At 73.2% G+C, this 57671-nt stretch carries 40 protein-coding genes and 1 riboswitch (2 of these 41 running past the window's edge); of the genes, 9 read left to right on the top strand and 31 right to left on the bottom strand.

Annotation, left to right across the window (positions count from 1 at the left end; all coding sequences use genetic code 11):
- Both ADL05_RS17150 and ADL05_RS17145 read right to left on the bottom strand, forming a co-directional pair.
- On the bottom strand, positions 1-1446 hold the 5' portion of the coding sequence (locus ADL05_RS17150) for a DUF5691 domain-containing protein (protein WP_053617979.1). It extends 72 nt beyond the left edge of the window; the window shows 1446 of its 1518 coding nt (coding positions 1-1446); the start codon lies at positions 1444-1446; the stop codon falls past the left edge of the window.
- Positions 1443-2804 (bottom strand): SWIM zinc finger family protein, encoded by a 1362-nt coding sequence (locus tag ADL05_RS17145; protein ID WP_053617978.1) that lies wholly within the window; start codon positions 2802-2804, stop codon positions 1443-1445. Before ADL05_RS17145 ends, ADL05_RS17150 begins: the two co-directional genes overlap by 4 nt.
- Positions 2805-3314: 510 nt before the next feature.
- Here ADL05_RS17145 and ADL05_RS17140 point away from each other — a divergent pair.
- Complete coding sequence (locus ADL05_RS17140; protein ID WP_053617977.1) at positions 3315-4595, top strand: cytochrome P450; 1281 nt, start codon at positions 3315-3317, stop codon at positions 4593-4595.
- Here ADL05_RS17140 and ADL05_RS17135 read toward each other — a convergent pair.
- Both ADL05_RS17135 and ADL05_RS17130 read right to left on the bottom strand, forming a co-directional pair.
- Positions 4570-5547, bottom strand: coding sequence for a TIGR03557 family F420-dependent LLM class oxidoreductase (locus ADL05_RS17135; protein ID WP_053617976.1), 978 nt, complete (start codon positions 5545-5547; stop codon positions 4570-4572). The two genes, ADL05_RS17140 and ADL05_RS17135, sit on opposite strands and share 26 nt — an antisense overlap.
- A 12-nt stretch (positions 5548-5559) precedes the next feature.
- Positions 5560-7656, bottom strand: coding sequence for a catalase (locus tag ADL05_RS17130; protein ID WP_053617975.1), 2097 nt, complete (start codon positions 7654-7656; stop codon positions 5560-5562).
- Between the two features lie 204 nt (positions 7657-7860).
- Here ADL05_RS17130 and ADL05_RS17125 point away from each other — a divergent pair, with 204 nt between their 5' ends.
- A complete protein-coding gene (locus ADL05_RS17125) occupies positions 7861-8715 on the top strand; it encodes an SDR family oxidoreductase (protein ID WP_053617974.1) in 855 nt (284 codons plus the stop codon).
- Positions 8716-8941: 226 nt separating this feature from the next.
- Here ADL05_RS17125 and ADL05_RS17120 read toward each other — a convergent pair whose 3' ends face one another.
- Positions 8942-9355 carry a ChaB family protein gene (locus tag ADL05_RS17120; RefSeq protein ID WP_053617973.1) on the bottom strand — a complete coding sequence of 138 codons (414 nt, stop codon included), beginning with the start codon at positions 9353-9355 and terminating at the stop codon, positions 8942-8944.
- Positions 9356-9596: 241 nt separating this feature from the next.
- On the opposite strand from ADL05_RS17120, the gene ADL05_RS17115 reads away from it, so the two are divergent.
- Positions 9597-10511, top strand: coding sequence for a serine aminopeptidase domain-containing protein (locus ADL05_RS17115; protein WP_053617972.1), 915 nt, complete (start codon positions 9597-9599; stop codon positions 10509-10511).
- 591 nt (positions 10512-11102) lie between these two features.
- Here the strand turns inward: ADL05_RS17115 and ADL05_RS17110 are convergent.
- From ADL05_RS17110 to ADL05_RS17075, 8 genes are all read right to left on the bottom strand, one after another.
- Positions 11103-12428, bottom strand: a complete 1326-nt coding sequence (locus ADL05_RS17110; RefSeq protein ID WP_053617971.1) for an ABC transporter substrate-binding protein — start codon at positions 12426-12428, stop codon at positions 11103-11105.
- Between the two features lie 68 nt (positions 12429-12496).
- On the bottom strand, positions 12497-13684 hold the full coding sequence (locus tag ADL05_RS17105) for a branched-chain amino acid ABC transporter permease (RefSeq protein ID WP_082376485.1): 1188 nt from the start codon (positions 13682-13684) through the stop codon (positions 12497-12499).
- Positions 13685-13686: 2 nt separating this feature from the next.
- Positions 13687-14538 (bottom strand): branched-chain amino acid ABC transporter permease, encoded by an 852-nt coding sequence (locus ADL05_RS17100; RefSeq protein ID WP_053617970.1) that lies wholly within the window; start codon positions 14536-14538, stop codon positions 13687-13689.
- 10 nt (positions 14539-14548) lie between these two features.
- Positions 14549-15343 (bottom strand): ABC transporter ATP-binding protein, encoded by a 795-nt coding sequence (locus ADL05_RS17095; RefSeq protein WP_082376484.1) that lies wholly within the window; start codon positions 15341-15343, stop codon positions 14549-14551.
- Positions 15340-16164 carry an ABC transporter ATP-binding protein gene (locus tag ADL05_RS17090; protein ID WP_053617969.1) on the bottom strand — a complete coding sequence of 275 codons (825 nt, stop codon included), beginning with the start codon at positions 16162-16164 and terminating at the stop codon, positions 15340-15342. The genes ADL05_RS17095 and ADL05_RS17090 overlap by 4 nt, the downstream gene beginning before the upstream one ends.
- A gap of 129 nt (positions 16165-16293) precedes the next feature.
- A complete protein-coding gene (locus ADL05_RS17085) occupies positions 16294-19194 on the bottom strand; it encodes a LuxR family transcriptional regulator (protein WP_053617968.1) in 2901 nt (966 codons plus the stop codon).
- Positions 19195-19733: 539 nt separating this feature from the next.
- On the bottom strand, positions 19734-20666 hold the full coding sequence (locus ADL05_RS17080) for a carbohydrate kinase (protein WP_053618111.1): 933 nt from the start codon (positions 20664-20666) through the stop codon (positions 19734-19736).
- 41 nt (positions 20667-20707) lie between these two features.
- A complete protein-coding gene (locus tag ADL05_RS17075) occupies positions 20708-22057 on the bottom strand; it encodes an AGE family epimerase/isomerase (RefSeq protein WP_053617967.1) in 1350 nt (449 codons plus the stop codon).
- A gap of 258 nt (positions 22058-22315) precedes the next feature.
- Here ADL05_RS17075 and ADL05_RS17070 point away from each other — a divergent pair, with 258 nt between their 5' ends.
- On the top strand, positions 22316-24313 hold the full coding sequence (locus ADL05_RS17070) for a cation:proton antiporter (RefSeq protein ID WP_053617966.1): 1998 nt from the start codon (positions 22316-22318) through the stop codon (positions 24311-24313).
- A gap of 55 nt (positions 24314-24368) precedes the next feature.
- On the opposite strand, the gene ADL05_RS17065 is transcribed toward ADL05_RS17070, so the two are convergent.
- From ADL05_RS17065 to putP, 5 genes are all read right to left on the bottom strand, one after another.
- Complete coding sequence (locus ADL05_RS17065; protein ID WP_053618110.1) at positions 24369-25196, bottom strand: alpha/beta fold hydrolase; 828 nt, start codon at positions 25194-25196, stop codon at positions 24369-24371.
- Positions 25197-25324: 128 nt separating this feature from the next.
- Entirely contained in the window at positions 25325-26644 is a 1320-nt protein-coding gene (locus ADL05_RS17060) for an acyltransferase (protein WP_053617965.1), read from the bottom strand.
- Positions 26645-26906: 262 nt separating this feature from the next.
- A complete protein-coding gene (gene nadE / locus ADL05_RS17055; protein ID WP_053617964.1) occupies positions 26907-27746 on the bottom strand; it encodes an ammonia-dependent NAD(+) synthetase in 840 nt (279 codons plus the stop codon).
- Between the two features lie 61 nt (positions 27747-27807).
- Positions 27808-28392: a putative glycolipid-binding domain-containing protein gene (locus ADL05_RS17050; RefSeq protein WP_053617963.1), complete on the bottom strand. Its 585-nt coding sequence runs from the start codon at positions 28390-28392 to the stop codon at positions 27808-27810.
- Positions 28393-28524: 132 nt separating this feature from the next.
- Positions 28525-30105 (bottom strand): sodium/proline symporter PutP, encoded by a 1581-nt coding sequence (gene putP / locus ADL05_RS17045; RefSeq protein ID WP_053617962.1) that lies wholly within the window; start codon positions 30103-30105, stop codon positions 28525-28527.
- Between the two features lie 902 nt (positions 30106-31007).
- Here putP and fxsT point away from each other — a divergent pair.
- On the top strand, positions 31008-33533 hold the full coding sequence (gene fxsT, locus ADL05_RS17040) for an FxSxx-COOH system tetratricopeptide repeat protein (RefSeq protein WP_053618109.1): 2526 nt from the start codon (positions 31008-31010) through the stop codon (positions 33531-33533).
- Between the two features lie 4 nt (positions 33534-33537).
- Here fxsT and ADL05_RS17035 read toward each other — a convergent pair whose 3' ends face one another.
- Positions 33538-33750 (bottom strand): DUF397 domain-containing protein, encoded by a 213-nt coding sequence (locus ADL05_RS17035; protein ID WP_053617961.1) that lies wholly within the window; start codon positions 33748-33750, stop codon positions 33538-33540.
- A gap of 439 nt (positions 33751-34189) precedes the next feature.
- Here ADL05_RS17035 and ADL05_RS17030 point away from each other — a divergent pair, with 439 nt between their 5' ends.
- The gene (locus tag ADL05_RS17030) at positions 34190-35638 is read left to right on the top strand and encodes an NAD(P)/FAD-dependent oxidoreductase (protein WP_053617960.1); all 1449 of its coding nucleotides are present in this window, start codon (positions 34190-34192) and stop codon (positions 35636-35638) included.
- Positions 35639-35836: 198 nt separating this feature from the next.
- Here ADL05_RS17030 and ADL05_RS17025 read toward each other — a convergent pair whose 3' ends face one another.
- Complete coding sequence (locus ADL05_RS17025) at positions 35837-36397, bottom strand: TetR/AcrR family transcriptional regulator (RefSeq protein ID WP_053617959.1); 561 nt, start codon at positions 36395-36397, stop codon at positions 35837-35839.
- A gap of 63 nt (positions 36398-36460) precedes the next feature.
- On the opposite strand from ADL05_RS17025, the gene ADL05_RS17020 reads away from it, so the two are divergent.
- Entirely contained in the window at positions 36461-36886 is a 426-nt protein-coding gene (locus tag ADL05_RS17020; RefSeq protein ID WP_053617958.1) for an SRPBCC domain-containing protein, read from the top strand.
- Positions 36887-37123: 237 nt separating this feature from the next.
- On the opposite strand, the gene ADL05_RS17015 is transcribed toward ADL05_RS17020, so the two are convergent.
- From ADL05_RS17015 to ADL05_RS16995, 5 genes are all read right to left on the bottom strand, one after another.
- On the bottom strand, positions 37124-38206 hold the full coding sequence (locus ADL05_RS17015; RefSeq protein WP_053617957.1) for a ribonucleotide-diphosphate reductase subunit beta: 1083 nt from the start codon (positions 38204-38206) through the stop codon (positions 37124-37126).
- A gap of 148 nt (positions 38207-38354) precedes the next feature.
- Entirely contained in the window at positions 38355-40856 is a 2502-nt protein-coding gene (locus ADL05_RS17010) for a ribonucleoside-diphosphate reductase subunit alpha (protein ID WP_053617956.1), read from the bottom strand.
- Between the two features lie 157 nt (positions 40857-41013).
- Positions 41014-41207: riboswitch (cobalamin riboswitch) on the bottom strand.
- A gap of 314 nt (positions 41208-41521) precedes the next feature.
- On the bottom strand, positions 41522-42094 hold the full coding sequence (locus ADL05_RS17005) for a hypothetical protein (protein WP_053617955.1): 573 nt from the start codon (positions 42092-42094) through the stop codon (positions 41522-41524).
- Positions 42095-42120: 26 nt separating this feature from the next.
- Entirely contained in the window at positions 42121-43845 is a 1725-nt protein-coding gene (locus tag ADL05_RS17000; protein ID WP_053617954.1) for an NYN domain-containing protein, read from the bottom strand.
- Positions 43846-44041: 196 nt separating this feature from the next.
- Positions 44042-46903 (bottom strand): sigma-70 family RNA polymerase sigma factor, encoded by a 2862-nt coding sequence (locus ADL05_RS16995; RefSeq protein ID WP_231640782.1) that lies wholly within the window; start codon positions 46901-46903, stop codon positions 44042-44044.
- Between the two features lie 236 nt (positions 46904-47139).
- Between ADL05_RS16995 and ADL05_RS16990 the strand changes: the two genes are divergently transcribed.
- The gene (locus tag ADL05_RS16990; protein WP_053617952.1) at positions 47140-47883 is read left to right on the top strand and encodes a hypothetical protein; all 744 of its coding nucleotides are present in this window, start codon (positions 47140-47142) and stop codon (positions 47881-47883) included.
- A gap of 266 nt (positions 47884-48149) precedes the next feature.
- Here the strand turns inward: ADL05_RS16990 and ADL05_RS16985 are convergent, their stop codons facing one another.
- From ADL05_RS16985 to ADL05_RS16955, 6 genes are all read right to left on the bottom strand, one after another.
- Positions 48150-48620: a hypothetical protein gene (locus ADL05_RS16985; protein ID WP_156365880.1), complete on the bottom strand. Its 471-nt coding sequence runs from the start codon at positions 48618-48620 to the stop codon at positions 48150-48152.
- Between the two features lie 1295 nt (positions 48621-49915).
- Entirely contained in the window at positions 49916-50806 is an 891-nt protein-coding gene (locus tag ADL05_RS16975; RefSeq protein ID WP_053617949.1) for a hypothetical protein, read from the bottom strand.
- Between the two features lie 13 nt (positions 50807-50819).
- On the bottom strand, positions 50820-52145 hold the full coding sequence (locus ADL05_RS16970) for an EsaB/YukD family protein (RefSeq protein WP_053617948.1): 1326 nt from the start codon (positions 52143-52145) through the stop codon (positions 50820-50822).
- Positions 52146-52197: 52 nt separating this feature from the next.
- Positions 52198-53157 carry a TNT domain-containing protein gene (locus tag ADL05_RS16965; RefSeq protein ID WP_053617947.1) on the bottom strand — a complete coding sequence of 320 codons (960 nt, stop codon included), beginning with the start codon at positions 53155-53157 and terminating at the stop codon, positions 52198-52200.
- 69 nt (positions 53158-53226) lie between these two features.
- Entirely contained in the window at positions 53227-53526 is a 300-nt protein-coding gene (locus ADL05_RS16960) for a pore-forming ESAT-6 family protein (RefSeq protein WP_053617946.1), read from the bottom strand.
- Between the two features lie 26 nt (positions 53527-53552).
- The gene (locus ADL05_RS16955) at positions 53553-53882 is read right to left on the bottom strand and encodes a hypothetical protein (RefSeq protein WP_053617945.1); all 330 of its coding nucleotides are present in this window, start codon (positions 53880-53882) and stop codon (positions 53553-53555) included.
- Between the two features lie 411 nt (positions 53883-54293).
- Between ADL05_RS16955 and eccCa the strand changes: the two genes are divergently transcribed.
- On the top strand, positions 54294-57671 hold the 5' portion of the coding sequence (gene eccCa / locus ADL05_RS16950) for a type VII secretion protein EccCa (RefSeq protein ID WP_053617944.1). The gene runs 627 nt beyond the window's last position; only the first 3378 of its 4005 coding nucleotides appear in the window; its start codon is at positions 54294-54296; its stop codon lies beyond the right edge, outside the window.

Genomic DNA, 57671 nt, shown 5'->3' with positions numbered 1-57671 from the left:
GGTGTCGCCGCCGCCGGGCGGGTGGTCGGGGAGTGCGGTGTGGACTTCGGGGGGCAGGTGTTCGGCGGCGACCGAGCAGAAGACCCGGAAGCCCGAGAGGTCGCTCCTGCGCTTCAGGGGCCGGAGCAGCCGCCGGACGGCCCAGTCGGACAGTTCCGGCGACCAGGGGCCCGGCACCGTCCGGATCACCGGGTCCAGGGCGAGCAGGGTGGTGTCGTCGTCGACGGCGTCCAGGAGCACGCGGCAGCGCTCGTCCGGGGCGAGCGCGGCGAACAGCCCGGCGAGCTGGAGCGCGCCGCGGTTCCGGTAGTGGTGCGAACGGGGGTCCACGAGTCCGGTGCCGATCGCGCGGAGCAGGGCGCGGGCCCAGGCGGCGTCGCCCTGGAGCCCGGCCGCGCCGGCGAACGTCTCGCGCAGCCGCGTCTCGTCGGAGCGCTCCAGGCGGGCGACGACCTGGTCGGGCGTCGGTCCGAACAGGTCGGTCCACACGTCCAGCGGGGCGTGCGTGACCAGGGTCGACACCCGCTCGGCCCGCGTGGCCGCGGTGTCGGGCTCGCGGCCGGTGACCACGAGGGTGAGGTCGCGCAGGATGTCGTACCGGTCGGGGAGGACCGGGTCCACGGCGACGCCGCCCCGCTCGTCGGTGCGCGCGAGTTCGCGGACGTAGCCGCGCAGGCGGTGGGCGTGCCCGCTGTCGGGCAGCCGGGTGAGCAGGGCGAGCGCCTGCCCGCGCACGGTGGCGCTCCGGTCGTCCAGGGCGAGGTCGAGCAGTGGTTCGTCGTCGGCTCCCAGTCCCGTGGCGAGGGTCTCCAGCAGGTGGCGCCGCTGGTCGGCCTGGCGCAGTCCGGGCCAGGCCTGGGCGAGCAGCGCGCGCGCCGCGGCGGGGTCGGTGGCGCGCAGGGCGGCCAGCGCGTGGCGGCGCTCGGGCGGCGTGCCGTGGGTCCAGTCGCGCTCGCGGTAGCGGTCGCCGGGGAGGAGGACCGCGTGCGCGTAGGACCAGGCGGGCTTGTACCGGGCCAGCCAGCGGGCGCGCGGCCCGATCGCCGCGACGATCGCCGGCCGCAGCCCGCTGTCGCCGACGCCCCGGTCCAGCAGTGCGGGCGCGCTGGCGCGCGCCGGGCTGAGACCGGCCTCCGCGGCCAGGCGCAGCCACTCGGGGAGGAGTTCGGGCCGGGAGGCCAGGACCTCGGACAGGCGCTGGTCGGCGGCGGCGCCGACCTCGGGCCTCTCGGGCTCCGCGTCCGGCTCGACGGGTGTGCGGGTGCACGGCGTGTACCCGGCGTCCCGGCGCACCGCGGCCAGGGCGACGCGGTCCAGCAGCACGCGCGCGGGCACGTCCGCCGGGGTGTCGGGCAGGTCGGGGGTGTCGGGGACCGCCCTGCGGCCGGTGCCGACCAGTGCGGCGGAGACCAGGCGGTCCCAGGTGTCGGGAGGCGGGGTGGTCACAGGGAGACGGCCTTTCCACGTGCGTCCCACACGGTCAGGGGGGTGAGTCCGTCCCGCGGCGACCACTCCCCGGCCACCGTGGCCGGGTGGCCGCCGGTGACGGCGAGGAGGCGCCAGGGCTCGGGATCGGACAGCGGCAGCGCGGCGCCGGAGGGGTCGGTGAGGTACCACCGCCCGTCGAGGGCGGGGGCGGCCCCGCCCAGGACCACCGGCCAGGCGTCGCGCCAGGGGTCCTGGGCGAGGGCGGCGGCGAAGGAGTCGAGCGCGTCGGCGACCGTGCCGGATTCGGGCGGCGGCGCGGGCGCGGCACGGTGGCCGTCGTCGACGGGGGCGGCGCGGTGGCCGTCGGGGTAGAAGGCCAGTTCGGTGTCGGCCTCCGTGCCGTCACGGAAGGGCGAGACGGGCGTCTGGTCGGCCCGCGCGAAGGACAGGGACAGGGCGATCCGCCCGGTGCCGCGACCGCGCAGCCACACGCGGCGGGCGCGCATGCCGGGGTCGGGGGCGGGGACGTCCCGTCGGCCGAGGACCTGCCAGGTGTCGCGGACGCGCTCGCCCTCGGCCAGGACCTCCTCGACACGGGTGGCGATCCCGGCGCGGGTCCGGACCACACCGCGCATCCGCGCGTCCAGGCCCTGTGCCCGCGTCGTGCCGCCGCTCCCCGGCACCCGCGACCCGGCGGACCCGGCGGACCCGTTCGAGTCAGGCGCCCCGCCCGCCGCCACAGGCTCCTCCGCCCCCGCCTCCTCCTGCGCGGTCCCCAGCGCCCGGTAACCGCTGACCAGCAGGTGCAGCCGCCCGAGCCGTTCCAGGACCGCCTCCGGCCAGCCCTGCCCGCGGAGCGCCCCGGGCAGCTCCGACACGAGCGCGGCGGCGCCGCCCGCCTTGGCGTCGACCAGGCGTTTGGCCATACGGTCCCAGTGGTCGTAGCCGTGCTTGGGGGCTTCGGCCAGGCCGGCGTCGAGCTGGTCGTCCAGCCACATCCGGAGTTCGTCCATCCCGGCGGCGACGGCCTCCTCCCGGGCGCGCAGTGTGGCCGCGGCGCGCCCGGGATCGGCGGGCCCCGCCTGGGGCCGCGTCCGGCGCGCGGCGCGCGCCGCCAGCCAGGTCGCGACCCACTCGGGCCGTTCCTCGCTGGTCTCGACCTCCTCCCGCGCCCACAGGGCGAGCAGCCCCAGGACGTGCTTGCAGGGGATCTTGCGACTGGGACAGCTGCACTTGAAGGCCGGTCCGCCGTCCAGGTGGACGGCGGCGAGGTAGGGCTTGGACCCGCTCCCCTTGCACTCGCCCCACACGGCGGCGGTACCGCCGGTGTCCGCGGCGACCGCTCCGCGCCGGGGCCAGGAGCCGGTCCTGCCCACCTTGAGAGCGGCCTTGTGCGATGAGGGGTCCGGGGCCAGGGCCCAGACGTCGTCAGTACTCCATCGATCGCTCACACGGACAACACTAGGGATCGGCGGTGACAGAACAGGGGCTTCCCGACACCTATTTCCCGACGAATCCAGAAGCTTCAGGAACTGTCCGAGTGATGTGGGATGATCCCGCCGCGGGCACCCCCCCGGCCACCGCGCGCGGGTTCCCACCGGGGTTCCCGTGCCCTGGTCGCCGTGCCTCCGGCGTCGGGTCGCCGCGCGTCCGGCGGTCGGTCGGCGACCACCGCACCTGCGCCCCGCGCACAACGCGGCCGCGGTTCGCCCTTTTCCGCCCACAAAGGAAAAGGGCCCGTCCCATTTCCGCGAAACAACGCACGATTCGCCGTTTCCCGCCTACAATTCCCTCACCGGCGCTCCCCGCGCCGTCGGCCCCTCCCACGTGCGCTCACTCCCGGAAGGGAGGGAAGCGGGTCCGGTGCCGCCGGGTCCGCGCCCCCGATGTCCCCCACTCGGCCCGCCCGCCTGTACGCCCCGGTCCCGTCCTCCGGCCGGGCGAGGCTCTGGGAGAGGCTGCGCGAACTCCACGGCGCCGTCGCCCCGGTGGAACTGGATCCGGGCGTGCCCGCCTGGCTCCTGCTCGGCTACCACGAGAACCTCACCGTGCTGCAGAACCCGCACCTGTTCTCCCGGGACACCCGCCACTGGCGCGAGGTCACCGAAGGGCGCGTGGACCTGGCCGCCTCCCGGCCCGCCCTGTCCTGGCGCCCCAACGCCCTGTACGCCGACGGGCCGGAGCACACCCGGCTCCGCGCCCCCGTCGCCGACGCCCTGGCCAGGCTCGACCTGTCGGCCACCGCCCGCACGGCGCGCCGGATCGCCGACGACCTCATCGACGCCTTCGTCACCACCGGCCGCGCCGACCTCATCGGGGACTTCGCCGCGCCCCTGCCGGTCCTGGTGGTCAACCACCTCTACGGGCTGCCCGACTCCTACGGGCACATGCTCGGCGACCTCACCGCCGTGGTGTTCGGGGCCGACGCCCGGCGCGGCGAGGCCGCCGTCGCCCGCGTCCACCAGTACTTCGCGGGACTGGTCTCCCGCAAGCGCGGTCGGCCGGGCGCCGACCTCGTCTCGTGGATGATGGAGCACCCCTCACGGCTCAGCGACCACGAACTCGCCCACGCGGCCGCGCTCATCGACAACGCGAGCCACCAGCCCACCACACACCTCATCGGCAACACGCTGCGAACTCTGCTCACCGACGCCCGGATCCGCACGGCACACGCCGACGCGCGGCTGTCCGTCCAGGACCTGCTCGACCACGTGATGTGGACGGACACGCCCTTCCAGGTCCTGCCCGCCCGCATCGCCCTCCAAGACGTCCGCATCGGCACCTGTGACGTCCGTGCCGGCGACGCCCTCCTCATCGGCTTCGAGGCGGCCCACCTGGACCCGGCCGTCCGGTCGTCGGGCGGCGGCCGCGCCCACCTGATGTTCGGCGCGGGCCCGCACGCCTGTCCGGCGCGCAGCCTGGCCCGGACCATCGCCGCCACCGCGGTCGCGGCCGTCCACGAGCGGCTGGGCGGGCTCCGCCTGGCCGTGGCCCCCAGAGAGCTGCGCCTGACGCCCTCGCCGTTCCTGCGCGGCCTGGCGGAGCTGCCCGTGGCGTTCACCCCGGGCGAGCCGGTCCTGCCCGCGGCCGACCCGCCCGAGCCGAGGGCCGACGAGCACGCCGACCTGTTGTCCCGGCTCCTCAGCTGGTGGCGTCGTGGCGCTTGAGGCCGCGGATCGGCTCGGCCAGCTCCTCCTCGAAGAACCGGAAGAACCCCTCCGGATCGGGTCCGGAGTTGACCAGGCACAGGTGGTCGTACCCGGCCCCGGCGAACTCCCGGACGACCGCCAGGTGGCGGTCGGGGTCCGGGCCGAAGCCGAGTTCGTCGCGCATGTGGTCACGGGTGATCAGCGCCGTGGCCGCCTCGAAGTTGACCGGGTTGGGCAGTTCCGACATGACCTTCCAGCCCGTCAGGCCGAACCGGAAGGTCTCCCGTGCCGAGTCCAGGGCGCTCGCCTCGTCCGGCGCCCACGCCAGGGGCACCTCGCAGTAGAGCGGCCCGTCGCCGCCGTTGTTCTCGTAGGCGCCGGTGAGCACGCGGCTCGGTTCGGTGCCGAACATCCCGTCGCCGAGCTCGGCGGCCATGGTCGCGGACCGCTCGCCGCCCGCCGCCACGACGATGGGCGGCGACTCCTCGGGCAGGTCGAAGACGCGCGCGTCCTCCAGGGTCAGGTGCCGCCCCTGGTAGGAGTGGTAGCCGCCCGACCACAGCAGTCGGATGATCTCGATCGCCTCGCGCAGCATCTCCTGGCGCGTGCTCGCGTTGGGCCATCCCTTGCCGACCACGTGCTCGTTGAGCCGCTCGCCCGAGCCCAGGCCCAGGACGAAGCGCCCCTCCGCCAGCAGTGCCGTGGTGGCGGCCGCCTGCGCCACGATCGCCGGATGGACCCGGATGGTGGGGCAGGTGACGCCCGTGGCCATCTGGATCCGCTCGGTGCGCTCGGCGATGGCGGCCAGCATCGACCACACGAACCCCGAGTGCCCGTGGCTGTGGAGCCACGGATGGAAGTGGTCGCTGACCTCCACGAAGTCGAACCCGGCCTCCTCCGCCCGTACGGCCTGGTCCACGATCTCCCGGGGGCCGAAACCCTCGGCGAACAGCTTGTATCCCACACGCATGGCGCAGCCCCCTCAGGCCGGGATCGCCGACGTCGGACGTGCCCAGAACCGGTGCGCGCCGATGAGCCGCGCGAACTCGGTGATGAGGTCGTCGCCGGCCCGCCCCGACCTGACCACGCCCATGGTGCTGCGGGTCTCGTCCGTCACCGGGCCCGCGACGCCCTCCGGGAGCGGCGGCGCGGTGAGCAGCGAGCCCCCGGCCCCGATCGCGGCCAGCGGCTTGTGGTGCTTGTAGGCCTCCAGCAGGAAGTGCCGGGCCGTGCCGTCGCCGGCCAGCGTGACGGCGCACTCGGTCCCGCCGACGACGGCGACCGCGTCGTAGAGCACCGACGAGACGGTCGTGTAGGCGCGGTCGACGGTGACGGCGTCGCCGTCCTCGGTGCGGACCGCGCCGTCCCGGGCCGCCAGCAGCTCCACCACCGCGCCCTCTGCGACCAGCGAGTCCCGCAGGGCGGAGGCGGCCGTGCCGTCCACGCCGTCGGCGACCAGGACGGCCACCTGCCGTCCCACGAGGGAGCCGAAGGTGGTGTTGGCCTGGCTCAGCGCGGGTGAGGAGCGCCCGTGGTTGGGCGTGCCGTCCTCCGCCGAGGGCGGCACCACGCCGATCCCCTCGGCGACGCTCACGGCCAGTTGGTGGTCCACGTGGTTGAGGTTGGCCACGACCCGCTGCCGCACCTCCAGCTCCTCGCACTTGCCCAGCTCGAACCGGAACGCGGCGTGCAGGTGCTCCCTCTCCCAGTCCGCGAGGCTGTTGTAGAAGAGCGTGGCCTGCGAGTAGTGGTCGGCGAAGCTCTCACTGCGCACGCGGATCTTCTGGCCCTCCACCTTCTCGGTGTAGTGGTGGTAGGCGCCCTCCCCGGCCAGGGCGGGGCAGCCGCCGCCGACCCGGTTGGGGAAGTACGAGGTCTTCCCGCGGTGCACGCGGTGCTGGGCGAACCCGTCCCGCTGGTTGTCGCTCACCGGCGCCACCGGGCGGTTCACCGGGATCTGCTGGAAGTTCGAGCCGCCCAGGCGCAGCAGCTGGGTGTCCAGGTAGGAGAAGTTGCGCGCCTGCAGGAGCGGGTCGTTGGTGAAGTCGATGCCCGGCACGACGTTGGCCGTGTGGAAGGCCACCTGCTCGGTCTCGGCGAAGAAGTTGTCCGGGTTGCGGTCCAGGACCAGCTTGCCGACCGGCTGCACCGGCACCTGCTCCTCCGGAATGATCTTCGTGGCGTCCAGGAGGTCGAAGTCGAAGGCGTGCTCGTCCTCCTCCTCGACCAGCTGCACACCCAGCTCCCACTCGGGGTACTGGCCGCGCTCGATGGCCTCCCACAGGTCGCGCCGGTTGTAGTCCGGATCCTTGCCCTGGACGCGCTGCGTCTCGTCCCAGACCAGGGAGTGCGTGCCGAGCATGGGGCGCCAGTGGAACTTCACGAACGTGCCCCGGCCCTCGGCGTTCACGAAGTGGAAGGTGTGCACGCCGAAGCCCTGCATCATCCGGTAGCTGCGGGGCAGCGCCCGGTCCGACATCAGCCACATCATCATGTGCATCGTCTCGGGCTGCAGTCCCACGAAGTCCCACAGGGTGTCGTGGGCGGACTGCGCCTGGGGGATCTCGTTGTGGGGCTCGGGCTTGACGGCGTGCACGAAGTCCGGGAACTTCACGCCGTCCTGGATGAAGAAGACCGGCATGTTGTTGCCGACGAGGTCGTAGTTGCCCTCCTCGGTGTAGAACTTCACCGCGAACCCGCGCACGTCCCGCACCGTGTCGGCCGATCCGCGCGACCCGGCCACGGTCGAGAAGCGCACGAACACCGGGGTGGTGACGCCCGGCCCGCGCAGGAAGTGCGCGGTGGTCCGGTCCGCCAGACCGCGGTACGTGGTGAAGTGCCCGTAGGCGCCGGCGCCCCGTGCGTGCACGACCCGTTCGGGAATGCGCTCGTGGTCGAAGTGGGTGATCTTCTCCCGAGCGTGGAAGTCCTCCAGCAGCGTGGGGCCGCGCGCCCCCGCCCGCAGCGAGTTGTCGGTGCTCCCCACCCGGACACCGGTCTCGGTCGTCAGGGGTTCGGTGGAGTCGGTCCTGTGCTGGTCGAGCTGGCGGTCCTTCGCGTCCCGTCCGTCCGTGCTCATCACTACCTCCGCGGCGGTTCTCGTTCGATCCCTCCCACCCCACTGACCAACCGCCGCCGCGGACAAACGCGCCTTGCCCCCGAATTGACCTTCCTCACGCCCGCGCCAAGTCGGGCACACGATCGGGCAAGGCCCGGGGTGGCGGTCGGCGCCGCCGGGTAGGGGCGAGCACCAGGAACGCGGAGAGGGAAGGAGTGAGGCGACATGCCCGAGACACCGCCACCGGCGCAGAGCCAGCCGCACCCGGGCCGGACCGAGCCGATGCGCCCCCACCCCCGGGACGAGATGCGCGACTACGAGGGCCGCGGCCTGCTGGAGGGCCGGCGCGCGCTCATCACGGGCGGCGACTCCGGGATCGGCCGCGCGGTCGCCGTGGCCTTCGCCAAGGAGGGCGCCGACGTCGTCTTCGGCTACCTGAGCGAGGACGACGACGCCCGGCACACGGTCGACCTGGTCCGCGAGCAGGGGCGCACGGCGGTCGCCGTCCGGGGCGACCTGGCCGACGAGGCGTTCTGCGCCGAACTGGTCCGGCGCGCGGTCGACGAACTCGGCGGCATCGACGTCCTGGTCGAGCACGCCGCCACCCAGCGGCCGGTGGAGAAGTTCACCGACCTGACCACGGAACAGCTGCGGCGGACCTTCGACGTGAACGTCATGGGCGTGTTCTGGACGGTCCGGGAGGCTCTGCCGCACATGCCCGAGGGCAGCGCGATCATCATCACCGGATCGGTCAACGGCCTGCGCGGCAACGCGAAGCTCATCGACTACGCGTCGAGCAAGGCCGCCGTGATGAACCTGTCCGCGTCCCTGTCGCAGACGCTCCGGGACCAGGGCATCCGGGTGAACTGCGTGGCGCCGGGCCCGGTGTGGACACCGCTCATCCCGTCCACGCTCGGGGAGGAGGGCGCCGAGGGGTTCGGGCAGCAGGCGCCGGTGGGCCGGGCGGCGGACCCCGACGAGATCGCGCCGTCCTTCGTGTTCTTCGCCAGCGACCGGCTGTCGTCGTACTACACGGGCGAGACCCTGGCGCCGACGGGCGGCGAGATCCAGGGCAGCTGACGGCCCGGAAGCGGGGCGGCCGATCGGGGCCGACGCTTCCGGTCCGTCCGGCGGCCCCGGAAGCGGCCGCCCCCGGGGCCGCCCACAGGCGCCACGGACGCGGCCGTCCCGGACGAGGCCGTCACACACAGGCGTCACGAGGGGCGGGGGCCGAGGCCCCCGCCCCTCTCCCCCTGTCCCGCGCGCGGTGTCCCCCGTCGTGTCGACCACCGCGCGGCGGGAGCCGCTACGACCCGCGTGCCCGCGCCGTACGCCGGTCGTTCTCCTTGCGCAGCGCGTCCACGAGTTCGTCCTTGTCCATCTTCGAGCGGCCGGAGATGTCGAGGTCGCGTGCCTGCTCGTAGAGTTCCTTCTTGCTGGCGTTGGCGTCCACCCCGCCGGCGGTGGGCTTGTCCTTGCCCCGACCGCGCGCCGCGTCGGGATTCTCCGCCTGTGCGTCCGACGGCCCCGACCTCTGCTTGGGGACCCACCGGTCGCCCTTCTTCTGGAACGAGTGCTTGAGCGCGGAGAACGCCACTCGGTGCGCGCGCTCGCCCTCGCCGTACTCGTCGACCGCCGAGTCGTGCGCCTTGATCCAGGTGCGCTGGGCCTTCTCGGGCGACCGCTTCAACGTGTCCGGCAGTTCGCTGGCTCCGGGCATGGTCGTCACCCCCTTACGGACGGCACTGCCCGAGCACCCTCGGAGCCAAACCCTACCGGCGAGTTAACGACTGGTGATCTGACGGATGCGAATTCACACATTCGTCACCATAGTTGAGGCGTCCAACGAAAAGAGAAGCATTCGCGTCATCGGGAAGCCCCTAGCCCGATACGTGCTCTCTTTCCCCCCAGGGACACCCGCGTTCGACGCGGATTCCCGCTGCACGAGATAAGGACAACCCGTGCGAACACAGAATGCCCCCGAGAAAAGCACCCCCCGATCCTGGGCCGGCCGGCTCGCCGTCAAGACCGCCCTCGTCCTGGGCGTCGCCGTAGCGACCGCCGGAAGCCTGGTCGCACCCGCCCAGGCGTCCGACTACCAGCGCGGCCCGGACCCCACGGAGTCCAGCATCGAGGCGCTCCGCGGGTCCTTCGACACCGACACCGAGGACGTCTCGTCCTTCGTGTCCGGCTTCGGCGGCGGCACGATCTACTACCCGACCGACACCAGCCAGGGCACCTTCGGCGGCGTCGTCGTGGCTCCCGGCTACACCGCGAGCAGCTCGACGATGTCGTGGCTGGGTCACCGTCTGGCCTCGCAGGGCTTCGTGATCTTCACCATCGACACCAACACGCGCTACGACCAGCCCGACAGCCGCGGCCGCCAGATCGAGGCCGCGCTCGACTACCTGGTCGATGACAGCGACGTCAGGGACACCGTGGACCCGGACCGCCTCGCGGTGATGGGCCACTCGATGGGCGGCGGCGGAACGCTCGCGGCGGCCGACGACCGCCCGGAGCTCAAGGCGGCGATCCCGCTGACCCCGTGGCACCTCCAGAAGAACTGGTCGGACGTGGACGTGCCCACCATGATCATCGGCGCGGAGGACGACAGCATCGCCTCGACGCGCTCCCACTCCATCCCGTTCTACGAGAGCCTCAACGGCTCGGTGGACAAGGCGTACGTGGAGCTGTCCGGCGCGAGCCACTTCGCCCCGAACTACAACAACACGCCGATCGCCCGGAACAGCATCGCCTGGCTGAAGCTGTTCGTGGACGAGGACGAGCGGTACGAGCAGTTCCTCTGCCCGGCGCCCAGCACCGGCTGGTTCTCGGACTACTCGGACTACCGGGACACCTGCCCGTACGGTTCCTGATCCCCCACGATTGACCCGCGAACGGCGGGCCGCGTCCAGCGGCCCGCCGTTTCGGCGTGTGCGCACTCGATTTCCGGTGCCAGCGCCGCGCCTTTCGACCGTTCGTGTCAAGCCCTTGACCAACCGCCGGTGGAAGAGGACCGAACGGAAACGGGCGGAGCCATTTCCCGCGCCGGTGGCCCGGGAACGGAGTTCCGTCGGCGGACAGGGCCGCGGACGCGCCGCCCCTCCGGGACACGGCGGCCGTGGGGAGGAGTCCCCTCGGGCCGGGAGCGGACACCAGCGGGAGCGGGGCACGGCGGCGATCCGGCTGGAGCGGGCCCCCACGGGAGCGGCCCCGTCCGCAGCGGGCCCCAGCGGGAGCGGCGACGCACCGGCCGGAACACCGAAGCGCCCCCGGACGGGCCCCATCAGCCCCGCCCACGACCGCCCCCGGCGGCCCGGAGACCCCAGGGCCGGGCACGACGGCGCCCCCAGGGAGGGGGTACCCGGGGCCGCGCACGACCGCGGCCCGCGGGGAGATCCCCACGGGCCGCGGTCCGACGTCTCGGGCCCCGGTCGGCCGACGGACGGCGCGACCGGGACGACCGGTCAGTCGTGGAAGTCCATCTCCTCGGGCAGCACGCGCTCGAAGTCGGTCTCCTCGATGGGACCGCCCTCGCGGTCGGTCACCCGGGCCTCCTGGACCATCTCGATCTCGTCGCCGGCGCCGTACTGGACGACGTACACGCCCTGGTGGCCGCCGTGGTCACCGTCGGACGAGGAGAACGGCACCAGACCCGGGCCCTGCCACTCCTGTGTCTCCAGCGCGTCGATCAGCGACTGGCGGGTGAGGTCCTCCCCCGCGGCCTTCAGGGCCTGCGAGAACATCACGGCCTGCGTCATGCCGAACAGGTGGGTGTTGGTCAGCGGCGCGTCCTCGCCGTACTCCTCCCACACGGCGGAGAAGAACTGGGACCACTCGTCCTCGGTGTCCTCCACCCGCGGGAGGTAGCTCGTGATGATCATCCCGTCCAGGAAGGCGTCGGCGGGCACGTCCTCCGCGTCCGACCCCTCGGTGAAGCTCGCCAGCAGGCCCTGGAGCGTGGCGGTGTCGCCGCCGATGCTGGAGACCACCCACTGCGGCTCGTAGCCGATGCTCGCCGCCTCCAGCAGCGCGAGGGCGACGAACGCCGGGATGCAGGAGCACACGACGACCTCGGCGCCCGAGCGCTCCAGTTCGGCGACCTGCGAGCTGACGTCGGTGTTGTCGGACTCGTAGTGCTCACGGGCCACGACGTCGTTGTTGAGGTACTGGTCGAGGCCGGCCTGCGCGTCCTCGCCGACGTCGTCGTTCTGGAACAGGTAGCCGACGGGCTGCTCGGGGAAGTTCTCCGCGACGTACTCGCCCTGGATCTTCGCTTCCTTGGTGTAGTCCGTCTGCCACCCGTAGGTCAGCGGGTACTCTTCCGGGTTGTTCCACGCCAGGGCCCCCGACGACGGGAACACGTCCGGGACGCCCTCGTCGTTGAGGTAGTCCAGGACACCGCTGTGCGTGGGCGTGCCCAGGCCGCCCACCATCGCGAAGATCTCCTGCTCGATGACGAGCTCGCGCGTGACGTCGATCGTCTGCGACGGGTCGTAGACGTCGTCCTCGACCCGGTAGTCGATCTCGCGTCCGTTCACGCCCCCCTGCGCGTTGACGTACTCGAACACGGCCGCCGCCGCCTGCGAGATCGACTGGTAGCCGGGCGCCGCGGGCCCGGTCAGGGGCTGGTGCGTGCCGATGATCACGGAGTCGTCGGTCACGCCCGGGGACACGTTCAGGTCGACGTCCCCGGTCTCGGCGACCTCACCGGCGCCCGAGCAGGCCGACGCCATCATCGCCAGTGCGAGGGCCGCCGCGGTGGCGGCCAGTGTTCCTCTGCGGTTTCGCATGGTGTTCTCCTTCGTCAGGGGGTGGAGATGACGTCTCACGGGCCCCGAGGCGGGACCCGCCGCGGGATTCAAGGGGCACCCCTGGAGCCGTCGGCGCCCGGTTCGGCACCGTTCGTCGGGGTACTGGTCGGAGCGGCGCCGTCGGAAGTGGCGCCGTTCGGTGTGGCGGGAGCGGCGGCGATCCTGCGCTTGTAGGCCATCCGCTGGAACACGCCCTGGATCCCGTAGGGCCAGAAGCGCAGGACCAGGATGAGGATGACGCCGAACACGACCACCGGGAGGTTGTTCTCCACGTCCGGGCTGAAGTCCATGGTCCCGGCGAGGTCGGAGACCCAGACCTCCAGGTAGACCAGCGCCAGGGCGGCCCAGAAGGCGCCCCACATGCTGCCGATGCCGCCCAGGACGAGCACCGCGAGCAGGCTCAGCGACAGCGCCAGCGTGAACGTGCTGGGTGTGACCGTGCCGAGTACGTAGGCCTGTAGTCCCCCGGCCAGCCCGCCGGCGGCCGAGGCGATGACGAACGCGACCACCTTGGTGCTGCCCACGGGAACGCCGGACATGGCCGCCGCGGTCTCGTCGTCGCGCACCGCGCGCATCCGGCGTCCGAGGCGTCCGGTGTTCACCGTCGCCAGGACCGCGAGTCCGATGACGACCGTGGTCCACACCACGATCGACTTCCACTCGCTGCCGGAGAAGATCCCCTGGAGGGCGGGCGGGGCGCCTGCGGTGCGGATGTTGAGTCCGTTGCTGCCGCCGAGGAACTCGTGGTAGCGGTGCGTGAGCCCGGGCAGGCCCACGGCCAGGATGAGCGTGGCACCGGCCAGGTAGGGGCCGTGCAGCCGCGCGGTCGCGGCGCCGACGGCGATCCCGGCCACGACGGAGACCACGACGATGATCAGCAGGTTGGCCGCCAGCGGCAGCATCGGCTGGTGCAGGACCATCAGCGCCATGGTGTAGGCGCCGATCATCATGAACGCGCCGTGGCCCAGCGACACCTGGCCGCTGCCGCCGACCAGCAGCTGCAGGCCGGCCAGGGCCAGCATCGTGTAGCCGACGGCGGCCATCCGCAGGGCGGTCAGGTCGCCCGTCACGAACTGCAGGGCCGTGACGGCTGCCAGGCCGAGCCCGGCGAGCAGCAGGTGGCGCAGCGGTGCGGGCAGGGCCCGCCAGCGGTCGGACGCCCGTCGGGGCGCGGCCGGTGCGGTCCGGTCGGGGGTGGCGGCGCGCTCCGCGCGCTGTCTGGTGGGCGAGGACATGGCTACACCTTTCGCGCGGTCGGGCGGGACAGGATGCCGTCGGGCCGCACGCTCAGCACGAGGACCACGATGGCGAGGGCGGCGAGGGTCGCCAGTTCGGGCCCCGCGTAGCCGGACACGTAGGTCAGGCCCAGGCCGATGAGCATGCCGCCGATGACGGCGCCGAACGGGTTGTCCAGACCGCCCACCACGGCCGCGGTGATGCCGAAGACGAAGACGACGTCGAACACGTTCGGGGAGAGGAACGGAGGACCGGCGAGCATGCCCGCCAGCGCGCCGATGGCCGAGGCGATCCCCCAGCCGGCGGTGAGCATCAGGCCCACCTTGACCCCGCTCAGCCGTGCCGCCTCCGGTCGGAAGGCGGCGGCGCGCATGCGCAGCCCGAGCGGCGTGTACCGGTACAGGACGAACAGCAGCAGGGCGACCGCGGCGACGGAGCCCAGCGCGAAGGCGTCGGCGGGCGAGAAGCGCCCGACGTAGCTGAACGCGTACTGGAGTCCGTGCTGCTGGTTGCCCCAGATCATCCCGACGCCGCCCTGGATGATGAGCAGGAGTCCGAGGGTGACGATGATGCCGTTGAGCTCGGAGACGCGGGCGATCGGTCGGATGACGACCCGTTCGACCACGGCTCCGGCGACCAGGCCGACCGTCAGGGCGCTGGCGAAGCCGATCCAGTAGGAGCCGGTGATCTGGACCACGGTATAGGCGGTGTACACCGCCAGCAGGGCGAGCGCGGGCTGGGCGAAGTTCACCAGCCGGGTGGCCTGGTAGATGATGACCAGGGACAGCGCCAGCGCCGCGTACGTGGCCCCGGACGCCAACCCGCTCAGGGTCAGGTTGATGAAGTGTTCCATGGGGGTCTCCTCAGAAGCCGAGGTAGGCGTGGCGCATGCGGTCGTCGGAGAGCAGGTCCGCCGAGGAGCCCTCGGCGGCCACGCGTCCCTGGTTCAGGACGAACCCGTGGTCGGTGACCGACAGGGCGCCGGCCGCGTTCTGCTCCACGAGGACGACCGTCAGGCCGGTGCGGGCCCGCAGGTCGCGCAGCAGGGTGAAGATCTGCTGCGTGATGAGGGGGGCCAGGCCCAGCGAGGGCTCGTCCAGGAGCAGGACCTTGGGGCGGGCCATCAGCGCGCGTCCGATGGCCAGCATCTGGCGCTCGCCGCCGGACAGCGTGCTCGCGGACTTGCTCCGCCGCTCGGCCAGCGGCGGGAACAGTTCCATGACCTCGTTCAGCGTGGAGCGGTCGCGCCGGTCCCTGCGCCACAGGCCGCCCAGGCGCAGGTTCTCCTCGACGGTGAGTTCGACGATCACCCCGCCGCCCTCGGGAACGTGCGCGAGTCCGCGGGTGATGACCTTCTCCGCGGGGAGCCGGGTGATGTCCTCGCCCTCCAGCACGACCCGCCCGGAGGAGGCCCGGTGCAGCCCGGTGAGGCAGCGCAGGAGGGTGGTCTTGCCCGCGCCGTTGGCGCCGAGGACTCCGCACATGCCCTGCTGCGGTACGGCGAGGGACACGTCGGCCAGGGCGCGTACCGCGCCGAAGTGGGCGCTCAGGCCCTCCACCCGCAGGATCGGCTCGGCGTTCCGGTTCCCGGCGGCGGACGCCGGTGCGGTGCCGGTGGACGCGCCCGGGGCGGCGCCGTTGGCGTACTGCGCGCTCATCGTGTGCCTCCGTCGGAGTGCGAGGGGTCGGCCGCGGCGGTGTCGTCCGCGGGGGTGCCGAGGTAGGCCTCGGTGACGGCGGGGTCGGCCTGGACCTCCTCCGGGGTACCGGTGGAGATGACCTTGCCGAAGTTGAGGACCACGATGTGGTCGCACACCCGCATGACCAGGTCCATGTGGTGCTCGACCAGGACCACGGCCATGTGCTCGCTGAACCCGCGGATCTGCGCGGCGAGGTCGTCGATCTGCTGGCCGGACAGTCCGCTGGCGGGTTCGTCCAGGAGCAGCAGCTCGGGGTCGGCCACGCAGGCGCGGGCCAGCGCCACCTGCTTCTGGATGCCGTAGGGCAGGGTGCCGGGCAGCCGTGCGGCGTAATCGGCGATCCCGAAGCGCGCCAGGGTCGCCTCGGCGCGGGCGCGCAGCTCGCGCTCGTCGCGGTGGTGCCGGCCCAGGCCGGTGAGCAGGGACAGGGGGCCGCCCCGCGCGGTCCGGTCGGCGCCGGCCACCACGTTCTCCAGGACCGACATCATCGGGAAGAGGTTCAGGCCCTGGAACGTGCGCGCGATCCCGGCCTGGGCGAGGTGGTGCGGGCGGCGGCCGGGGGGCGGCGCGCCCTTCCACGAGATGGTGCCGGAGGTGGGCCGCAGGACCCCGGAGAGCACGTTGAACAACGTGGTCTTGCCCGCTCCGTTGGGGCCGATGAGACCGACGACGCTTCCGGGTGCGACCCGCAGCCCGACGTCGTCGAGGGCGGTCAGGCCCCCGAAGCGCACGGTCACCCCGTCCGCGCTCAGTAGTTGGTCACGTGCGGTCGTTGTCATGGAGTCCTCTCTCCCGGTTGACCTGCGATTCCGTACCGACCGGTTGGTACGGGATCGTGATCGAGCCGCACCGCCCCGCCGTCCACCGGACCGACCGTCACCCACCCGGTCGGCGCCGGTCCGACGCGGTCAGTTGAACAGGCGTGCCAGGTCCACCCGGGACCTGATGTTGAGCTTTCGGAAGATGCCGCGCAGGTGGTGTTCGACCGTGCGCGGGCTGATGAACATGTGCGCGGCCACCTCGCGGTTGGTGGCCCCCTCCGCCACGAGCCGCGCGATCTGCTGTTGCTGAGCGGTCAGCTCGCTGGTGGCGGAGGGATCGGGCCCCCTCTCGGAGGTCCCGATGGCTCGCAGCTCGGCGCGGGTCTGTCGCACCCACAGCCGGGCCCCGAAGCGTTCGAACGACTCCAGCGCGTTGTACAGGTGTTCACGGGCCCGGCCGGGAAGGCGGGCCCTCCGAAGGAACGCGCCGAAGAGCAGCTGGGTGCGCGCGTGTTCGACGTCGTCGTCACCGCAGGCCCGGTGCAGGGCCAGAGCGTTCTCGAAGTGGTCCGCGGCCTCGTCGCCGCAGGCCAGCAGTCCGGAGCAGCGGGCGGCCAGGGCAAGTACGCCCGGGCTGTCCACCGCCTCCGCCCAGCGGCGGTAGCCCGCCAGGGAGGTGTGTGCCCAGTCGGTCTCCCCCATGCGGGTCGCGGCCTCCACGAAGTGGGGCGCGGTCAGCAGCCGCATGGTCGGGTGGCCGTGGCCGGGCCCGGCGTGCGCGAGCGCGCGCAGCCGGAAGAACGCGTCGGCGGCGTTGCCGCGGGACAGCTCCAGGACGGCCTGGGCCCAGGCGGCCATCGCCGAGGCCAGGCCGAGACTGTTCTCGCCCGCCTGCGCGGCCACGGCCTTGGCCCGGATCCGGCAGGTCTCCACGTCGCCCTGGATGGCGGCGATCATGGCCAGGGACGCCAGGTGCTGTGTGGCCCAGACCGACTGGCCGCACTCGCGGGCGACCCGCAGACCCGTCAGGGCGGTGCCCGCCGCCGACGGGAAGCGTCCGCTCCAGAACTCCGAGAAGACGAGGAAGCCCAGGGCGGCCGGGACGTTGGCGGTCTCGACCCGCACACGCGCGGCCTCCACCGCGCGCGAGGTGACCGACCGCACGTAGGGCGCGTCGCCCAGGCGGAGCCCGGTCACGGCGGCCCAGATCAGCTCCGAGGGCTTGTCGATCTCCGCGGCCAGTGCGTTGACGCTGCGCAGCAGGGGGGTGGAGCGGACGTAGTCGCCGCGGAAGGAGACCGCGCATCCCTCCAGGTAGGCGCCGATGAGCCGGGTGGACGGCGAGCTGTCCGGCCGCACCAGCGGCAGGGCCAGGTCGGTGATCCGGCCGAAGCGCACCGGGTCGCCCGCCAGGGACGCGGAGTCGGCGGCGCGGACGAAGGCGCGCAGGGCCAGCGTGTGGTCGTGCGGGACGAGGTCGCGCCCGGCGGCCAGCAGCCGGTCGGCGGCGTCGATGGCGTTGCCGCCGCGCATGTACAGCTGGGCGTCGATGAGGTCGACGGTGGCGCGGCGGCGGTCGGAGACCGCCAGGGGGCGCGCGCGGCCGAGCAGTCGGGCGGCGCGGTCGGAGCGGCCGGCCACGTAGGACTCGTAGGCCGCCGAGGTGAGCCGGCAGGCGCGCTCGTCGGACTCGGGGGTCAGGCTCGCGGCGCGCTCGTAGGTGAGCGAGGCGGCCAGGGAGCCCTCCAGCCGCTTGGCGTGCAGCGCAGCGTCCGCGACGGCGGTGGCCAGGCCGGCGTCCGGGCTCCCCGTGCCGGAGGAGGTGTGCAGCGCGAAGTCGACCGGCGCGTGTTCGGCGTCCACGACCGCGGCCAGCTCCCGGTGGGCGGCGCGGAGCCTGCCGGCGGGACTGCCCTGCGCGATCGCCTCGCGCAGGAGGGGATCGGTGAAGACGATGGCGTCGCCGTCAACGCGCACGAGGCCGCGCTCCTCGGCGGGCTCCAGGTCGGCGATGGTCGCGGCGGGGCCCTCGGCCGCCTTCGCGGCGGACCCGGCGGGCGGGCCGGACGCGTCGGCGCCCTCGCCGGTCCGGCCGTCCGCGCTCTCCTGGCCGCCCGCGCGGGCGGCCAGGATCACGTGGGCACGCGGCTCCCGGGAGAGCGCGGCGAGGAGGAGCAGATGCCGTGTGGGCTCGGCCAGCTCCAGGTAGGGGGTGAGGAGGTCGGCGCGCAGGCGGCCGTCGAGCCGCAGGGTCTCGGGAAGGGGGTCGTTCCCGAGCAGCTGGGCGTCGGTGAGGCAGCGCAGGAAGCCGAGGACGGCGGCGGGGTTGCCGTGCGCGGCGGCCACGAGCGCGGTGCGCACGGCCGACCCGACCGTGACCGGGGCGTGGTCGGTGATGACGTCGTGGACCGCGCGCTCGGGCAGCGGTTCGACGAGGTGCTCGGTGACGCCGGGGATGAGGGCGTCGGGCGTGGGCTCGCCGACGGAGGAGGGCAGCCGCGCGCCGGTGGGCTTGTCGTGGCCGCCGTGGGCGGCGAAGACCGCGGCCACGGGGGTACCGGTCAGCCGCCGGGCGACGAAGGCGAGCGAGTCCAGCGACGGGCCGTCCAGCCGGTCGGTGTCGTCGACGCAGAGCAGCAGCGGCCGTTCCTCGGCCGCGAGGGTCAGCAGCTCCAGGACTCCGGTGTAGAAGGCGAAGCGGTCCGCGTCGGCGACCGTGCCGCCGCCCAGTGTGCGGCGCAGCAGGTCCCGCCGGTCCTTCGCCATGCGGTCGGTGACCGACTCGACCGGGCGCAGCAGGCGCTGGAGTCCGGCGAAGGGCAGGTCGGACTCGTCGGGGATACCACCGGCGTACAGGACGGTGAAATCACCGGCCACGGCGCGGGTGTGCTCCAGCAGGGAGGTCTTTCCGCGGCCGGGACCGCCGGAGAGCAGCAGGCACGCCCCGCGCCGGGCCCTCGCTTCGCCGAGTGCGTCGGCGAGGAGCCTCAGTTCGTTTTCGCGGCCCCGGAGTCGAAGACTCGGGAGACCCGTGTCACTGCCAGCCACGTGCTCACAGTTTCACAGGAAGACCCCATCGCGGCAGGTGCGGGCGGGCACACTGGTCGTTTCACCGATACCCGCACGGAGTCGCACGGGGCGGTCGGGGGAGGCGCGGAAGGGGGCGGAGCGGGGGTGCGCCCGGCGCGGGAACCAGTGTGACAGACGCGAGCCCACCTGCGGTTCCGTTCCGGGGTGAGCGTGACACGACTCACGTGGACGGGCGCCTCGGGGCGTCGGCAGGTGCCGTCGGCCGCCACACCGTGGTTACCAAGCCGTAATGCGCGAACGACGCTCCCCCGCGATACCGACACAGAGGACAAAAGCCTCAAAGTGTCACATTCGACCTGATTCCCCCACAGTGGCCTCCTCGCTCCCTCCCGACACCGCACCCCCCGTGGGATCCCCGGCCCCGTGCCCCGTCCGTCCACGCGTTCCGCAGGACCCCCGGCCCCGCGTCCCGGCCGGATCCGTCCCCGCGTTCCGCAGGACCCCCGGCCCCGTGTCCCGGCCGTCCGTACCCGGGACGCGCCCTCGGCGGGCCGGCCTCAGACCCCGCCGAGCCGGCGCGCCTCCACCTGCGCGAGGGTCGGCGGGTCCGCGCCCTCCCGGGTCACGGTGTAGGCGGCGGCCCGCGCGGCGAAGCGGAGCAGGTCCTCCACACCGTCCCCGGTCAGGGTGGCGAGCCGGGCCCGGGGCCCGTCGCCCAGCAGGTCGGCGCGGTCCAGCCAGTACAGCAGGGCACCCATGAAGGAGTCCCCCGCGCCGACGGTGTCCACCACCTCGACCTCGGGCGCGGGGACCGCGACCTCCTCCCCGTGGCAGACCGCGAACGCCCCCTTCCCGCCGAGCGTGGCCACGACCAGGGCCGGTCCCAGCGCCGCCAGCGAGCGGACCGCCTCACGCGGTGCCAGGTCCGGGTACAGGAAGGCGAGGTCCTCGTCACTGGCCTTGACCACGTGCGCCTGCGCGGCGTGCCGCAGGGCCAGGGCCCGCGCGGAGGCCGGGTCGCCGATCACCTCGTGGCGGATGTTGGGGTCGAGGCTGATCGTGACGCCGCCGCGCCCGTGCTCGCGGCGCAGCACCGACTCGATGAGCGTGGCCCCCGGGTCCCGGAACAGGGCGATGGAGGCGGCGTGCAGGGCGCGCACGCCGGGCTCCAGCTCCTCGGGCAGCTCCCCGGCGCGCCACCGCCAGTCGGCCGCGTCGTCCATCCGGAAGTCGTAGCGGGCCGAGCCGTCCGGACCGAGCGAGGCGAGCGCGAGCGCGGAGGGCTCCCGCGCGGCGAGCAGGCCGGCCGGGTCCAGCCCCTCGGCCAGGAGCCGCGCGCGGATGCGGTCGCCGAACCCGTCGGAGCCGATCCGCGCCAGCAGGCGGGTGGGCAGGCCCAGACGGGACGCCGCGACCGCCGTGTTGGCGGGCCCGCCTCCGGGCGCGGCGCGCAGGAGGCCGCCGTCCTCCCCCGCCGGCAGCAGGTCCATGACGTTCTCGCCGATGACGAGGAGACGGGGGTGTCCGTGGCTCACGTGCTCACCTCGGGGTGGTCGGAGGGTGTGGAGGAGTCGGGGCCGGAACCGGCCGGGAGCCCGGCCGCGATCGAGGCCGCCAGCTCCCCCTGGGGCAGGAGGGTCGCCTGGTAGGCGTGGTAGACGTCGGGCTTGCCCGGCCACACGGTGGCCGCGGGGGCGTTGGCGGCGTCGAGCTCGTGCCGCCAGCTGCCGAGTTCGCGGTCGACGTGGAAGCGGTCGGCGTAGGCCCACCAGCGCTCGTAGTCGCGGGCGTAGTGCTCTTCGCCGGTGCGCCTGGCCAGGGCCCAGGCGGCCATCGTGGCCTCGGCGACCACCCAGTGCATGCGCTCGCGGACGACCGGGCGGTCCTGCCAGTCCAGCGTGTAGACGAAGCCGTCGGCGCCGTCCACCGCCCAGCCGCGCCGGACGGAGTGCACGTACAGGGCCTCGGCGTCGGAGAGCAGCCAGTCGGGGACGGGGTCGCCCGCGCGGGTGAGGGCGGCCTCCAGGTGCAGCAGGAGCCGCGCCCATTCGAGCAGGTGTCCCGTGGTGCTGCCGAACGGCCGGAAGGGGTGGTCGGGCCGGTCCCGGTTGTAGTCGGGCAGGGGCGTCCAGTCCGCGGTGAAGTGCTCGGGCAGCCGCCAGTCGTGCTCGGCGGCCACACCGTGGACCAGGCGTTCGGCGATGGCGAGGGCGCGCCGGGTCCACCGGTGGTCGCCGGTGGCGTCGGCGGCGGCGAGGAAGGCCTCGACGCTGTGCATGTTGCTGTTCGCGCCGCGGTAGTCCTCCGTCTCCGTCCACGCCGCGTCCCAGCTCTCGCGGACCGCTCCGGCGGACTCCTCCCAGAACCGGGCGTCCACGACCTCCAGCGCCCGCGCCAGGAGCTCGGCGGCACCGGGGCGCCCGGCGGCCGTGCCGGTGGCGGCGGCCAGGACCACGAAGGCGTGCTCGTAGGCCGACTTGCGAGGCGGCGCGGGGGCGTCACCACCGGCCCCGGAGTTCTCGGAGCCAGTCGCGGAACCGTCCTGGGAGCGCTCCCAAGACGTGTTCGGCGCAGCGGCGGGCGCGTGGTCGAACCAGCCGCCGTGCTCGGCGTCGCGCAGCGGACCAGACAGCGCCGCCAGCCCGTGGTCGGCCAGCCGGCCCGCGTCCTCCCGACCCCGCAGGGACGCCAGGGAGAACACGTGCGTCATGCGGGCGGTGATCCACGTGGCGGTCGGCCGGTCCCGGCCCACCCCGCCCCGCGAGTCCAGCCATCCGAAGCCGTCGGGTACCGCGGCGCCCTCGGCGAAGGCGTACAGTCGGCGCTCCTCGTCGCGCAGCCACGCGGGGCCGCCCGGAGCGACATGTCGATGCTCGGTCAATCCACTGCCTCCTGTCGGTTCACCGGTCCACGCTATCCCCAGCGCTCGCGTTCGCGGAAGTCCGGCCCGCCCCCAGGCCAGGGGCACGAGCACCTCGCCCGCGGTCGGCGGCCTCCCGTGCGACGGGAGCGGCCACCACCCCGGATAAGGTCCATAGCGTCCCCTTTCGACCCACGGGTCACCGCGTCCGACTCGGGGCCGAGGGGCGACACGTGCCCGGACAACGGGTGCCCAGACCCCAACGGGAGGCGCACAGTGATGCTCGCGGCGGGCGAGACGCCCGAATTCCTCGGCCCGATCGTGGCACTGCTGGTGTCGGCGGGCCTGATCGGCGCCCTCTTCGTCCGGATCAGGGTCGTCCCGATCGTGGGCTTCCTCCTGGCGGGGGTCCTCCTCGGGCCCCACCAGCTCGGACTCATCGCCGACGAGGCGGCCGTGCACGACGCGGCCGACATCGGCGTGATGCTGCTCCTGTTCACCATCGGCGCGGAGTTCTCCGTCGAGCGGCTGTCCAGGATCAAGCGCTTCGTCCTGGGCGGCGGCACCGTCCAGGTGGTGCTGACCACCGCCGTCGTGACCGGGCTCTTCTCCCTCTTCGGCCAGGACTGGCGGATCGGCGTCTTCACCGGCTTCCTCGTCGCCCTGTCCTCCACCGCGATCGTGCTCAAGGTGATCGCGGCCAAGGGGGCCACCCAGGAACCGGTCGGCCAGGCCGCGGTGGGAACGCTCATCTTCCAGGACCTCGCCATCATCGTCATGGTCCTGCTGATCCCGGTCCTGGGCGGGGAGAGCGAGGGGGGCGCCCTGGGCATCGCGCGGGCGCTCGGCACCGCCGCCCTGGTCCTGACCGCCGTCCTGGTCGTGGCGCGCAAGGTCATGCCGCCGCTCCTGGAACGGGTCGCCCGGCTGTGCTCGCCCGAGGTCTTCCTGCTGACCATCGTCGCCATCGCGCTCGGCGTGGCCTACGTGACCTCGCTCGCCGGGATCAGCGAGGCCCTGGGCGCCTTCCTCGCGGGCATGGTGCTGAGCGAGTCCCGGCACAGCGCCCACGCGCTCAGCGAGATCATGCCCCTCCAGATGATCTTCAGCGCGGTGTTCTTCGTGTCGATCGGCATGCTGCTCGACGTCGGCGCCCTGGCCGACCTGTGGTGGCTGGTCCTCCTCGCGGCCGCCGCCGTCGTGGCGATCAAGGTGGTGACGGCCTACACCGCGGTCGCCGTCCTCAGGGTCGGGGCGCCCACCGCGATGGGCGCCGCCTTCCTCCTCGCGCAGATCGGCGAGTTCTCTTTCGTCCTGCAACAGGTCGGGTCGGACTACGGGCTGAGCCCCGCCGGGCTGGGAGCCGAGGGCGACCAGCTGCTGGTCGCGGTGACCGTGCTTCTCATGGCGGCGACGCCCGCCCTCGGCGCGCTCGGCGGCGCCCTCGCCCGGCGCCTGCCCGAACGGGCGGCGCCCGCGCCCGCCGGCGGCGACGGGAGCGAGCCCTCCGGCGACACGCGCGACCGCGTCCTGCTGTCGGGATGGGGGCCCGTGTCCAAGAACCTGGGCCACTACCTCAAGGTCAACGACATCCCGGTCACCGTGACCACGCTCAACCCCGACCTCGCAGCCGAGGCCGAGGCGTTCGGGCACACGGTCGTGCGGGGCGAGGCGAGCAAGGCCGGTGTGCTGCACGAGGTCGACATGGAGCGCGTGAAGCTCATCGTCATCGCGGAGAACTCCGCGGAGGAGGCGACCCACCTCGCGCACGTCCTGCACGGTGTCGCCCCCGGCGTGCCGATCGTGGTCCGCCCGACCGACGCGCCGGACGTCCCCGGCCTGTACGAGGCCGAGGTGGAACGGGTGGTGGACACCCACCGCGCCGTGACGGAGCCGCTGGGGCGGACCGTCCTGGACCTGCTCAAGATCGACCACGTGGACATGGGCCGCCCCAACCCGACCGCCGTCGACGCCTTCCGGCCCGACCCCGACACCGACTGCGCGCACACCGAGACGATCCGGCCGGTGCTCCCCAAGAGCGCCGGGTGCACGGAGTGCCTGCGCCAGGGCCGGCGGGACTGGATCCACCTGCGGCTGTGCACGAGCTGCGGATTCGTCGGCTGCTGCGACGACTCCCCGGGTCGGCACGCCGACCTGCACGCCGACCGGTTCGGCCACCCGATCGCCCGCTCGGTGGAACCGGGCGAGACGTGGGCGTGGTGCTACCTGGACGCGGTCGTGCTCGCCTCCGCCGACACCCCCGCCGAACGCCCCTGACCCCCGCCAGGACTACAGGCGGCGGGACGTGGCCGTTCGACCCGCCCCCGGGAACTCACCGTTCCGATCCGGTGAGGCCCTGCTCGGCCCGGTCGGCGGCACGGCAGGTCCAGCGGATCTGTTCGGCGACGGAGACCGGGTCGTCGACCATCGGGATGTGGCCGCAGCCGATCAGCGACACCATCCGCGCGTGCGGCACCCGCAGGTGCGCGACGATCGCGCTGGACGGCAACAGCGTACGGTCGCGGTCGCCCCAGGCGATCGTGACCGGGCACGCGATCGGCCGTGCCTCGAAGGAGTAGGCGGCCACCCTGGGCACCATCCGGATGAAGGGCGAGCCGGGTTCCAGGCCGCGCACGGCGAAGCGCGTCTCCCTGGCCTGGGGCGAGCCGGGGTTGCCGCGCAGCACCGCCCGCGCCAGGGCCCGGGCCGGTGCGCTGTCGGCCAGCCGCTCCTTGAACCGCAGGGGCACGTGCCCGACCAGGCGGGCGGCGCCGCCGGCGGCACGCATGCCCATGCGGGCGAACGTGTCGGAGAACCCGATCGGGGAGAACACCGTCACCGACCCGGCGACGCCGCGCACCCCGAGTTCGAGCGCGATCGCCCCGCCGAGGGAGTTGCCCGCCACGTGGGGCCGCTCGAACCCGTGCAGGGCGCAGAACTCCTCTACGGCGGTGGTCAGGGAGTGGACGTCGTAGGGCTCGTCCGGGCCGGGGGCCGGGGTGGACCCGAAACCCGGCAGGTCCACGCACACGACCTCGTACTCACGGAGGAGTCCGGCCGACACCGCACGCCAGCACTGACGGCGGTCGCCGAGGCCGTGCAGCATGACCAGGGGGCGTCCGACGCCCCGGCGCTCACATCTGATGAGTGTCGGATCCATGAACATCGGTCTACCTCCCGGCGACGTCCCGGGCCAAGCCGGGACACCCCCGGTTCGGCAAGGACTTCACCGGCACCGGCGTGACCTGCGACGAAGCGACGCGGCCAGGTTCGGCCGCACAACGTGCGCTAGCGCGGGGCGCGGGTGAGGAACAGACCGGCCACGACCGCGAGGAGGCCGAGCGGGGCCACCGGGCCCACGCCCAGGCCGGACACCGTCAGCACCAGCAGGCCGCCGCCCACCAGCGCCGCGGCGGTGAGCGCGCGGACGGTTCCGGGGGCTCCGGCCAGCACGGCCGGGGGCTCCTCCAGCCGTGCCGCGTAGCGGGCCAGCGGCACGGCGAGTGCCAGCAGGGCCACCGTCCCCAGCACGCCCCACAGCAGCCACGGCGCGGTCATCGGGGCCGGGGTGTCCATCCCCAGGCCGAACACCAGCACACCGGCGACCACGCTCAGCGGCACCATGTGCCAGAGGTAGACGGTCATCAGCTGCGGGCACACCCAGTCCAGCAGCCGGGCGGGACCGGGGCGGGCCGCCCAGGCGTTGATGCGGTCCCGCAGCAGGACCGCGGCGCCGACCTGCGCGGTGCCCACGGCGGCGAGCACCAGCGTCGGCGGGGAGACGTTGGAGGACTCCAGGGCGAACACCCCGGTCATGTTCGGCGAGTACGGGCCCACGGCCGCCAGGGCCAGCGCCGCGGCGGCGCCGCCGAGCATCATCAGCACGGCGTGGCGGCGGCCGATGGCTCCGCGGCCGTAGAGGAAGCCGAACTGGTGGACGCCCAGCCACACGAACGCGATGTTGGCGAAGCCGAACGCCTCCACCCCGGTGGAGAAGCGGAGCACGTCCACGACGGCCGCCCCCGCGAGGAGGGCCGCCGGGACGCGCCAGCCGAACCGCTCCTGCGCGGCGGACAGCACGGGCGTGCACACGACCACGAGCACGTACACCGCGAGGAACCACAGCACCATGCCGGCCGCGTCCGAGCCCGCCGCCACCGCCGTCTCCGGGACGCCCCCGAGCGCCAGAGCGTGGGCGGTGGTGATCCACAGGACCGCGAGGGGCACGACCGGCCAGGCCAGCCGCCGCAGGCGGCGGGCGATCCACGTGGAGGCCGCGGTCCCCCGCCCGGCGGCCGAGCGCCAGCTGATGAGGTTGGCGGCCCCGCCGACGAAGAAGATCAGCGGCATGACCTGGACCGCCCAGGTCAGCAGGAACCCGCCGTCGTGGGAGAGCACGCTGCCGACCGCGAGGCCGTCCGCGTCAGCGACCAGCGTCGGCAGCCACCAGTGCTGCGCCACCACGAGCCCCATGACCAGGAGTCGGATGACGTCCAGGAAACGGTCCCGCCCAGCCTGTGGGCGCCCCTGCGCGGGGATCCGGACGAGCTGGGCGGTGGGCGGTGGCTGCGGCACACCCTCGGGTGCCGACTCGACGGTCACGGTCATCGCTCGCTCCTTGTTCTTTCCCGGTCGCACGCGCCCACATGGGCACGGGCGACCCGCACGGGCCGTGTCGACCGGGATCAGGGGGTCGTGACGCGCGACGATCCGAGTAACGCGTCCTACTCCGACCCTAGGTGCGAGCGCGGGGCCCGCGCGATGGATTCAGCGCCACTTCCGCCGCGGTGGGCCACCCACCCCGCGGAGGTGGTGTCTGCACCACCTCCGCCTCCGGGCGTCCCCTGGTCGGGAACGCCGTCGTACCAGGTCAGCCGAGGTCGGGGGCGGTGGGGACCGCGCGCTTGTGCGCGGTGGCGCGGTAGCGGCCGACCAGGGTGGCCTCGACGTGCTCGGACACGGGCAGGCCCTCCAGGAAGTCGTCGATGCGGTCGTAGGTCAGACCGAGCGCCTCCTCGTCGGGCTTCTGCGGGGCCAGCGTCTCCAGGTCGGCCGTGGGCACCTTGCGCACCAGGTCCTCCGGGGCGCCGAGTTCGGCCGCCAGGGCGCGCACGCGGCGCTTCGTCAGGCCGGTGAGCGGCACGACGTCCACACCGCCGTCACCGTACTTGGTGAAGAAGCCGGTGACGGCCTCGGCCGCGTGGTCGGTGCCGACCACCAGTCCGCCCAGGCCGCCGGCGACCGCGTACTGGGCGATCATGCGCTGGCGGGCCTTGACGTTGCCGATGACGAAGTCCTCGGCGGCGGGACCGCCGTAGGCCATCCCCGACTCGGCGACGGAGGCCGCCATGGCGTCGGTGGCGGGCTTGACGTCCACGGTGAGGCAGCGGTCGGGGGCGGAGAACTCGACGGAGCGCGCGGCGTCCTCCTCGTCCTTCTGGACACCGTAGGGCAGGCGCATGGCGACGTACTCGGCTGTGTGCCCGGCCTCGGCCGCGCGGTCCACGGCCAGGCGGCACAGGCGCCCGGCGGTCAGGGAGTCCACACCGCCGCTGATGCCCAGGACCAGGGCCGCGGCGCCCGTCGTGGTCAGCCGCTCGGCGAGGAAGGCCACGCGGCGCTCGATCTCGGCGCGCGCGTCGAAGCCGGCGGCGACCCGCAGGTCGCGGATGATCTCGCGGCGGGCCGGGCTCAGGGTGGTCTCGGTCACTGTGCGTCCCCCGTGGGTGTGGTGCGTGTGCCCGCTGATTATCGCGCGCGTGGAGGGCGGCTCACTCCTCGGGGCGCAGCCGGCGGGCGAAGCGCTCGTAGTCGACGACGACCCCGTCGCCGTCGACGGACAGGCGGTACTCGCCGTGGTGGGGGTCGCGGTAGGTGTAGTGCTCCAGTCCGTCCTCAGGAGGATGGCGCGTGTAGCGCTGTCTGACCCGGCGGATCCGCAGGGACGGGATGTCGATCCAGGCGACGGCGATGTCGCGGTACTCCCCGGGTCTCAGGCCCAGGCGGCGGATGGGCAGGGTGTTGGTGAGCGGGGTGGCGGCGACGTCGGCGTCCAGGCAGCCGACGAGCTCGGGGACGGAGCGGCCCGCGGCGTCGGTCCAGTGCCCGTCCCGCGCGGTGAGCGCGACGGAGGCGAGCCCCGAGCGGGACACCACCTCCACTCGCACCTCGCGCGTCGTCCAGGCCAGGTCGGTGCGGACCGTGAAGCGGGTGAAGAAGCGCTCCTCGCCCTCGACCACGGTCTCGCCCCCCTCCAGGCGGAAGCCGCCGGGCTCGGGGATGAGGGCACCGAGCCCGAGCCCCTCGGGCACGTCGGTGCGAGTCCACGCGGCTGGGTGTTTCGTCAGTGACGACATGTCACCGTTCTACCGTTCCACCGCGCACGTGCGCCAGAGAGGGCTCCGGGCCCGCGCCGCGGCTGCGGCGCGGGCCCGGAGGGCCTGCGGTCGGGGCGTCGCGGCCGTCCTGGGACGGCCGTCCGGCGTGTGTCAGCCCGCGGAGACCCCGTCGGGCGCGGAGCCGGACCTGGCCGCGCGGACCTCGGCCTCGACCCGGTCGAAGTCGCTCTCCATCGCCCCGGTCACCTTGCCGAGGCCGTTGAAGACCAGGATCGCCACGAAGCTCAGGATCACGGCCGGGACCATCGCGTAGAGGCCGGTCCCGAAGTAGGACGTGTCCAGGATGTCCCAGATGATGGCGGTGCCGCCGCCGACGACCATGCCGGCGATGGCGCCGACCGCGGTCATCCGCTTCCAGAACATCGCCAGGACCAGGACCGGACCGAACCCGGCGCCGAACCCGGCCCAGGCGTAGCCCACCAGGTCCATGACGGACTGGTTGCCCCACAGGGCGATGCCGGCCGCGGCGATCGCGACGGCCAGCACGGTGCCGCGGCTGATCCACAGCAGGGTGCGCGGGTCGGCGTCGCGGTTCACGAAGGCCTTGTAGCCGTCCTCGGTGAGGGAGGAGGCGGCGACGAGCAGCTGGGAGTCGGCGGTGCTCATGACGGCGGCGAGGATGGCGGCCAGCAGGATTCCGGCGACGAGCGGGTGGGTGAGCGCCTCGATCAGCTGCGGGAAGACCTGCTCGGGGTTCTCCAGCGGGGTGTCGAAGTAGGCGATGCCGATGAAGCCGACCAGGACGGCCAGGGCCATGGCGGTGACGGCCCAGGCGACGCTGACCGTGCCGGCCACGCGGATGTCCTTGACCGAGCGGATGCCCATGAAGCGGGCGAGGATGTGCGGCTGGCCGAAGTAGCCGAGGCCCCAGGCCAGACCGGAGACGATGACGACCCAGCCGAGCGCGTCGGTGGCGATCCACTCCCCGAGCTCGGGGTCGAGTTCGGCGCCGCCGACGGCCGACATCAGGCCGTCGTGCTGCGCGCTGACGCTCTCGGAGACGCCGCCGAAGCCGCCCAGGGCGACGATCGCCATGACCGGGACGGCCAGCAGGGCCAGCCACATCATGGCGGCCTGGATGACGTCGGTGTAGGAGACGGCGAGGAAGCCGCCGAGCACGGTGTAGAGGACGACGATGCTCAGTCCGATCGCGATGGCGGGCGCCGGGGCCAGGCCGAAGACCTGGTCGAAGAGCGCGGCCATGGCGACGAGGCCGGAGGCGACGTAGAAGAAGTAGAAGACGATGATCAGGACGGCCGAGATGCCGCGCAGCAGGCGCGTCCGGTCGTTGAACCGGTTCTCCAGGAAGGAGGACAGGGTCAGTGAGTCGGAGTCTCCGCCCAGCCGGGAGTCGGTGACGCGCTCGGTGTAGACGCGCAGCCGGGGCGCGAGCAGGATCCAGCTGCCCGCGAAGCCGGCGGCCAGGCCGACCGCGATCCAGGCCTCACCGAGACCGGACACGTAGATGGCGCCGGGCAGGCCGAGCAGCAGCCAGCCGCTGAAGTCCGAGGCGTTGGCGCTCAGACCGGCGACCCACGGGTTGAGCTGTCGGCCGCCGAGGACGAAGTCCGACTGCGAGACGGTTCGCCTGTACACCCACAGACCGATGGCCACCATCACGGCGAGATACACGCCGAAGGTGGCGATCGAGCCGAGAACGGAGTTGTTCACGACGCCTTCTCCCTTCCTTGAGCGCGCGGCCGAGACCCTGACGCGCTGGTTGGTGAACGTAGGTGGCGATCATGTCCCGTTGTCAGCACCGTCACAATGCCCTGTTGGTGGAACAACACCGCTTCGAGACCCCGCTGAGTCTTTGACCAGGCACGATTGTCCGCCAGACCACGGCCGGGGCGCCCCGTTTGTCCGATCGGACAAACGATACTGGGGATCACCATGTCATCCGATGTATAGGTATGTCCGGGCCTCCGATGCGGTGGGCACAGTGTGTTTCCGACCCGTGCCACCGTGCGTTTCGGGCCCGTTCCGCGGCCGTTCCGGGACCGCGTCCGGGCCGCCGCGCCATCCGGCGGCGCGGCGCCCCGCCGCGACCGGACCGAGTCCGCGGGAACGCTGGGCAGAGGCTCCCGGGCGGGCTACCGTTACGGCATGGACGCACAGCCCGCCCCCTCCCGTTCCCGCACGATCGGCCCCTCGGGGATCTGTCCCCGCGGCGAGCACGACTGGCAGCCGCCGTCACCGGGCTCGGCCCGCCACATGTGCACCAAGTGCAACTCCATGATGATGCGGAACTATGAGCCGGACATTCCTGCGAAAACCGGCCACTAAAGCGAAACCTCTCTTCACAACGGCCTCACGAACAACATCGGCCGCATTCTGCATCACATTGACGACCCCGCTCCGGCCCCGCACCGCGGGACCTCCACACCGTTCTCCAGTCGATATCCACCGTCGGCGGACGCCTATCGACAGCGCCTTTGCGAGCACCTAGCCTTTGAATAGGGCGGAATGCGCCCAAGGCGAGTCATCGCCGTGACCGGCTCCGTCCACCGGCCGCGGGACCTCGACCGCTCCCACGCACCCCCGGGTCGAACACGCGGGACTGGATGGACGACATGACCACACACCGAGCATCCGCGCACGCCGCCGTGCTGGGCGGAGTCCCCCGCCTCGACTCCGGGTTCACCGGCCGGGAGTCCCTCCTCGAACAGATCCACGAGGGCCTCGGCTCCCACGCCGGGGCGCGCTTCCTCGTGGACGGCGGCAGCGGAGTGGGCAAGAGCCAGCTGGCCGCGGCCTACGTCCACCGCTACGCACACCACTACGACCTCGTCTGGTGGGTCACGGCCGTCTCGGACGTCGAGGCCCACCGGTCGTTCCTGCGCCTGGCCGAGCACATCGGCCTCCCCGTCTCCTTCGAGCACGTGCCCCGCACCGTCCAGACGGTGCGGCGCGCCCTCGCCGGCGATCCCGACCTCGGCCGGTGGCTTCTCGTCTTCGACGACGCCGCCGACGTCGAGGCGCTGGCCGCCGAGTACTTCCCCCTCGGCGGCCAGGGCAGCGTCCTCATCACCACCCGCTCCCGCCGCCGGATCCCCCGGGGCCTGGTCGGCGGCCGGGTGGTCCCCCGGCTCGACACCGCCGAGAGCCTGTCCCTGCTGCGCCGGGTGTGCCCGGACCGGCTGGACACGCCCGGCGCGGGCGAGCGCCTGGCCGAGCACCTCGAACACCTTCCGCTGGCCCTGGCCCAGGTCGGCGCCTTCCTGCGCGACTCACCCCTGGCCACCGAGGAGTTCCTCGACCGCTTCGCCGAACGGCACGCGGACCTGGTCAGCCGCATGGGCGCCGACGACGACCACACGGCCCCGCTCGCCGCCGCCTGGAGCATCCAGGTCGAGGAGCTGTGCAGCGCCGAACCCCGGGCCACCGGCCGGATCCGGCGCACGGCGCTGGAACTCGTCCGGATCAGCGCGTTCCTGGCCCCGGGTCCGCTGCCCCGGGCCCTGTTCTCCCGCGCCGACGGGCTGGGCGAGGGCCCCGACCAGCGGCGGCTGCTGGGCGACGACCGCCTTCTCGGGGAGGTCCTGGCCTATCTGGGCGACCACCACCTCATCCGCTACGACGAGGGCACCGGCACGTTCCACCTGCACGAGCTCTTCCAGGCGGTGACCCGCAACGCCCTGCCGCTGGCCGAGCGGCTGCGGTACTGGGAGCTGGCGCAGCTGATCCTCACCCGCAGCGACCCGGGCGGCCCCGCCGACCCGGCCCACCGCGACGACTACCTCGCGCTGTACGCCCACGTGAAGTCGGCCAAGGCCTGGTCCAGCCGGGATCCGCGGGTCCGCGACCTCGTGCTCAACGTGATCGACTTCCTCACCGAGGCGGGCAGCTACGACGACGCCGTCAAACTCGTCGACCAGGCCGTCAACGCCTGGCGCGACGACGAGAGCCGCGTCCTGCACGCACGGCTGCGGCGCAACCGGATCCGCAGGATCCACGGCGAGTACGAGACCGCCCTGACCGAGGCCCGGGAGCTGCACGAACGGCAGCTGCGCCGCTCCCCCGACGGCGAGGACCCGCTGGAGGCGCACCGCGCCGTCGCGCTCGCGCTGAGCGGGCTCGCCCGCTTCGACGAGGCCGAGCGGATCTTCCAGCACCTACTGGACCGCCGGCGCGCCCTGCACACCGAGTCGGACCCGCACACCCTGGACGCCGCGCACGACTACGGCAGGGTCCTACAGGAACAGGGCCGCTTCTCGGAGTCGCTCGCGGTCGACGAGCGCAACGCCGAGGCCCGCGGGCGCGTCCTGGGCGAGGACAGCGTGCCCACCCTGCGCACCGAGCTCTCCCTGGGGCTCAACCTGCTGTTCCTCGGACGCCTGGAGGAGGCGAGGGACCGCATCGGCGCGTGCATGCGCCGCTTCGCCGCGATCTCCGCCGACGACGGGCCGCACGCCCTGCACGGCCTGCTGTTCCTGTCGGTGATCCACCGCAGGCTAGGTGAGTACGAGGTGGCGCTGGACTACTCCTCGCGCGCGCTCGACCTCTACGGGCGCAGGCATCCCCCGACGGTGCGGCAGATGCTGTACTGCCGGGTCGTGCACATGGTGACGCTCTGCTACGCGGGTGAGCAGGAGCGGGCGCTGTCGGAGGCGGAGCAGCTGCTGCGCCCGCTGAACGAGCGGTATCCGCGGGAGCATCCCTTTCTGGCCACCAGCCGGGTCAGCACAGCGATCGTGCTCCGGGCCTCGCGGCGCCACTCGGAGGCGCTCCGGCTCGACCAGGAGGGCCTGGACCACCTGCGGAGCGTCTACGGGCCGGGCGCGCTGAGCACCCTGCCCGCGGCTCTCAACCTCGCCACCGACCTGTACGCGCTCGACCGGATCGAGGAGGCCCGCGAACTGGACGCGTCGGTCGAGCGCACCTGCCGGGACCGCCTGTTGGACGGACACCCCATCATGCTCACGGCACGCCGGAACCTTCTGGTGAGCCGGCGTGCCGCGGGTGCGGAGGTGGGACGGGAGTGGGAACGGCTGCGGGAGGACTACACCGCCCGGTTCGGACCCGGCCACCCGTCGGTCGTCTCCCTGTCCTCCTACGCCCGGGAGAACTGCGACGTGCTCTCCCTCGTGGCGCTCTGAGGGGTCAGGACGCGCTCTTGGAGACCGTCAGGAAGGTGGCCCATTCGAAGTTGTCGAACCGCAGACGCGCCGCCTCGGGATTCTGGGAGTCCCGGAACCAGGATTCCCCGGTGGTCAGATTGAGCACTTCACAACACGCGCCTGTTTCGTATGAGTAATGCGATTTACGCCACCGACCGAAGAATGCCGACGATTCTTCCGCGCGCGTTCCACTCATCTTGCTCGTCCTGACCGTGATCGATATCGGACATCGTCAATGCAGCGTTTCCGCAGCGCATGGATGGGAAAAACCGGGACAGACACATGGAAACCGCTGTTCAGGAGACTCGTCATCCACACGCGAGCGCGCGGTCACCCATACGCGCTCCAGCGGGAAACAACAGTGGAACGCTAGCGCAGGGACCACCCCGAAGCGAGGGCCGACCGAAGCACGACAATGGCGTTCTCCATATCGTTATCCAACGGTCGGCGACACCCTCCGCACGCGCACCGCGGGGAGGAGTTCGCCCTGCTCGTCCGAGGAAACATGGGTCCTTTGACATATCGAATCCAGGCCGGCCCCCACCGGAGTCCGTGGCCGCCCGGTGGGGGCCGGGGGTGAGTCCGGGCCCGTGAGACGCTGGTGGTCCGGGCGGCGGGACGGCGGAGGGATCCCCATGGCAGACGTCGACGCGGTGGTGGTCGGCAGCGGACCGAACGGGCTCGCGGCGGCGGTCACCCTCGCCCGTGCGGGGCTGGCCGTCGAACTCCACGAACGGCACGACGCGATCGGCGGGGGCCTGCGCACGGTGCCGCTCTTCGACTCCGACGTCGTCCACGACCTCTGCGCGGCGGTCCACCCGATGGCCGCGTCGTCCCGGTTCTTCCGCGAGTTCGACCTCGCCGCCCGGGGTGTGGAACTCCTGCGGCCCGCCGCTCCGTACGCCCACCCGCTCCCCGGCGGCGGCGCGGCGCTGGCGCGGGCGGACCTGGAGGAGACCTGTGCCGGACTGGGCGCGGACGGGGACCGGTGGCGCCGCCTCATGGGCCCGCTCGTGGCGCACAGCCGCGGTGTGGTCGACCTGGTCATGTCCGGACAGCGCTCCTTCCCCTCCGATCCGGCGGCGGCGCTCCTGCTGGCCGGACGCGTCCTCGCCCACGGGGTCGGCCGCGGCCCCTTCACCACCGAGGCGGCCAGGGCCCTGTTCGCGGGGGTCGCCGCGCACGTGGTCGGCCCGCTGCCCTCGTTTCCCGGCGCCGCCGTGGCCGCCCTGCTGGGCCACCTCGCCCACACGGGCACCGGATGGCCGCTGCCCCGCGGCGGCAGCGCCACCATCGCCGACGCCCTGGCCGCCGACTTCACCGCGCACGGCGGTGTCATCCGCACCGGCCACACCGTCGAGGACCTGCGCGACCTCCCGCGCGCCCGCTCGGTGCTGCTCGACGTCGCGCCCAAGGGCCTCCTGCGCCTGGCGCGCGGCCGGCTCCCCAGGGCCTACCGGCGGGCGCTGGCCCGCTACCGGTACGCGCCCGGGGCGGCCAAGGCGGACTTCCTCGTCAGCGAGCCCATCCCCTGGGCCGCTCCGGAGGTGGGCGAGGCGGGCACGGTCCACCTGGGCGGTACGGCGGAGCGGATCGCCGCCGCCGAGACCGCGACGGCCCGCGGCCGCCGGGTCGCCGAGCCGTTCGTCCTGCTGGTGGATCCGGCCGTGGCCGATCCCGGCCGCGCCCGGAACGGCCGTCGGCCGGTGTGGGCCTACGCCCACGTGCCCAACGGCGACACCCGCGACCCGGTGGACCTGGTCCGCCGCCGGATCGAGGCCTTCGCCCCCGGCTTCTCCGACACCGTCGTCGCCGCGCGGGGCGTCTCGGCCGCGCGGATGGAGGAGTACAACCCCAACTACGTGGGCGGCGACATCTCCGCCGGGGCCATGTCCCTGCACCAGGCGGTCCTGCGCCCCGCGCCCCGGTGGGACCCGTACCGCACGCCCCTGCCGGGCGTCTACCTGTGCTCGGCCTCCACCCCGCCCGGCCCCGGGGTGCACGGGATGTCGGGGTATCTGGCCGCGCTGTCCGCGCTGCGCCGCGACCACGGGGTGCGGACGTCCCCGAGCTTGGCCCCCTGACCTCTCGGGACAGCACGGCCCCCGGAACGCGGGAGGCGGGACGGTGGGCCCGGGGTGACCGGTGGGCGCGGAGTGACCGGTGAGCCCGGAGTGACCGGCGTGACCGGTGAGCCCGGCGTGATCGGCGCGTGAGCCCGGCGTGGTCCGTGCGAGCGGAGCGACCGGCGCCCCGCGATCCCGGGGGGACCCGCGGTGCCCTCAGGATGCGCCGAAGCCCTCCACCGGCACGCCCATCTCGGCCAGTGCCTGGTCGGCGAAGGTGGCCGGAACGGAGTCCACGGCACCGATCCGGATCAGCGCGGCCACCCCCAGATAGCTGCCGTACCCGGCGACCACCCGTGCCCGGGCCTCCTCCTCGGACTGGCCGAGCTGCCGCAGGGCGTCCTTCATGACCCCCATCCGCCGGTCCGTCACCCGCCGGGCGACGTCGGCGACCGCCGGGTCGTCGGCACCGCTGATCAGCCAGAAGGAGACGGCGGCGTCCGTGGGCTCCCCCAGCGCGACCTCCAGAAGGGTGCGCAGGCGCCGCGTGGGATCGGCGATCCGCTCCAGTTCGGCGATGACCGCCTCGGTGTCGGACTCCCACAGCCGCAGCGCGGCCTCCACGAGGGCCCGCCGGTTGGCGAAGTGCCAGTAGAAGCTCCCCTTGGACACACCCAGCCGGGCGGCGACCGCCTCGACGGCGACCGCGCGCAGCCCGCCCTCGGCCAGCGCCCCCAGAGCGGCGCGCGCCCAGTCATCCGCGTTGAGTCGACCCATGTCCCCATTCTTCCATACGGTGGCGTATGGTTCTTCCATACGCGACCGTATGGAGGCGGACCGATGATCCACAACGTGCACGAGCGCACCGTCCCTGGCAGCCCCGAGCAGGTCTGGGCCCTGCTCGCCCGGCTCGGCAGCGACGACGACCCGGTGTGGCCGAAGGCGAGCGGCATCGCCTTCCGACTCCCCGAGGGCCTGCGGCCGGGCGCTCCGGTGCTGCACGGCCCCATGCGGTACACGGTCAACGAGGTCGAACCCGGGCGGCGCCTGTCCTTCAACGCGCCCGCGAGCCGCAGGTCACCGCTCCACCGGGCCACGCACGGCTTCGATCTCACTCCCGCCGGCGACGGCACCCGCGTCCGGCACTCGTTCACGGGCGGGGGCCTGCGCCTCCGACTGATGTGGGCGCTCTTCCTCGGCCGCAAGCACGACACCGTGCTCGAGGAGATCCTCGACCGGCTCACCCGTCTGACCGCGCGACCCTGACAACACGGCCCCTCCCGCGCGGCACCGCCGCGCGGCCCCGGCCCGCCCTCCCCACCGGTCCGCGGACGGCCACGGCGGCGCCGTCCGCGGACCGGGCCCGGGGCGCGAACGCCGAGTGGCCCCGGCCGCACGCCCGGCCGGGGCCACTCGACGAGGGGGGCACCCGGTCCCGCCGGGAAGTCCCCCGACGCGGCGCTCCCGCTCTCCGCCGAAGAGCGGGGGCCGCGTCAGTTCAGGTCAGTCCCAGTCCAGGCCGCCGCCGGTCTGGTACTCGATGACCCGGGTCTCGAAGAAGTTCTTCTCCTTCTGCAGGTCCATCATCTCGCTCATCCACGGGAAGGGGTTCTCGGTCTCCCCGAAGATCGGCGCCAGTCCGATCTGCTCCGCGCGCCGGTCGGTGATGAAGTGCATGTACCTCTCGCACAGCTCGGAGTTGAGCCCGAGCACGCCGCGCGGCATGGTCTCGCGCCCGTAGGCCACCTCCAGCTCACAGGCCTCGGTCAGCATCGTGCGGACCTCGGCCTGGAACTCGGCGCTCCACAGGTGCGGGTTCTCGATCTTGATCTGGTTGATCACGTCGATGCCGAAGTTCAGGTGGATCGACTCGTCGCGCAGGATGTACTGGTACTGCTCGGCGATGCCGACCATCTTGTTGCGCCGGCCCAGCGACAGGATCTGCGCGAAGCCCGTGTAGAACCACATGCCCTCGAAGATGACGTAGAACGCCACAAGGTCGCGCAGGAACGCCTGGTCGGCCTCGGGCGTACCGGTGCGGAACTCCGGGTCCTCCAGGTTCTGGGTGTACTTGAGCGCCCAGGCGTCCTTGGCGGTGATCGAGGGCACCTCGCGGTACATGTTGAAGAGCTCGCCCTCGTCCAGGCCGAGGCTCTCGCAGATGTACTGGAAGGTGTGGGTGTGCACCGCCTCCTCGAAGGCCTGGCGCAGCAGGTACTGGCGGCACTCGGGGTTGGTCAGCTGGCGGTACACGGCCAGGACGATGTTGTTGGCCACCAACGACTCCGCGGTGGCGAAGAACCCGAGGTTGCGCTTGAGCATGAGGCGCTCGTCCTCGGTCAGCCCGTCCTTGGACTTCCACAGGGCGATGTCGGCCTGCATGGCGACCTCGGTGGGCATCCAGTGGTTGTTGCAGCCCGCGAGGTACTTGTCCCACGCCCAGGTGTACTTCAGCGGCAGCAGCTGGTTGACGTCGGCGCGGGCGTTGATCATCGCCTTGTCGTCGACGTTGACGCGCTCGGCGTCGCGCTGGATCTCGCCGAGGCCGCTCGTGGCGGCGGCGCTGTTCTCGGAGACGGTGGTCATGATGGTGCTTCCGTTCACCGGCCGCGGGGCCGGACGTGTCGTGTCTGGGGAGCGGGGGCCGACCCGGCCGGGGCCGCCGGCGCCGTACGCCGGCGGCCGCGCGGCCCGGACCCGGGGTCCCCGGGACGGCGCCCGGGGACCCCCGCGGTCACTGACAGGCCTCGCACTCGGGGTCGTCGATGCCGCAGGCCGCGCCCGGGTTCTCGTCCACGATGGTGGCGGGGACGGGGGACGGCGCGGGCGACGGGGACGGCGCCGGGCCGGAGGAGACGGCGTTGAGGCGGCCGTCGGTGCCCTTGAGCGTGCTCTTCTCCACGTGCGTGGCGCTCTGCGAACGCAGGTAGTACGTGGTCTTGAGCCCGGACTTCCAGGCGCGCCGGTACAGGGCGTCCAGCTTGCGGCCGCTCGGCGCCGCCATGTACAGGTTCAGCGACTGGGCCTGGTCGATCCACTTCTGGCGGCGCGAGCCGGCGTCCACCAGCCACTCGGGGTCGATCTCGAACGCGGTCGCGTAGAGCGCCTTGAGGTCGGCGGGAACGCGGTCGATGGCGCCCAGGCTGCCGTCGTGCATCTTCAGGTCGGAGACCATCTGGTCGTCCCAGAGGCCGCGCTCCTTGAGGTCGCGCACCAGGTAGGGGTTGACGACCGTGAAGTCGCCGGACATGTTCGACTTCACGAACAGGTTCCGGTAGACGGGCTCGATCGACTGGCTGACGCCGGTGATGTTGGCGATGGTCGCGGTGGGCGCGATGGCCATCACGTTGGAGTTGCGCATGCCGGTCGAGCGGACGCGCTCACGCAGCGAGTCCCAGTCCAGGCTCTCGCCGCGGTCCATGTCCAGGAGGCCGCCGCGCGCCTCGGCCAGCAGGCGCAGCGAGTCGATCGGCAGGATGCCCCGGCTCCACAGCGAGCCGTCGAAGGACTCGTAGGAGCCGCGCTCGGCGGCCAGCTCCGACGAGGCCTCGATGGCGTAGTAGCTGATCAGCTCCATGCTCTCGTCGGCGAACGTGACCGCGCCGTCCGAGCCGAAGGGCGTGCGCAGCTTGAACAGTGCGTCCTGGAAGCCCATCAGGCCCAGGCCCACCGGACGGTGGCGCAGGTTCGCGCGGCGCGCCTCGGGGATCGTGTAGAAGTTCACGTCGATCACGTTGTCGAGCATGCGCACGGCGGTGCGCACGGTCCGGCGCAGCCGCTCGGCGTCCAGGCCCTGCGGCCCCACGTGCTGGGCGAGGTTGACCGAGCCCAGGTTGCAGACGGCGACCTCGTCGGCGCTGGTGTTCAGCGTGATCTCGGTGCACAGGTTCGAGGAGTGGACCACGCCCACGTGCTGCTGGGGCGAGCGCAGGTTGGAGGGGTCCTTGAAGGTGATCCACGGGTGGCCGGTCTCGAACAGCATGGTGAGCATGCGGCGCCACAGCTCGACGGCCGGCAGGGTCTTGGACACCTTGATCCGGCCCGCGGCGGCCTCGGCCTCGTAGCGGGTGTAGGCCTCGGCGAAGTCCGCGCCGTACTTGTCGTGCAGGTCGGGGACCTCGTTCGGCGAGAACAGGGTCCAGTCGCCGCCCTCCTCGACCCGCTGCATGAACAGGTCGGGGACCCAGTTCGCGGTGTTCATGTCGTGGGTGCGGCGGCGCTCGTCACCGGTGTTCTTGCGGAGGTCGAGGAACTCCTCGATGTCGATGTGCCAGGTCTCCAGGTAGGCGCACACCGCGCCCTTGCGGCGGCCTCCCTGATTGACCGCCACCGCGGTGTCGTTGGCGATCTTCAGGAACGGGACCACGCCCTGGCTCTTGCCGTTGGTGCCGCGGATGTGCGCCCCGAGGCCGCGGACCGGGGTCCAGTCGTTGCCGAGGCCGCCCGAGTACTTGGACAGCATCGCGTTGTTGCTGATGCCGTGGAAGATGTCCTGCAGGTCGTCGCCGACGGTGGTGAGGAAGCACGACGACAGCTGGGCGCGTACCGTGCCCGCGTTGAACAGGGTGGGCGTGGAGGCCATGAAGTCGAACGAGGAGAGCAGCTCGTAGAACTCGATCGCGCGGGCCTCGCGGTCGTCCTCGTTGAGCGCCAGGCCCATCGCCACGCGCATGAAGAACGCCTGCGGCAGCTCGTAGCGGACGTCGTCGCTGTGCAGGAAGTACCGGTCGTAGAGGGTCTGGATGCCCAGGAAGGTGAACTGCTCGTCGCGCTCGGGCCGCAGGGCCCTGCCCAGGCGGTCCAGGTCGAACCGGGCCAGCGCGGGGTCGAGCTGTCCGAGGTCGATGCCGCGGCCGACGTAGGCGGCCAGGTAGGCCGAGTAGCGGTCGGCCATCTCGGACTGGCCCGCGGCGTCGGGGGCGCCGCTGATGAAGGTGAGGGCCTCGCGGCGGAGCTTGTCCAGCAGCAGGCGCGCGGCCACGTAGGAGTAGTCGGGGTCGACCTCCACGAAGCTGCGGGCGGCCATGACCAGCGCCAGCTCGACCTCGGCGTCGGAGATACCGGGGAAGAAGCCGCGGCGGGCCTCCGTGAGGACCTTGTCCGCCGAAACACCCGACAACCGAGCGCAGGCCTCGGTCACAACGTGCTCGATCCGGTCGATGGCGGCGGGGGGCTCGCCGTCGGTGGCCGTCTCGGGCCGGACGGATGCGGGCACGGCCTCGACGTCAAGGGTCATACAGCGGCTCCAACCTCGGTAGAAGAGTCCCGGCGGGGAGGGGACACGAGTCAGCAAGGCGCACGGCACACCGGCGGGACCGACGCACTGGATGCGAACGGTCGGCGAACCGGCGGGTCGGCGCGGCTCGCCCTCGAAGCCCCGTCGTCGGCGCACGTCCGACGTGCGCACCGGTGGCAGGTCTTCGGACTCGTGGGCGGCCTACCGACCGTCGCTTCCCGGGCACTCTCAGGGGTTCCCAGTGCGTGTGACGGCCTTCGTTCCCACTTACCGCTGCGGGGCAGCCCCGGATTCGCACCGGGTTCCCTCTCGCCTCACCCCGTGGGGTGAACCACCAGCGGGAGCGATACTACATCTAGGGGATGTCGCCTCGGAACACCGCAAGATGATGGCGTGTCGCCGATTTCTCGGGTTCCACCCGCCGGAGGAGGAGCACACCGGAGGCGTGGTATGGCGCGCTTCGGACCCCAGGCACAGCGGGGGTTCGGACACGTCGGGGGACGGCGTGCGGAGGCGGCCGCACTCAGACTAGGCCCCTGTGGCGGCGATGGCGATGAGGGCGCGTCGTGAAGTTTCCGACGATCGCGGCGCGGCCGGCCCGACCGCCCGGCGCGGCACGGCGGAGCACCGCGGGGCGACCGCGGGGAACGTGGGGGCCCGGTCGCTCAGTCGGAATCGGCCCAGTCGTCCAGATCGTCCTCGTCCAGGCCGAGATCGGTGCGGATACGGAACCGGATGCGCAGCAGCTCCATCAGCAGATCGTGCACGTAGGGGGTCACCTCGGCGCCGACGTGCCGACGGGCGCCCGCGGTCGCCCACCGCTCCGCGCCTTCGAGGTCGTCGTGGGCGTAGAGCGCCTCGGCGATGTGGATGTGGGTGGACAGGCCGTGCGGCCCCTCCGTCTCCAGGCGTTTGAGCTGGGCCTGCGCGCGTTCCACCTCGTCCAGGTGCAGGAGCGCGCCGGCCCGCAGCGCGCGGGCGTCGATCACCGTGGAGCCGCCGTCGTCGATCGCCCGCTGGTAGGCGGCGCAGGCGCGCTCGAACTCCTGCGCGATCTCCCACTGCTCGCCCGCCCGGACGAAGAGCTCCGCACGGCCGATCTCACTGCCGGCGTCGACCCGGTTGGCCAGGTCCAGGAGCTGGGCGGCGACACCTCCGTGTTCGCCGGACCTGACGGCATGGAACTCCAGACGATCGAGCTCCGCCGTCGTCACGTGCGTCAACCGCATCGCCGCCATCCCCTACTCGCACTCCCACGCGCCGCTCAGGGCCTGGCGCGCTCCAGTGCCTGCCAGAACCCCTGGCGCAGTCCGTCCCGGACCTCGTCGCGCAACAGGTGGTCGATCGGTAGCGAGGACCCCTGGAGCAGACGCGCCTCCAGATCGGAGGGCATCCGGGGCCTACGCGCGAGAACGGCCTCCACCCACAGGGCGGGCGCCTCGCGGGCGATCGACTCCGCGAAGTCGTTCCCTTCTTTGTGCGCGACATGCACCGCTTCGTCAACGGTATGCGCGCCAGGGCCGCTCTGCTGGGGATATCCAGGACTTGAACGCGGTTCCTGATAACCGTCGGTACCGAACCGAACGGTGTCGTGGTCGGGACCAGTAGGCTGCCGCACCCCGTAGCCGGGTGCCGGCCCGCCGCGGCGCGCGGCGTCAGTTTCCGTACTGGTCCCATAGGTAGGGTTTGTGTCGCGCCCACCTCCGAAACCGGGGTCGTCGCCCGGTCCGAACCGCTGCTCCGGCGGTGGCGCGCTTCTCTGCGGTGGCGCGTGTCCCGCCTGGGGGTCGGCGGCGAACGAGGGTTGTGGCCCCGTTCCCGACGCGAACGACTGTTGCGGCCCGGTCCCGCTCGCGAAGGACTGTTGCGGTCCCGTCCCGCCCGCGAAGGAGCGCTGCGGTCCCGTCCCCTGCGTGTACGGGCGCTGGGAGCCGGTCATGTGCCCGTTGCCCATCTGCTGCCCGCTGCCCGCGGGAGCCTGTCTGCCCGGCAGCGTGTAGCCCTCCGGGCGGCCCAGGCCGCCGTGGGAGCCCGTCATCGGGTAGCTCCCCTGGCCGTTGGCGGCGGCGGGGGACCCGCCGCCGGACGCTCCCTGGTAGGAACCGCCGCCCATCGCGGGCTGTCCGCCGGACGGGAACCCGTTGGCGTCGATCGGGCCGGAGGGCTGGGAGTCGGCGCCGCGCCCGGCGAGGTGGTCGCCGCCGCCGCGCTGCTGCGCGAGGGATCTGCGCATGGCGCGCAGCTGGTCCATCGCGCTGCCCTGGGGCGCGGGCTGCCCGCCGGTTCCGGCGAACATCGCCTCCAGGCCCCCGCTGGAGGTGGTGGCCGGCTCGACCCGGCTCGCGCCGGGCTGGGCGGCCACGGGCTGGCGGGGCGTCTCGGGCGCCGAGCGGGCGCGGCCGTTGGCGAACGGCGTGGTGGTCTTGGAGGCGTTCTCCTGGGAGGCCTCGCTGCCGGTGAGCAGGTTGACGTGCGGGCGCAGGTGTCCCGCGCCGATCTCGATGAGGTCGTCGCACTCGCGGCGCAGCTGGCGGGAGATCGTCCAGTTGCCCTCGACGGAGATGTGCACGACGGTGACGCGCACACCGAGGTCCTGGACGTCCGCGACGACCGACGCCATGTCCTCGTCCCCGCTGACCAGGACCGCGTCGCACAGGACGCCGGTGCGGGCCAGGGTGGTGAGGTCCCGCTGGACGTAGCTCTCCACGCCCTCGCGGCGTCCGGGTCTGATCCGCGCGGCGCGGAACTTGATGCCGGGGATGTCGGCGATGCCGTCCTGCTCCGGGGTGCGGCGGTCGTCGGCGACGGCCTCGTACCAGTAGCAGCGCAGCAGCGGCAGGCCCGTGCGGTCGCGCGCGACCTCGTTGAGGAACTGGACGAGTCCGGAGTAGTCCCAGGAGACGGAGTCCCGGTTGCGGGTTCCGTGTACGGCCATCGCTCCGTCAGCGAGAAGGTACCCCGCGTCGACGAACAACGCGCAGCGGTCCACGTGACACCGCCCCCTTCCCTTTCGGCTCTGGGCCATATCCATGGCCGGGGCACAGCCTAGCCAAATCTGTCTCGTTTTGTGCGCCACCTGCACATACTCAGAGTCGTTGTTCGACTACGCATGGTCGGTTTCCCGCGTTCTCCCCGGTGGGCGGCGCCCACGGAGGGTGACGGCGGAGGCACCTGCGGATCGGTTCTCACGTGCGCATGGGCGCCGTCACGACCGCGACTCCGACCAGGACGGCGTCGCCGTCCGAGACCACGCGCAGCTCCGACTCCCGCCCGAGCACCGGCCCGGCCCGGAGCACGTCGGTCCCGAAGGCCATGGGGTCGCCGACCGCGCCGCGCGCCGACCCGACGAAGGCGTTGTCGCCGGTCGCGTACGGGCCGCGCGGGACAAGCACCCGCCCGTCCAGGGTCATGCGGTCCCCGTCGAGCTCGTCGTCGCCCTCCCAGGCGACCACGTCGACCACGGCCGGAACCGACGCCGGCAGCAGGCCCGACACCGGGAAGCCGATCCCGGCCGGGTCCTGGAAGACCGCGCCGGTCTCGTCCAGGACCATGGCCTGGTTGTAGGAGCCGACCTCCGGATCCTCCATGACCACCACGAGGCTCCACCCGGCGTAGACCGCACGGCCCTCCCGCGCGGGGACGTCGGCCACCCACCACTCACCGCCGCCCTGGGCCCGCACGAGGTCCGTGACGTCGGCGAAGGCCTGGTAGGCGGGGTAGCCGGGCAGCTCGGCGACACGGGTGTCGGCGGCGGCGACCTCGGTGTAGGACGCCATGCCGGGGCCCTTGATCCGGGCCGTGGCCGCGTCGGGCGCGCCCCCGCCGGAGAAGTACAGCCCCGCCCAGCGCACCGAGCCGCCCTCGGGCAGCCGCCACACGGCCGAACTGGACGACGCGGTCGTGGGGTCCCAGTCGCGGTCCAGCGCGGCCATCCGCCAGTGGTCGTTGTCGCGGCGGTCGCCCTCCCGGGCCCGTGCCCGGGCGCAGGGCCCGTCCGTGCCGCCCTCCTCGGTCCCGGAGGTGGGAACGGGGGACGGGGCGTGGTCGGGGTGGTCGGTACCGGGCTCCTCGGGCTCCCCGGCTCCGTCACTCTCGGGAGCGGAGGGCGCGTCGGGCGCCAGGGGCACCGCGGGCACATCGTTGTCCGATTCGTGATCCGGCGCCTGCGGTGTCACATCCGCATCGGGGGAATCGCTCTCCTCAGACGTCGCAGGCGTCTCCTCCTGCCCCACGCCGGGTGAGCCACCGGGGTCCGCGGGTGGCCGCCGCAGATCGCCGCCGTCGATGGGGGCGGCGGAGGCGTCAGGGGCATCAGGTGCGGCGTCCGGCGCACCGGCGTCCTCGGCGCCGCCGAGCCCGGGCACCTCCGGGGGCCCCTGCGGACCGGCCTCCGGAGCGTCGGGGCTTTCCCACCAGGGCCAGGGCCAGTGCGGGGACTCCGGTTCGACACAGGTCATCAGGGCGTTGCCGACGGTCTCGGTCCGGACCCGGCCGGCCGTCGCGTAGCGCGCCGCCACACCCTGCTCGCTCACTCCCCGCTCCCCCGTCACCGAGGCGGTCACGTCCCCGGAGGAGACGGTCACCCGGGCGGGGACGCCGAGGTCGGCGTCGGGGGCCACGCGCACGTCGAAGAACTGGGTGCCGTCCTCACCCGCCGCCATGCCCGTGTGCACGCAGCGGCCTCCCTCGGCCTCGGCGGCACAGCTCCAGTCACCGCTCCCCACGATCGCGGGCACCGCCGCCCCGGCTCCGCCGTCGGCGATCATCGAGACCCCCGGAGGGAGGCTGATGAGGGCGATGACGTCCTCGACCGTGGCGGCGCCGATGTTGCGCACGTCCAGGACCATGATCCCGTCCTCGCCGGGGATCAGCGCGCCCACCGGGTCGATCCCCGCCGCGAACAGGGGGGCGGGCGCCTCCTCCAGCGGCAGCTCCTCCTCGGGGATGTCGGCGGGGGGCAGGACCGCGCTGAGGACGGACGGCGGATCGGCGGCCTCGGGCGGGTCGGCGGCCGGAGGCGCACCGGGCTGCGGGGCCGCGGGTGCGCCCGCCGGGGCCCCGGGCGGGTCGGCGGGGGCGCCGGGCGGCGGATCGTCCTGCGGAGCGGCCTGTCCGGGCGGCGCCGCGACCGGATCGGGCTCCTCCCGCAGCGGCTCCGGGCCGCCGACCAGGGCGAGCGCGATCGCGACGGCCATCCCGGCGGCGGCCGCGCTCCCGGCCGTCACCTGCTGCTGGCGCCGGGACATGCGCCTCCACACCGCCCCGGTGGCCGCTCCGCCGGGGGTGGTCGCCAGGTAGCCCGCGGCGGCGGCGCCGACGAAGATCGGCAGAACGATCCCGCGCAGCCCGACGTTGACGTCCATCAGTTCCGCGTACACCTCGCGGCAGTCCGCGCAGCCGTCCATGTGGCTGTCGACCTTGGCGGTGTCGCGCTTGGACAGGCCGCCGCGGACGTAGGCGCCGAGCAGGTTGAGCGCGGGGCGGCACGCCTCGGGCGCGACCCCGCCCGCCAGGTGCATCTGGAGGTAGGCCTGCCGCAGCCCCTCCCTGGCGCGGTAGGCCAGGGCGGCGACACCGTTGGCGTTCATCCCCAGGATGGGCGCGGCCTCGGCCGGTTTGATGCCCTCGATCTCGGTGTGCCAGAGCACGGACTGCCAGCGCTCGGGGAGGGAGAGGAAGGCGCGCGCGATCAGGGAGCGTTCGAGCCCTTCGAGGGCGGGGTCCACGAACGGCTCGCCGGAGTCGTAGCTCTCCATGTCGTCCGTGACGACCTGGCGCTTGTCCCCCCGGCCGCGGTCGTAGGCGGCGTTGCGCACCGCGGTGAGCAGGTAGGGGCGGAAGGAGTCCGTGGGACCGGAACCGCGCTGGATGACGCTCAGGACGCGCGTGAACGCCTCGGCGACCGCGTCCTCGACCTCCGCGTCGCCGCGGAGCAGCTGCCGGGCGAGGCCGCGCGAGGCGGCCGCGTGTCGCTCGTAGAGCGTGGCGTAGGCACCGGTGTCACCGCCGCGGACCCGCTTGATGATCTCAGCGTCACCAAGGAGCACCTCTGTGTGATTACCGTCGGCGTCGGTCACCAGCGCCCTCTCTCGTCGATCCCGCCACAAGCCAGAAGGAACGCTGGTCGGGGGTCAGAAAACTCGTGCTCGAAAAAATATCCCGCATCCGCGTCATGGTCGCCACCGATCTCCGTATTTAGGTCGAAGGCGAGAGGCGGCGGCCCACCGCGGGGGCGCGGGCCCCACCTCTCGCCCTGGAAGATCCACCGACCGGAGGCGGAGCCATGGGCGAGACGGAAGTGAGTGCCGGGTGCGGCCGTACGGCCCGCGCCCGCGAGCTGCGCGCCGCGTGGGGGCGACGCAGCCAGGAGGCCGGGTGGGATCCGCCCGGCGACTGGTGGACGCCCTCCGTCGACACGGTGTGCGAGGCCCACACGTCGGGGACCGACCTGGTCGATCCCTGCACCCGCCTGGGCGAGGCGCGTGGGCGTTCCGGGATCGGCATCGGCCACAGCCTGGGCGACCTGGCCGCCTTCACCGGGGTCGCCGGATGGGAGCACCCGCCGTTCGACCTCCTCCGGGCCGTGGCCGAGGGGTGGGCCGACGCCGGGCGCGCCCAGGACGACTGCCAGGATCCGCTGACCGGTCTGGGTACCCGCGCCTACCTGCGCACACGCGTCGGTGAACTCTACAGGTCCCCGGAGGGCACGGCTCCCCCGGCGCTGGGCCACCAGCTCGTCGTGCTGGCGCTGGACCCGTCGATCGACCCGTGGCGCCGTGCGGCGCGGCTCATCGTGCTCGGCTACGAGCTGCGGCGGTACTTCAGCCGCGGGGAGTCGGTGTGCGTGGTCGACCGGGGACGGATCGCGGTGGTCGCGGCGCGCTCGGAACAGGTGGACCGGGAGCTGGAGGTCCTGCGGCGCGGGCCGGGGTGGGAGCACGGCGTCGCCGTGTGGTCCCTGCCCCTGCCGCCCACGCACCGGGAGGCCCTGACGCTTCTCGACGGCCTGGGGAGGCGGCGGCGATGACCATGTGACGCCGTCCGGCGCCGCGCGGTCCCACCATGAGGGGGGAGGGACCCGGCGTCGGGCGGTCGCGCCGACCGCTGTGTGACTCTGAGGGGAAGCACACGGCCGGTCGGCGCCCCGGACGAGGACCGCGGGGCCCTCTGGCCCCCATGAGAGGGCGGCCCCGCGCACCCGTTCGGAAGGGGAGTGCCGCTGAGCGGCACGCCCGGAGGCGCGTCCGCATGGGGAGGCGGGCGCGCCTCCCATCAGGTCACCCGATCACGGGCTCACCCCAGGTTCAGACGTCCCCCCGTCACGGCGAACAGCGCCCGGCCCCACGGAGAGGCGGGCACGGGGGCGAGCGCGACGATCCGTTCCTCGTATCCACCCGCCACCGGGACGTGCACGCGTTCCGCGGGCCGCTCGACGCGCGCGGATCCCCCCGGAGCCGGTGGAACGGCCTGCGCGCGGGCCGCGGACGCCCTCCGGTCGGCGGCGCGGACGACGAACGTGTCGGTCTCCTCCGCGTCGGGGTTCCGGGAGTCCCCCACCCCGGGCACGGCGACCACCGTGGGTGTGCGGCGGTTCAGCGGCCGTACGGTCGGCGGTGTGCGGGGCGCGGTGTCCGAGCCGGTCCCGAACCACGCCCGCGCGGGACGGACGAACGTCTCCGTGGGCTCGGCGTCGACCGTGTCCCGGGGCGCCTCGGCGGCGGGCGGGCTCGGCTCCGAAGCGGTGTCGGCCGGTTCAGCCGCCACGGCGGGCACCGGCTCCGCGGCGGGAGGCGGCGGCACCGAGGTCGCGGGCTCCGCTGTCGCAGCCGAAGCGCTCGGCCCCACAGCACCGGCAGGCTCGTCGGAGACAGGGACATCCGGTTCCGTCACCGGAGGCGATGGCACCGCGGGCGCGGGCTCCGGTGCCACAGCAGGAGCGCTCGACTCGACGGACTCGACCGCCTCCTCCGGGACAGGAACACCAGGTTCCGACACGAGTGTCGCGGATTCCAGTGCCGCCGAGGGAGCCTCCGGCCCAGACGACTCGATCCTCTCCTCAGGCGCGTCCGGTTCCGCCGGGGGAGGCGGCGGCTCGGCTCTGGGCGGTTCCGGGGGCACGACAGAGGCACTCGGCCGGGTCTCGGGCTCTGCCCGCCCGACCGTCTCCCGCACCGGCCACACGGACCAGTCCGGCGTGCCCTCGGACTCGGGAGCCCGCGACGGCGCGGCCGTCGCGGGAGCGGTGGACCGGGGCCTCGGTTCGACGGGGGGCTCGGGGTCCGTCCGCGGCGGCGCGGGCATCGGAGCACCGGAGAGGAAGGCCTCCGCCACCGAGTCGCTGGCCACCGTGTTCGGGGTCGGCCCACCCTGGGACGCCTGCGGCCCGGAGACCCGGGGATCGGATTCTGCGGGCGCGTACGGATGGTCCTGTCCGGGCTGAACGCGGGGACCCCGTGCTCCCGTGTGTCCCGGCGCGTGGCCCCCCGGCGGAACGGACCCGCCAGGAGGAAGCCGCGGACCCGACGGCCCTTGCGTGCTCCGGGGCGGCTGCGGAGCGGGCACGCCGTGGGACGCCTGCGGCCCGGATGCCCATCCGGGCACCGGCCCGGCCTGGGGCGTCGGCGCCGGGTATCCACCCGCCCCGCCAGGCGGAACCTGCGGACCCGACGGAACATAGGGCACCTGCGGACCCGAGGGAGCCTGGGGCCCTTGCGGACCCGACGGCGCCTGCGGACCCGACGGCCCTCCGGACACAGGCGCCTCTCCCCGCGCCCAGCCGCCCCGCGCATCATGCGACCCCTGCGGACCCGACGGCGTCTGCGGGCCGGGGGCGCCCGGAGCGGGCTGCGGGCCTGGCGGCGCGTACGGCGACGGGGTGGACGGCCGGGTCGGTCGACCGGAGCCTCCCTGCGGAGGCCCGGGAACCCGGCCCGGCGGGGAGTTCTGGGGGCCGGTGGGTTCGCCCGGGGCGGGCCGCCGGACCGCGTACGGGAACTGGATGTCGTCGGGCAGCACCGGCGTCTGCTCGTCCGGGGGCTCGTCGTGCGGATCGTGCTGGTTCATGGCGCGCTTCCCTGTCGCACGGTCGGGCGATCACCGTCGACCGCCCTGTTCAAGGCTTCGGCCGCCACGCGCAGGACCGTTCTGTGCGTGGCCTCGGAGATCCGGCGGGGGGACACGGCGGCTCCCTGCGCCAGATGGCGGTCGTGCGGCCAGATCACCGTCTCGGCGCCGGATTCGGCCACGATGCGGGCCGTACGCGCGGCGTCGAACCCGGGGTCCTCGCGGTGTTCGTGGTCGTAGACGACGACCACGGTCCGCCCGAGTTCGGCCGCCCGCCCGTCCCGGACGAACCGGTCGAGCTCACGGCCCACCCGGGCGGCGGCGTCCCGGGTCGCCCTGACCACCCGGACGCGAGCGTGCGCGCCCGCGCCCACCGCGTCCACGAAGCCGCCACCCGATCCCGCCACCAGCGTCACCCCGAAGAACCGGGACAGCGGCAGCAGCCCGGCCACGTAGACGCCCGCGTCGCCCGGATCGGCCGGAACCGTCCACAGCCGCTCGCCGACCTCGCCCAACGAGGACCGGGCCGACTCGAACGACGTCGTGTCGACCCCGCCGCCGAGGCCGCCCTCGCGCACGGTGCCCAATCTGGTGCACAGCGAGGGCAGGCCACCGGTCGCGTCCACCGCGAGCACGCGGTCGTGCCGGTAGTGCGCGAACACCCGGCCCAGGAGCGCGGTCACGACGGCGGTGTCCGCCCCCGTACCCAGGTCGTCGACCACGATCCGCCGCCCCGTCGCGGTGGACCGCTGCAACCGCGCCCCCACCTCGATCGCGTCGGCCACCTCGCCCACCGGCCGGAAGGGCCGTAGCACCGCCCGGCCCACACGGCGCGGCCAGCCGTCCCCCGACACCGTCCGGGGCACCGCGGTCTGCGTTGCGCTCATCGTCTCTCCCCGGTCAGAACGTCGCGAGCAGGCGCTCGTAGGTGCCGAAGGCTCCGATCGCCACCGGCACCATCACGACGACGGCGATCGCCTCCAGCCTGCTGGTCACTCCGCGCAGTCTGGCTCTGACGTGCTCGGGCTGCTCGACGGACAGGACCACGACCGGGATCGCGGCCACGGCGGCGGCGACACCCAGCGCGGGCCACACCCCCCAGGGCACCGCCCGCGTCAGGGACGCCAGGAAGCTCAGCAGCACCGTCAGACTCGCGGCCACCAGGACCGCCTTCTGCGCCACCAGGGGGAAGAGCCGGGCCCGGCTGGCGACCACGAGCGCCAGCACCACCAGCAGGGCGGCCGTCCAGGGCGTGAGGTCGGAGGCCATCCCCACGCCGGCGCAGGCCGCTCCCACGGCCACGGAGACCGTCGCGATGACCAGGCTGCGGTGTGCCCCCGCCACGGAGGTGAACACGTCGACGCGCGCGACGGCACCACCGGAGCTGCGCTCGTCGTCCAGCACCGCGAGACCCGAGAACATCAGCGCCAGCCGCAGCAGCACGCTCAACAGGACGACGCAGGTCACCGCGACGATCACGGCCACCTGGTCGGCGGGCAGTCCCAACGCGGCGCTCACCGACCACACCGCGGTCAGGGCCAGTCCCGCCCCTCCCCCGGTCAGACCGCCCCGGCCGAGGCCGGACGTCAGTCCCAGCAGCAGGACCAGCGTCGCCGCCAGCGCGGCCAGCCCGCCCCACCGGACCCACTCCGGCCAGGCGAGGAGGTCGCACGCCGACCACAGCGCCAGCCCGCCCATCGCGGTACCGCTGATCGTCAGCGCGGTCCCCAGCGGCTCGCGCCAGGTCGGTCCGACGGCCGCGCCGACCGCCACCAGCACGGCCGCGACCGCCGCCACAGCCAGCAGCCCCGTGGTGCCGGGCCACTGCGCCACGGCCACCCATCCGGCTCCCAGCGCCAGCGCGGCCAGCGAAGCCGTCGCCGTCCACCGGGCCGCCGCTGGCGACCAGCGCCCGCCGTGCTCGTCCAGGGCCCGGGACACGGCCTCGGGCACCTCGTGCACCACCGGCGCCGGGACCGGGTCATCGGCGCGTACCAGCCGCAGCACCGCCCCGTCGGGGACCTGCCGGTCGGCGAGCGTGACGTCCCCGTCGAGCACCGCCCCGGAGGCGGTGACCAGGTGGCGCAGACGAGCCGGGTTCTCCACCTGGTCGCCGAGAAGGTCGAGCACCTCGGGCATGAGGGCGCCGACGGGCTCGGACGCGGGCAGGACGGCGTCGACCCGGCGGTCCTCGCCGACGAGGGTCACCCGACTCCAAGCAGTCATCGCCTACTCCTGAATGTCGTGCTGGTACGGCCGCTCGCGCATCCGCATGTGGTCAGTCGGGGACGTCGGTGACCGCGACCCGTTCGAGGTACCCTCTGCCGATCAGCCAGCGGATGGTGGGTGCCGGGGGGACCTCGGCGAACCCGGCCGTGTCGAGGGTGAACCGGACGCCGCCCCCGGAGGCGATGGTCGCACCCACCTGGAACGGGTGCAGGACCCGGTACCGGTGGTAGAGGCCCTCGCCCTCCGGCCCCGTGCGGACGTAGTCGGGCAGCCCGCGCTCGGCGAAGGGCGTGCCGTCCGGGTTCAGGATCCGCCCGCTCTCCTGGCCGAAGGCGTCCAGGACGTCCCCGGCCGCCATCGTGTGCAGGTAGGAGTCGCCGCTGCGCTCCGCCAGGTCGGCGTGGACGCCGTCGACCAGCTCCGTGGTGGCCTCCTCGGCCGCCGCCTCTTCGTCGGGCGTGAGGACCACGGGTTCGGGTTCCGTGGTGGCCAGTTCCTGGAACAGCCACCGCGCCGCCTGGTCCTCGGTCGTGAACTCCGGCCCAGGGCGGCCCCGGTCGAAGTCCATGACGGCGGCGGCCAGGTAGCCCTCCGAGTCCTGGGTGACGAGGTAGTAGCTGTCGAGGGTCTCCGGGGCCGGCCGGAGGTCGCCCGGCAGGACGTACAGGCTGTCGGGGACGCCCGCGGCGTCGAGTTCCTCGCGCAGCATGTCCAGGGTCACCTCCGCCCCGACCCAGTCGCCGGGAACGGGCGGCACGGCGTTGTTGGCGGGCCCGGAGGAGGCCTGTTCCTGCTCGATCCGCTGGCTGCTGAGGGTGTTGCTGACGAAGGACCAGCCCACGGTCCCGCCGCAGACGACCGCGGCGAGACAGGCGCTGATCACCACCTTGCCGATGTTCTCGTCCAACCGGCGACGCGTGCGCTGGCCGCCGAAGAGCACCGCCTCGCGCAACCGCTGGCGGCGCACGGCGACGGATTCGAGAAGTTGGCTGTCGTAGTCGCGGGCCAACAGCTACTCCTTCGCGGTGTCCCGCGTGCGCGGGGTGGTGGTTACGGCTGCCTGTCCCGCCGTCGGCGGTCAGATGTTGGCGACCGCGGTGCTCGCGCGGCCGAGGGACTCCTCCGCGGTGGCGTCGTTGGTCTCCAGGGTGTCCCGGACGAGACGGATGATCGCACGAACCTCGTTAGCGGCGTTGTGCCACTTGATCTCCTTCTCGTTGTACTCCTCGGAGACACCGTCGATCTCCATGTCGGCCATCGCCTGGCGGACGTCGGTGTCGTGCTCGCCGATGATCGCCTCGAGGCGGCTGACGATGGTACCGATGTCGCCCTGGACCTCCTGGGAGGCACCGACGTCGTACGAGTTGCGTCCACTCATCGTGTTGCTCCTTCAGGGGTGGTCGGTCAGCGGAACTTGGCGGCGTCGAAGTTGGCCGAGCCCATGCTCTGGTTGGCGTCGTCGGCCATCGTCTCGGCACCGCTGGTGAGCGAGACGTTGACGCCCGACTGGCCCTCCTGGATGGAGCCGAGCCCGGCCCTCAGGTCGGCGGAGATGCCGTCGGCCCTGGACTTGAACGAGTCGAAGGCGGCCTTGCCCGGGCCGTCGAACTTGCCGGACAGGGGTTCAGCGGCCTGGACGAGCTGTCCGATGAGGCTGGAGAGCTCGTCACCAGTGCCCGCGGTGCTCTGCGAGAGCGTGGTCAGCGTGCTCTCGCCGACGTCCCAGCGTGACATCCGTTCACCTGCTTTCCTCGGGGGTCCACATGAGGCGGTCGCCTCGCGTAGGGGAAGATGCGCGCACGGTGCCCGTGGTTCACCATCGTGCCGGAACCGGTCACGGGGCACCATCGTCCCGCAGCTCGGAATTCCGGATACTACAGCGGACGATCACGACGAAACAGGGACGACGACGGGCCTGTGGACAAGCTGCGCCCCCATCAACGGTCGACGTTCGAGCGCGGCCTCCCCGCCGCCCCACGGATCGCACCGACACCCCACATCACGAACCGGCGCCCCCGCCGGAGACGAACGGGACCGAGTCAGCGCACCCCTCGCTCCGAAACGTCCTGATCCGTCCGCCTCCGATAGGGTTCCGCACGTCGCACGTCACTCGTGTCCCCCGCACATGAGCCGAGAGGAAAGCCGATGAGCCTCCGCGTCGTGCACCGTCCGGCACGGACCGTCCACCCGACTCCCGCGCAGGAGCCGCACGAGGTCGAGGCTCCGCCGACCCTCCCCGACGGCAAGGCGCAGGGCAACCCGCTCATGACCATCCTGCCGATGGTGGGCATGATGGCGTCACTGACGATCATGATGGTGATGCGCAACCCGGCGTTCATGGTGCTGGGCGCCGTGATGCTGTGCGTCGCGCTGCTCGCCGCCCTCGCCATGCTCTTCTCGCGCCGGGGGCAGGTCGGCCGTCAGCGCCGCAACCAGCGCGAGCTGTACCTGCAGTACCTGGAGGAGCTGCGCGAGGAGCTCAGCGGCTGGGAGCAGCGCACGCGCGCGCACGCCCGCCTGCTCGATCCTCCTCCCGAGGCGCTGTACGACATCGTGCGCGATCCCACCCGGCTCTGGGAGCGCCGCCGCCGCAACCGCGACTTCCTGCGGGTGCGCGTGGGCACGGGTCTGACCGAGGGGCGCCACCTGCGCCTGGCCGAACAGGGCACGGCGCTCACCCCCACCGACCCCTTCATGCTGTCCGAGGCCAGGGCGGCCATCCGGCGCTTCGAGTCGATCCCCGAGATGCCGCTCACCCTCCCCCTGGACATGGCGGGCAACGTGAGCGTGATCGGCGAGCGCGAGGACGTCATGCGCCTCGTGCGCGCGCTGGCCGTCCAGTTCGGCGCCTTCCACGCCCCCGAGGACGCCGGTCTGGCCGTCTCCTATCCGGCCGAGCGCGCCGACGACTGGACGTGGCTGCCGTGGCTGCCCCAGGTGCTCGACCCCCAGCGGCGCGAGGGCGGCGCGGCCGTGCGGCTGATCGCGCCGGACCCGGGCAAGCTCGGCGGCCTGCTCGCCGACGAACTGCGCTCCCGCACCGACTTCGCCTCCGAGGTCCGCCGGGGCATGGGCAAGCGTGAGGCGTACCAGATGCTCCGGCGCCTGCTCGTCATCCACGACACCCACGGCGGGGTCGCCACCGAGCTGGTGCGCCCCGACCACGCCATCGACCCCGTCGACCTGGGCGTCACCGTGCTGCACCTGGTGTCCCGCCAGGTCGACGAGCCCAGCGACGTCAACGTACGCGTCACCGTCACCGGCGACCAGGTGCGCGTGGAGGAGCTGCGCGGCTCCGACCCGATCGTGAGCTCCGGCACCGTCGACGACGTCCCCGCCGCCACCACCCTGGGCCTGGCGCGCATGCTCGCACCGCTGCGGCTGTCCCCCGAGTCGATCGAGGAGACCGCCCAGGAGGGCGGCAGCGTCGACTTCCCGGCGATGATGGGCGTGCACGACCCCGGTGACATGGACGTCCCGCGGATGTGGGCCCCGCGAAGCGAGCGCGCGTTCCTGCGGGTGCCGATCGGCGTCGACGACATGGGGCAGCCGGTGGTGCTCGACCTCAAGGAGTCCGCGCAGCTGGGGATGGGACCGCACGGGCTGTGCGTGGGAGCCACGGGCTCGGGCAAGAGCGAGATGCTGCGGACGCTCGTCCTGGCGCTGGCCGCCAGCCACCCGCCCGAGCGGGTCAGCATGGTGCTGGTCGACTACAAGGGCGGCGCGACCTTCGCCCCCTTCGAGGACATGCCGCACGTCGCGGGCGTCATCACCAACCTGGAGGACGACGCCGCGCTGATCGAGCGGGTCCACGCCAGCCTGTCGGGCGAGGTCCAGCGCCGCCAGCAGGTGCTGCGCGACGCCGGGAACGTCCCCAACATCGGCGACTACACCTTCAAGCGCGAGCAGGACCCGAGCCTGCCGCCGCTGCCGCACCTGCTCGTGATCATCGACGAGTTCGGCGAGCTGCTCACCGCACGGCCGGACTTCATCGAACTGTTCCTGTCCATCGGCCGGATCGGCCGGAGCATCGGCGTGCACCTGCTGCTGTCCAGCCAGCGCATCGAGGGCGGCAAGCTGCGCGGCCTGGACACCTACCTGTCGTACCGGCTCGGGCTGCGCACGTTCTCCGAGGAGGAGAGCCGCACCGTCCTCAACACCCCCGACGCCTTCCACCTGCCGTCCCTGCCCGGGTTCGGCTATCTGAAGGTGGACACCAGCGTCTACCAGCGGTTCAAGGCGGGGTACGTGTCCGGCGCCTACCGCGGGCCGGTGGCCGAGGAGGAGCCCGGCGACGGCAGGCCCTCGGTGCGCCCGTACACCGCCTACAACACCGGCGGCGACGATCCCGTGCGCGGGAAGGACAGCGCGCCCGCCGACAGCGGTCCCGCCATGCCGTCCCGGACGACCGGGCCGACGCTGTTGGACGTCATGGTCGGCCAGTTCGACCGGCACGGCGAGCACACACGCGAGATCTGGCTGCCCCCGCTGCCGTCGGCGACGACGCTGGCGGCGGTGGCCGGCGAGCCCGAGGAGACCGACCGCGGGCTCCGGCTGCCCGGCGACCACGGCGTGCTGAACGTTCCGCTCGGCCTGCTGGACGACGCCACCAAGCAGTGGCAGGGCCCCTGGCTGTTGGACCTGACCGCCTCGGGCGGGCACGCGGCGGTCATCGGCGGCCCGCAGAGCGGGAAGACGACGCTGCTGCGCACCCTCGTGCTGTCCCTGTCGATGACCCACACCCCCGACCAGGTCACCGTGTACTGCCTGGACCTGCTGGGCGGAGGGCTGCAGTCGCTCTCGCGGCTCCCGCACGTGGGCGGCGTGGCGGTGCGCACCGACGCCGAGAGGGTGCGGCGCACGGTCGAGGAGGTGCGGGGCATGCTCGACCACCGCCAGGAGGTGTTCCGCTCCCGCGGCATCGACTCCGTGCAGCAGCTCCGCCGACGGCACGCCCGGGGGGAGGTCCCCGAGCTGGCCAGCGCCGACGTCGTGTTCTGCATCGACGGGTTCGGCGCGATCCGCAAGGACTTCGAGGACATCGACCCCATCGTCACCGACCTCCTCCAGCGCGGCGGCGGCTACGGCATCCACGTGGTGGCGGGCATGCTGCGGTGGAACGACGTGCGCATCGCCGCCCAGTCCAACTTCGGCCAGAAGGTGGAGCTGCACCTGAACGACTCCTCCGAGTCGCAGATCGACCGGAAGCTGTCCGAGACGATCGCCGCCGGGGCCCAGGGCCGCGTGCTGACCGACACGAAGCTGTTCGGACAGGTGGCCCTGCCCCGCCTGGACCTGGAGGCGCACGACGACGACCTGGGCGAGCGGGTCGAGGAGGCGGTCGCGGCCGTGGACCGCGCCTGGCGCGGCGCACGCGCGCCCGAGGTGCGCATCCTGCCGCACACACTGCCCGCCCGCGGCCTGCCCACCGCCGCGGTCGAGCCCAAGGCCGTGCCGATCGGCGTGGACGAGCGGGCCATGGAGCCGGTGCTGCTGGACCTGTTCGACCGCGACCAGAACCTG

Source organism: Nocardiopsis sp. NRRL B-16309 (genome assembly GCF_001279585.1).
Classification (GTDB): domain Bacteria; phylum Actinomycetota; class Actinomycetes; order Streptosporangiales; family Streptosporangiaceae; genus Nocardiopsis.
The sequence above is the reverse complement of the archived record's forward strand: the minus strand, read 5'-3'. Positions and strand labels throughout refer to the sequence as shown.

Bases quoted from the DNA above. Each gene is read 5' to 3' on its own strand.
- ADL05_RS17140 (WP_053617977.1), top strand. From the start codon at position 3,315: ATGTCCCCCACTCGGCCCGCCCGCCTGTACGCCCCGGTCCCGTCCTCC.
- ADL05_RS17135 (WP_053617976.1), bottom strand. From the start codon at position 5,547: ATGCGTGTGGGATACAAGCTGTTCGCCGAGGGTTTCGGCCCCCGGGAG.
- ADL05_RS17130 (WP_053617975.1), bottom strand. From the start codon at position 7,656: ATGAGCACGGACGGACGGGACGCGAAGGACCGCCAGCTCGACCAGCAC.
- ADL05_RS17125 (WP_053617974.1), top strand. From the start codon at position 7,861: ATGCCCGAGACACCGCCACCGGCGCAGAGCCAGCCGCACCCGGGCCGG.
- ADL05_RS17120 (WP_053617973.1), bottom strand. From the start codon at position 9,355: ATGCCCGGAGCCAGCGAACTGCCGGACACGTTGAAGCGGTCGCCCGAG.
- ADL05_RS17110 (WP_053617971.1), bottom strand. From the start codon at position 12,428: ATGCGAAACCGCAGAGGAACACTGGCCGCCACCGCGGCGGCCCTCGCA.
- ADL05_RS17105 (WP_082376485.1), bottom strand. From the start codon at position 13,684: ATGTCCTCGCCCACCAGACAGCGCGCGGAGCGCGCCGCCACCCCCGAC.
- ADL05_RS17100 (WP_053617970.1), bottom strand. From the start codon at position 14,538: ATGGAACACTTCATCAACCTGACCCTGAGCGGGTTGGCGTCCGGGGCC.
- ADL05_RS17095 (WP_082376484.1), bottom strand. From the start codon at position 15,343: ATGAGCGCGCAGTACGCCAACGGCGCCGCCCCGGGCGCGTCCACCGGC.
- ADL05_RS17090 (WP_053617969.1), bottom strand. From the start codon at position 16,164: ATGACAACGACCGCACGTGACCAACTACTGAGCGCGGACGGGGTGACC.
- ADL05_RS17080 (WP_053618111.1), bottom strand. From the start codon at position 20,666: ATGGACCTGCTGCCGGCGGGGGAGGACGGCGGCCTCCTGCGCGCCGCG.
- ADL05_RS17070 (WP_053617966.1), top strand. From the start codon at position 22,316: ATGCTCGCGGCGGGCGAGACGCCCGAATTCCTCGGCCCGATCGTGGCA.
- ADL05_RS17065 (WP_053618110.1), bottom strand. From the start codon at position 25,196: ATGGATCCGACACTCATCAGATGTGAGCGCCGGGGCGTCGGACGCCCC.
- ADL05_RS17060 (WP_053617965.1), bottom strand. From the start codon at position 26,644: ATGACCGTGACCGTCGAGTCGGCACCCGAGGGTGTGCCGCAGCCACCG.
- ADL05_RS17050 (WP_053617963.1), bottom strand. From the start codon at position 28,392: ATGTCGTCACTGACGAAACACCCAGCCGCGTGGACTCGCACCGACGTG.
- fxsT (WP_053618109.1), top strand. From the start codon at position 31,008: ATGACCACACACCGAGCATCCGCGCACGCCGCCGTGCTGGGCGGAGTC.
- ADL05_RS17035 (WP_053617961.1), bottom strand. From the start codon at position 33,750: ATGAGTGGAACGCGCGCGGAAGAATCGTCGGCATTCTTCGGTCGGTGG.
- ADL05_RS17030 (WP_053617960.1), top strand. From the start codon at position 34,190: ATGGCAGACGTCGACGCGGTGGTGGTCGGCAGCGGACCGAACGGGCTC.
- ADL05_RS17025 (WP_053617959.1), bottom strand. From the start codon at position 36,397: ATGGGTCGACTCAACGCGGATGACTGGGCGCGCGCCGCTCTGGGGGCG.
- ADL05_RS17020 (WP_053617958.1), top strand. From the start codon at position 36,461: ATGATCCACAACGTGCACGAGCGCACCGTCCCTGGCAGCCCCGAGCAG.
- ADL05_RS17015 (WP_053617957.1), bottom strand. From the start codon at position 38,206: ATGACCACCGTCTCCGAGAACAGCGCCGCCGCCACGAGCGGCCTCGGC.
- ADL05_RS17010 (WP_053617956.1), bottom strand. From the start codon at position 40,856: ATGACCCTTGACGTCGAGGCCGTGCCCGCATCCGTCCGGCCCGAGACG.
- ADL05_RS17005 (WP_053617955.1), bottom strand. From the start codon at position 42,094: ATGGCGGCGATGCGGTTGACGCACGTGACGACGGCGGAGCTCGATCGT.
- ADL05_RS16990 (WP_053617952.1), top strand. From the start codon at position 47,140: ATGGGCGAGACGGAAGTGAGTGCCGGGTGCGGCCGTACGGCCCGCGCC.
- ADL05_RS16975 (WP_053617949.1), bottom strand. From the start codon at position 50,806: ATGAGCGCAACGCAGACCGCGGTGCCCCGGACGGTGTCGGGGGACGGC.
- ADL05_RS16970 (WP_053617948.1), bottom strand. From the start codon at position 52,145: ATGACTGCTTGGAGTCGGGTGACCCTCGTCGGCGAGGACCGCCGGGTC.
- ADL05_RS16960 (WP_053617946.1), bottom strand. From the start codon at position 53,526: ATGAGTGGACGCAACTCGTACGACGTCGGTGCCTCCCAGGAGGTCCAG.
- ADL05_RS16955 (WP_053617945.1), bottom strand. From the start codon at position 53,882: ATGTCACGCTGGGACGTCGGCGAGAGCACGCTGACCACGCTCTCGCAG.